The sequence below is a fragment of the Pseudomonas sp. M2 genome (genome assembly GCF_015751845.1).
Classification (GTDB): Bacteria; Pseudomonadota; Gammaproteobacteria; order Pseudomonadales; family Pseudomonadaceae; genus Aquipseudomonas; species Aquipseudomonas putida_E.
The window spans coordinates 1,702,843-1,758,664 of record NZ_JADOUD010000001.1; the positions used below are offsets into that span (position 1 = coordinate 1,702,843).

Annotated in this window: 57 protein-coding genes (2 of these 57 running past the window's edge); 25 read left to right on the top strand and 32 right to left on the bottom strand. The window is 63.2% G+C overall.

Annotation, left to right across the window (positions count from 1 at the left end; translation table 11 throughout):
• Positions 1-398 carry the 3' portion of a histone deacetylase gene (locus tag IWW33_RS07955; protein ID WP_174140973.1) on the top strand. It extends 517 nt beyond the left edge of the window, so 398 of the gene's 915 nt are visible here — the last part of the coding sequence; its start codon lies off the left edge, out of view; the stop codon is at positions 396-398.
• 149 nt (positions 399-547) lie between these two features.
• Positions 548-1,789: a TIGR03862 family flavoprotein gene (locus IWW33_RS07960; RefSeq protein WP_174140974.1), complete on the top strand. Its 1,242-nt coding sequence runs from the start codon at positions 548-550 to the stop codon at positions 1,787-1,789.
• Between the two features lie 90 nt (positions 1,790-1,879).
• Here IWW33_RS07960 and IWW33_RS07965 read toward each other — a convergent pair whose 3' ends face one another.
• The 4 genes from IWW33_RS07965 to IWW33_RS07980 all read right to left on the bottom strand — a co-directional run bounded on the left by IWW33_RS07965 (position 1,880) and on the right by IWW33_RS07980 (position 5,617).
• Positions 1,880-3,199: a DEAD/DEAH box helicase gene (locus IWW33_RS07965; RefSeq protein ID WP_174140975.1), complete on the bottom strand. Its 1,320-nt coding sequence runs from the start codon at positions 3,197-3,199 to the stop codon at positions 1,880-1,882.
• A 55-nt stretch (positions 3,200-3,254) separates the two neighbouring features.
• Positions 3,255-4,175, bottom strand: a complete 921-nt coding sequence (gene yedA, locus IWW33_RS07970; protein ID WP_115273506.1) for a drug/metabolite exporter YedA — start codon at positions 4,173-4,175, stop codon at positions 3,255-3,257.
• Positions 4,176-4,321: 146 nt separating this feature from the next.
• Positions 4,322-4,801, bottom strand: a complete 480-nt coding sequence (locus tag IWW33_RS07975; RefSeq protein WP_012312588.1) for an NYN domain-containing protein — start codon at positions 4,799-4,801, stop codon at positions 4,322-4,324.
• Between the two features lie 63 nt (positions 4,802-4,864).
• On the bottom strand, positions 4,865-5,617 hold the full coding sequence (locus tag IWW33_RS07980; protein WP_174140976.1) for a DUF2076 domain-containing protein: 753 nt from the start codon (positions 5,615-5,617) through the stop codon (positions 4,865-4,867).
• Positions 5,618-5,770: 153 nt separating this feature from the next.
• On the opposite strand from IWW33_RS07980, the gene IWW33_RS07985 reads away from it, so the two are divergent.
• Positions 5,771-6,427, top strand: coding sequence for a YciC family protein (locus IWW33_RS07985; RefSeq protein WP_039603962.1), 657 nt, complete (start codon positions 5,771-5,773; stop codon positions 6,425-6,427).
• 12 nt (positions 6,428-6,439) lie between these two features.
• Here the strand turns inward: IWW33_RS07985 and hrpB are convergent, their stop codons facing one another.
• Positions 6,440-8,968, bottom strand: a complete 2,529-nt coding sequence (hrpB, locus tag IWW33_RS07990; protein ID WP_174140977.1) for an ATP-dependent helicase HrpB — start codon at positions 8,966-8,968, stop codon at positions 6,440-6,442.
• Positions 8,969-9,085: 117 nt separating this feature from the next.
• On the opposite strand from hrpB, the gene IWW33_RS07995 reads away from it, so the two are divergent.
• Positions 9,086-9,505 carry a hypothetical protein gene (locus IWW33_RS07995; protein WP_012312583.1) on the top strand — a complete coding sequence of 140 codons (420 nt, stop codon included), beginning with the start codon at positions 9,086-9,088 and terminating at the stop codon, positions 9,503-9,505.
• Positions 9,506-9,530: 25 nt separating this feature from the next.
• Entirely contained in the window at positions 9,531-10,400 is an 870-nt protein-coding gene (locus tag IWW33_RS08000) for a cation diffusion facilitator family transporter (RefSeq protein ID WP_012312582.1), read from the top strand.
• A gap of 3 nt (positions 10,401-10,403) precedes the next feature.
• On the opposite strand, the gene IWW33_RS08005 is transcribed toward IWW33_RS08000, so the two are convergent.
• On the bottom strand, positions 10,404-11,249 hold the full coding sequence (locus IWW33_RS08005) for a DUF6515 family protein (protein WP_174140978.1): 846 nt from the start codon (positions 11,247-11,249) through the stop codon (positions 10,404-10,406).
• 394 nt (positions 11,250-11,643) lie between these two features.
• On the opposite strand from IWW33_RS08005, the gene IWW33_RS08010 reads away from it, so the two are divergent.
• Together IWW33_RS08010 and IWW33_RS08015 are read left to right on the top strand one after the other, a co-directional pair.
• Positions 11,644-12,120 carry an Lrp/AsnC family transcriptional regulator gene (locus tag IWW33_RS08010; RefSeq protein WP_003249795.1) on the top strand — a complete coding sequence of 159 codons (477 nt, stop codon included), beginning with the start codon at positions 11,644-11,646 and terminating at the stop codon, positions 12,118-12,120.
• Positions 12,121-12,152: 32 nt separating this feature from the next.
• Positions 12,153-12,356 carry a DUF2788 domain-containing protein gene (locus tag IWW33_RS08015; RefSeq protein WP_012312580.1) on the top strand — a complete coding sequence of 68 codons (204 nt, stop codon included), beginning with the start codon at positions 12,153-12,155 and terminating at the stop codon, positions 12,354-12,356.
• 101 nt (positions 12,357-12,457) lie between these two features.
• Here IWW33_RS08015 and IWW33_RS08020 read toward each other — a convergent pair whose 3' ends face one another.
• The 4 genes from IWW33_RS08020 to IWW33_RS08035 all read right to left on the bottom strand — a co-directional run bounded on the left by IWW33_RS08020 (position 12,458) and on the right by IWW33_RS08035 (position 18,395).
• Complete coding sequence (locus IWW33_RS08020; RefSeq protein ID WP_046785145.1) at positions 12,458-13,087, bottom strand: pseudouridine synthase; 630 nt, start codon at positions 13,085-13,087, stop codon at positions 12,458-12,460.
• Between the two features lie 6 nt (positions 13,088-13,093).
• Positions 13,094-14,557: an AMP nucleosidase gene (gene amn / locus IWW33_RS08025; protein ID WP_046785144.1), complete on the bottom strand. Its 1,464-nt coding sequence runs from the start codon at positions 14,555-14,557 to the stop codon at positions 13,094-13,096.
• A gap of 68 nt (positions 14,558-14,625) precedes the next feature.
• Positions 14,626-16,278: an acyl-CoA dehydrogenase family protein gene (locus IWW33_RS08030; RefSeq protein WP_119688212.1), complete on the bottom strand. Its 1,653-nt coding sequence runs from the start codon at positions 16,276-16,278 to the stop codon at positions 14,626-14,628.
• Positions 16,279-16,403: 125 nt separating this feature from the next.
• Positions 16,404-18,395, bottom strand: coding sequence for a hybrid sensor histidine kinase/response regulator (locus tag IWW33_RS08035; protein WP_119688211.1), 1,992 nt, complete (start codon positions 18,393-18,395; stop codon positions 16,404-16,406).
• A gap of 265 nt (positions 18,396-18,660) precedes the next feature.
• On the opposite strand from IWW33_RS08035, the gene IWW33_RS08040 reads away from it, so the two are divergent.
• From IWW33_RS08040 to IWW33_RS08055, 4 genes are all read left to right on the top strand, one after another.
• Complete coding sequence (locus tag IWW33_RS08040) at positions 18,661-19,458, top strand: hydroxymethylpyrimidine/phosphomethylpyrimidine kinase (protein WP_115273499.1); 798 nt, start codon at positions 18,661-18,663, stop codon at positions 19,456-19,458.
• A gap of 14 nt (positions 19,459-19,472) precedes the next feature.
• Positions 19,473-20,096 (top strand): thiamine phosphate synthase, encoded by a 624-nt coding sequence (thiE, locus tag IWW33_RS08045; protein ID WP_115273498.1) that lies wholly within the window; start codon positions 19,473-19,475, stop codon positions 20,094-20,096.
• A gap of 17 nt (positions 20,097-20,113) precedes the next feature.
• Entirely contained in the window at positions 20,114-21,397 is a 1,284-nt protein-coding gene (gene hemL / locus IWW33_RS08050) for a glutamate-1-semialdehyde 2,1-aminomutase (protein WP_115273497.1), read from the top strand.
• A 186-nt stretch (positions 21,398-21,583) separates the two neighbouring features.
• A complete protein-coding gene (locus IWW33_RS08055; protein ID WP_119688210.1) occupies positions 21,584-22,129 on the top strand; it encodes a tetratricopeptide repeat protein in 546 nt (181 codons plus the stop codon).
• A gap of 6 nt (positions 22,130-22,135) precedes the next feature.
• On the opposite strand, the gene IWW33_RS08060 is transcribed toward IWW33_RS08055, so the two are convergent.
• Positions 22,136-22,462, bottom strand: coding sequence for a DUF1820 family protein (locus tag IWW33_RS08060; protein ID WP_039601874.1), 327 nt, complete (start codon positions 22,460-22,462; stop codon positions 22,136-22,138).
• Between the two features lie 163 nt (positions 22,463-22,625).
• Between IWW33_RS08060 and IWW33_RS08065 the strand changes: the two genes are divergently transcribed.
• The 4 genes from IWW33_RS08065 to lnt are packed head-to-tail and all read left to right on the top strand — an operon-like array spanning position 22,626 to position 26,481.
• Positions 22,626-23,624 (top strand): PhoH family protein, encoded by a 999-nt coding sequence (locus IWW33_RS08065; protein WP_012312570.1) that lies wholly within the window; start codon positions 22,626-22,628, stop codon positions 23,622-23,624.
• The gene (gene ybeY, locus IWW33_RS08070) at positions 23,617-24,090 is read left to right on the top strand and encodes an rRNA maturation RNase YbeY (RefSeq protein ID WP_012312569.1); all 474 of its coding nucleotides are present in this window, start codon (positions 23,617-23,619) and stop codon (positions 24,088-24,090) included. Before IWW33_RS08065 ends, ybeY begins: the two co-directional genes overlap by 8 nt.
• 25 nt (positions 24,091-24,115) lie before the next feature.
• Positions 24,116-24,955: an HlyC/CorC family transporter gene (locus IWW33_RS08075; RefSeq protein WP_046785138.1), complete on the top strand. Its 840-nt coding sequence runs from the start codon at positions 24,116-24,118 to the stop codon at positions 24,953-24,955.
• A gap of 8 nt (positions 24,956-24,963) precedes the next feature.
• Complete coding sequence (gene lnt / locus IWW33_RS08080; protein WP_046785137.1) at positions 24,964-26,481, top strand: apolipoprotein N-acyltransferase; 1,518 nt, start codon at positions 24,964-24,966, stop codon at positions 26,479-26,481.
• Between the two features lie 142 nt (positions 26,482-26,623).
• Here the strand turns inward: lnt and IWW33_RS08085 are convergent, their stop codons facing one another.
• Positions 26,624-27,385, bottom strand: coding sequence for a YdcF family protein (locus IWW33_RS08085; RefSeq protein WP_046785136.1), 762 nt, complete (start codon positions 27,383-27,385; stop codon positions 26,624-26,626).
• A gap of 134 nt (positions 27,386-27,519) precedes the next feature.
• Entirely contained in the window at positions 27,520-27,834 is a 315-nt protein-coding gene (locus tag IWW33_RS08090) for a hypothetical protein (RefSeq protein WP_174140979.1), read from the bottom strand.
• Positions 27,835-28,061: 227 nt separating this feature from the next.
• Here IWW33_RS08090 and leuS point away from each other — a divergent pair, with 227 nt between their 5' ends.
• The 5 genes from leuS to IWW33_RS08115 all read left to right on the top strand — a co-directional run bounded on the left by leuS (position 28,062) and on the right by IWW33_RS08115 (position 34,074).
• Positions 28,062-30,668, top strand: a complete 2,607-nt coding sequence (gene leuS / locus IWW33_RS08095; protein ID WP_046785135.1) for a leucine--tRNA ligase — start codon at positions 28,062-28,064, stop codon at positions 30,666-30,668.
• 61 nt (positions 30,669-30,729) lie between these two features.
• Complete coding sequence (gene lptE / locus IWW33_RS08100; protein ID WP_012312563.1) at positions 30,730-31,335, top strand: LPS assembly lipoprotein LptE; 606 nt, start codon at positions 30,730-30,732, stop codon at positions 31,333-31,335.
• Between the two features lie 37 nt (positions 31,336-31,372).
• Positions 31,373-32,410 (top strand): DNA polymerase III subunit delta, encoded by a 1,038-nt coding sequence (gene holA, locus IWW33_RS08105; protein WP_119689114.1) that lies wholly within the window; start codon positions 31,373-31,375, stop codon positions 32,408-32,410.
• A gap of 122 nt (positions 32,411-32,532) precedes the next feature.
• Positions 32,533-32,697 carry an alternative ribosome rescue factor ArfA gene (gene arfA, locus IWW33_RS08110; protein ID WP_016489355.1) on the top strand — a complete coding sequence of 55 codons (165 nt, stop codon included), beginning with the start codon at positions 32,533-32,535 and terminating at the stop codon, positions 32,695-32,697.
• Between the two features lie 60 nt (positions 32,698-32,757).
• Entirely contained in the window at positions 32,758-34,074 is a 1,317-nt protein-coding gene (locus IWW33_RS08115; protein ID WP_174140980.1) for a lytic murein transglycosylase, read from the top strand.
• Positions 34,075-34,179: 105 nt separating this feature from the next.
• Here the strand turns inward: IWW33_RS08115 and IWW33_RS08120 are convergent, their stop codons facing one another.
• The 13 genes from IWW33_RS08120 to IWW33_RS08180 form a co-directional block, all read right to left on the bottom strand.
• Positions 34,180-35,118, bottom strand: coding sequence for an LD-carboxypeptidase (locus IWW33_RS08120; protein ID WP_174140981.1), 939 nt, complete (start codon positions 35,116-35,118; stop codon positions 34,180-34,182).
• A gap of 86 nt (positions 35,119-35,204) precedes the next feature.
• Positions 35,205-36,221 (bottom strand): lipoyl synthase, encoded by a 1,017-nt coding sequence (lipA, locus tag IWW33_RS08125; protein WP_012312558.1) that lies wholly within the window; start codon positions 36,219-36,221, stop codon positions 35,205-35,207.
• Positions 36,222-36,223: 2 nt separating this feature from the next.
• On the bottom strand, positions 36,224-36,871 hold the full coding sequence (gene lipB / locus IWW33_RS08130; RefSeq protein WP_012312557.1) for a lipoyl(octanoyl) transferase LipB: 648 nt from the start codon (positions 36,869-36,871) through the stop codon (positions 36,224-36,226).
• A complete protein-coding gene (locus IWW33_RS08135) occupies positions 36,871-37,146 on the bottom strand; it encodes a DUF493 domain-containing protein (RefSeq protein WP_012312556.1) in 276 nt (91 codons plus the stop codon). Before IWW33_RS08135 ends, lipB begins: the two co-directional genes overlap by 1 nt.
• A gap of 72 nt (positions 37,147-37,218) precedes the next feature.
• Positions 37,219-38,379, bottom strand: a complete 1,161-nt coding sequence (locus IWW33_RS08140) for a D-alanyl-D-alanine carboxypeptidase family protein (protein WP_046785132.1) — start codon at positions 38,377-38,379, stop codon at positions 37,219-37,221.
• Between the two features lie 261 nt (positions 38,380-38,640).
• Complete coding sequence (locus IWW33_RS08145; protein WP_046785131.1) at positions 38,641-39,639, bottom strand: septal ring lytic transglycosylase RlpA family protein; 999 nt, start codon at positions 39,637-39,639, stop codon at positions 38,641-38,643.
• Positions 39,639-40,649 (bottom strand): lytic murein transglycosylase B, encoded by a 1,011-nt coding sequence (gene mltB / locus IWW33_RS08150; RefSeq protein WP_161871564.1) that lies wholly within the window; start codon positions 40,647-40,649, stop codon positions 39,639-39,641. The genes IWW33_RS08145 and mltB overlap by 1 nt, the downstream gene beginning before the upstream one ends.
• A 17-nt stretch (positions 40,650-40,666) precedes the next feature.
• A complete protein-coding gene (gene rodA / locus IWW33_RS08155; protein ID WP_042111868.1) occupies positions 40,667-41,770 on the bottom strand; it encodes a rod shape-determining protein RodA in 1,104 nt (367 codons plus the stop codon).
• Between the two features lie 38 nt (positions 41,771-41,808).
• Positions 41,809-43,698, bottom strand: a complete 1,890-nt coding sequence (gene mrdA, locus IWW33_RS08160; protein ID WP_046785130.1) for a penicillin-binding protein 2 — start codon at positions 43,696-43,698, stop codon at positions 41,809-41,811.
• A gap of 16 nt (positions 43,699-43,714) precedes the next feature.
• Positions 43,715-44,182: a 23S rRNA (pseudouridine(1915)-N(3))-methyltransferase RlmH gene (gene rlmH, locus IWW33_RS08165; RefSeq protein ID WP_008090421.1), complete on the bottom strand. Its 468-nt coding sequence runs from the start codon at positions 44,180-44,182 to the stop codon at positions 43,715-43,717.
• A 9-nt stretch (positions 44,183-44,191) separates the two neighbouring features.
• Positions 44,192-44,614 (bottom strand): ribosome silencing factor, encoded by a 423-nt coding sequence (gene rsfS, locus IWW33_RS08170; protein ID WP_012312550.1) that lies wholly within the window; start codon positions 44,612-44,614, stop codon positions 44,192-44,194.
• Between the two features lie 45 nt (positions 44,615-44,659).
• A complete protein-coding gene (nadD, locus tag IWW33_RS08175; RefSeq protein ID WP_046785129.1) occupies positions 44,660-45,352 on the bottom strand; it encodes a nicotinate-nucleotide adenylyltransferase in 693 nt (230 codons plus the stop codon).
• A complete protein-coding gene (locus IWW33_RS08180) occupies positions 45,321-46,592 on the bottom strand; it encodes a glutamate-5-semialdehyde dehydrogenase (RefSeq protein WP_174140982.1) in 1,272 nt (423 codons plus the stop codon). Before IWW33_RS08180 ends, nadD begins: the two co-directional genes overlap by 32 nt.
• 203 nt (positions 46,593-46,795) lie before the next feature.
• Between IWW33_RS08180 and IWW33_RS08185 the strand changes: the two genes are divergently transcribed.
• Positions 46,796-47,488, top strand: coding sequence for a DNA-3-methyladenine glycosylase (locus IWW33_RS08185; protein ID WP_046785127.1), 693 nt, complete (start codon positions 46,796-46,798; stop codon positions 47,486-47,488).
• A gap of 3 nt (positions 47,489-47,491) precedes the next feature.
• On the top strand, positions 47,492-48,808 hold the full coding sequence (locus IWW33_RS08190; protein ID WP_115273491.1) for a bifunctional DedA family/phosphatase PAP2 family protein: 1,317 nt from the start codon (positions 47,492-47,494) through the stop codon (positions 48,806-48,808).
• Positions 48,809-48,880: 72 nt separating this feature from the next.
• Here the strand turns inward: IWW33_RS08190 and IWW33_RS08195 are convergent, their stop codons facing one another.
• From IWW33_RS08195 to IWW33_RS08205, 3 genes are read right to left on the bottom strand one after another with little or no spacing between them, the layout of a single operon-like run.
• Positions 48,881-49,471, bottom strand: coding sequence for an LON peptidase substrate-binding domain-containing protein (locus tag IWW33_RS08195; RefSeq protein ID WP_046785125.1), 591 nt, complete (start codon positions 49,469-49,471; stop codon positions 48,881-48,883).
• Between the two features lie 9 nt (positions 49,472-49,480).
• Positions 49,481-50,197 (bottom strand): LrgB family protein, encoded by a 717-nt coding sequence (locus tag IWW33_RS08200; protein WP_046785124.1) that lies wholly within the window; start codon positions 50,195-50,197, stop codon positions 49,481-49,483.
• Positions 50,194-50,556: a CidA/LrgA family protein gene (locus IWW33_RS08205; protein ID WP_046785123.1), complete on the bottom strand. Its 363-nt coding sequence runs from the start codon at positions 50,554-50,556 to the stop codon at positions 50,194-50,196. Before IWW33_RS08205 ends, IWW33_RS08200 begins: the two co-directional genes overlap by 4 nt.
• Positions 50,557-50,701: 145 nt before the next feature.
• Here IWW33_RS08205 and IWW33_RS08210 point away from each other — a divergent pair, with 145 nt between their 5' ends.
• The 3 genes from IWW33_RS08210 (at position 50,702) to IWW33_RS08220 (ending at position 53,658) form a co-directional block, all read left to right on the top strand.
• Complete coding sequence (locus IWW33_RS08210) at positions 50,702-51,157, top strand: MaoC family dehydratase (protein WP_046785122.1); 456 nt, start codon at positions 50,702-50,704, stop codon at positions 51,155-51,157.
• A gap of 95 nt (positions 51,158-51,252) precedes the next feature.
• The gene (locus IWW33_RS08215; protein ID WP_174140983.1) at positions 51,253-52,986 is read left to right on the top strand and encodes a C13 family peptidase; all 1,734 of its coding nucleotides are present in this window, start codon (positions 51,253-51,255) and stop codon (positions 52,984-52,986) included.
• Positions 52,987-53,013: 27 nt separating this feature from the next.
• Entirely contained in the window at positions 53,014-53,658 is a 645-nt protein-coding gene (locus IWW33_RS08220) for an oxidoreductase (protein WP_012312540.1), read from the top strand.
• Between the two features lie 46 nt (positions 53,659-53,704).
• Here the strand turns inward: IWW33_RS08220 and IWW33_RS08225 are convergent, their stop codons facing one another.
• The 3 genes in view from IWW33_RS08225 to mpl are tightly spaced (each overlapping or abutting the next) and all read right to left on the bottom strand, a layout consistent with a single transcriptional unit that may run on beyond the window.
• Positions 53,705-53,992 (bottom strand): YceK/YidQ family lipoprotein, encoded by a 288-nt coding sequence (locus tag IWW33_RS08225; protein WP_046785120.1) that lies wholly within the window; start codon positions 53,990-53,992, stop codon positions 53,705-53,707.
• Positions 53,989-54,618 carry a flavin prenyltransferase UbiX gene (gene ubiX, locus IWW33_RS08230; protein ID WP_039603651.1) on the bottom strand — a complete coding sequence of 210 codons (630 nt, stop codon included), beginning with the start codon at positions 54,616-54,618 and terminating at the stop codon, positions 53,989-53,991. Before ubiX ends, IWW33_RS08225 begins: the two co-directional genes overlap by 4 nt.
• Positions 54,615-55,822 carry the 3' portion of a UDP-N-acetylmuramate:L-alanyl-gamma-D-glutamyl-meso-diaminopimelate ligase gene (gene mpl / locus IWW33_RS08235; protein ID WP_119688203.1) on the bottom strand. 142 nt of this gene lie beyond the right edge of the window, so 1,208 of the gene's 1,350 nt are visible here — the last part of the coding sequence; the start codon falls outside the window, past its right edge; it ends in the stop codon at positions 54,615-54,617. The genes ubiX and mpl overlap by 4 nt, the downstream gene beginning before the upstream one ends.

Below are 55,822 nucleotides of genomic sequence, written 5' to 3' on the forward strand. Positions count from 1 at the left end.
CGGACGCCATCACCGTATCATTGCACTGCGAACAGAACTTCCCGGCGCGCAAGGCCCACAGCGACTGGGACATTCCGCTGCCGCGGGGCATGGGTGACGCCGCCTACCTGAAAGTGGTGGAAGATGCGCTCAACTACCTGTTGCCGCTGTATCAACCCGACCTGGTGCTGTATGACGCCGGTGTGGACGTACATAAGGACGATGCCCTCGGCTACCTGCAACTGACCGATGCCGGCTTGGCTGCGCGCGACGAGCATGTCATGCGCCACTGCCTGGGGCGGGATATCCCGGTGGTCGGCGTGATCGGCGGCGGCTACAGCAAGGACAGGGAAGCCTTGGCGCGGCGCCACGGCATCCTCCACCACAGCGCGGCGAAGGTCATCAGTTGTTCACAATGACTGTGGAACCGCCTGTGGATAACCTGCTGGAAAGCCGCTACAGCCCTTTACCACCGTGCCCTGCAGCATACTGATCATTTTTTGCTCAGTGCTTGCATGGCCCCTGCTGCGTTAGAATGCGCGGTCTTTTCCACAGCCTGCTGACCACCATGTCCGATCTACGCCCCGCATCCCCTCCCCTGGCTGTCGTCATCGGCGCCGGCCCCGCCGGCCTGATGGCCGCCGAAGCCTTGGCCCAGGCGGGCCTTGCAGTGCAGGTGTTCGACGCCATGCCGTCGGTGGGCCGCAAGTTTCTGCTGGCGGGGGTCGGCGGCATGAACATCACCCATTCCGAGCCCTATCCCCGGTTCGTGGCGCGCTATGCCGAACGCGAAAGCGAGATAAAGCGGCTGCTGGGCGACTTCGATGCCGATGCCCTGCGCCAGTGGATTCACGGCTTGGGCATCGAAACCTTCGTGGGCACTTCGGGCCGAGTATTCCCGACCGACATGAAAGCCGCGCCGTTGCTGCGCGCCTGGCTCAAACGCCTGCGCGACAGCGGCGTGGTTATCCACACCCGCCATCGCTGGCTGGGCTGGCACGCCGACGGCGCCTTGCAAATCGCTTATCCACAGGGCGAACTGCAGGTAAAGGCTGATGTTGTTGTGTTGGCCTTGGGTGGCGGCAGCTGGGCCAGGCTGGGCTCCGACGGCGCCTGGCAACCTGTGCTGGCCGAACGGGCTGTGGATATCTCCCCCTTGCAAGCGAGCAACTGCGGGTTTGAAGTCGCAGGCTGGAGTGCGCTGCTCAAGGACAAGTTCGCCGGCGCGCCACTGAAGAACATCGCCTTGGGCATGCCAGGCACGGCAACGCGCAAAGGTGAGTTCATCCTTACCGCCCAGGGTGTCGAGGGCAGCCTGGTGTATGCCTGGTCTGCACCGTTGCGCGAGGCCATCAACCGCGACGGCCAGGCAACGCTGCTGCTCGACCTGCTGCCGGACAAGCCTGTGGACAAGATTGCCCAGGCCCTGGCCAAGCCGCGTGGTTCACGGTCGATGGCCAAGCACCTGCACAGCCATCTGGGCATCGACGGGGCGAAGGCGGGACTGCTGCGTGAACTGACGGATCAGGCGACGTTTGCCGATATGGCCGCGCTAGCACGGGCGATCAAGGCGCTGCCCATCACGCTGGTACGCACCCGGCCGCTGGACGAGGCGATCAGCAGTGCCGGTGGCGTGCGCTTCGAGGGGCTGGATGAGGGGTTGATGCTCAAGGGCATGCCTGGCGTGTTCTGTGCCGGCGAGATGCTCGATTGGGAGGCGCCGACGGGGGGGTATCTATTGACGGCGTGCTTTGCCAGCGGGTTACGGGCCGGGCGGGCAGCGGCGGATTGGCTGGCGCGGTCTTCCTGACAGGATGCGGGGGCCGCTTTGCGGCCCTTTCGCGACTGTCCGTAGGAGCGGCCTTGTGTCGCGAAAGGGCTGCAAAGCAGCCCCAAAACCTCAAGGCTTGCGCTTCTTCGGCCCGGTATTGAAGCTCGGCACTTTGCGCACCGACTTGACCGGAGCCTCGTCGCCACTGTCCATCCAGCGCCCCAGCCCGCGCTTGGCACTGTTCTCTTTCGGCTTCTTGGGCTTTTTCGGCTTCTTGATCACCTGGCCACTGGCATCGGTCATCGGCACCCGGTGATCGGGGATGAAGTCCGGTTCTTCATGGCGCGGCAAGGTCTGGCGAATCAGCGTCTCGATCGTGGCCAACTGCTGCACTTCATCGGCGCACACCAGCGAGATCGCCTCGCCTTTATTGCCGGCACGGCCCGTGCGACCGATACGGTGCACATAATCCTCGGCCACGATCGGCAGGTCGAGGTTGACCACCAACGGCAGGTCGTCGATGTCCAAGCCACGTGCGGCAACGTCGGTGGCGACCAGTACCTGGATCTCACGGGCCTTGAAGCTGTCCAGCGCGCGCTGGCGCGTGGCTTGCGGGCGGTCACCGTGAATGCCATCGACGTTCACGCCCTCGCCCAGCAGCCGCTCGACCAACTGGTCTACGCCATTGCGAGTCTTGGCAAAAACCAGTACCTGCTTCCAGCGCTGCTTGCGCAGCAGGTGGCAGAACAGGTCGACCTTGCGCTTCTTGTCCACCGGCACCAGCCACTGCTTGACCGTGGTGGCAGCCGCGTTGCGCGGGCTGACCTCGATGCTCAGCGGGTCATTGAGCGCCAGCCCTGCCAGCATGCGGATCTGGTCGGAGAAAGTAGCGGAAAACAGCAGCGTCTGGCGCTTGCGCGGCAGGGCCGCGTATACCGACTGCAGCTCTTCGGCAAAACCCAGGTCGAGCATGCGGTCGGCTTCGTCGAGCACCAGGGTCTGTACCTGGTTGAACTTCACCGCGTTCTGGCGGAACAGGTCGAGCAAGCGCCCCGGGGTGGCCACCAGCAGGTCGACGCCACGACGCAGGCGCATCATTTGCGGGTTGATGCTGACCCCGCCATACACCGCGTACGTGCTGAGCGGCAGGTTTTCGGCGTATTCGCGCACATTGTTGTGCACCTGCTCGGCCAATTCGCGGGTCGGTACCAACACCAGGGCACGGATCGAGTTGCTGGCGACCTTTTCCCCTTCCAGCGCCAGGCGCTGCAGCACAGGCAGCGCAAAACCGGCAGTCTTGCCGGTGCCGGTCTGGGCCGCGGCCATCAGGTCGCGGCCGGCCAGCACGGCGGGGATGGCCTGGGCCTGGACCGGGGTTGGGGTGGTGTAGTCCAGCTGCTGCAGGGTGCGCAGCAACGGTTCGATCAGGCCGAGTTTGGCGAAATTCATGGCAATACCGTCAGGGGGTTCAGCGAAGGCGGCAAGTTTACCGCAACACCCCGGCCTACTTGCAGGTTTCGCCCTCAAGCGATGCAGTGGGCTGCGCCGGCCTGCGCCACTGCGGCAGGCCGATCAGCACCACGGCACTGATGATTACCGCCATCGCCAGGCATTCCTCTGCGCCGATCTGCTCGCCGGCAAAGACGATACCAAGCAACACTGCAACCGCCGGGTTGACATAGGCGTAGCTGGTGGCCGCCGCCGGGCGCACATGCTTGAGCAGGTACATATAGGCGCTGAATGCCAGGATCGAGCCGAACAAGACCAGATAAGCCAACGCGCCCCAGCCTGCCGCAGTGGGCATCTGAGTCATACGCTCACCCGACAGGGCGCTGCCCAGCAGCAATACCGCACCACCGACCAGCATCTCGGCCGCACTGGCCATGGGGCCTTGGGGTAACGGCAGACTCTTGCTCCAGACCGACCCGAACGCCCACGCGGCAGCCGCAAACAGGATCAGCGCCGCACCGATGGGGCTGGCCTGCAGGTTAGAGCCGAGGTTGAGCAGGCCGATGCCAACCAGCCCAAGGAAGATGCCCGCCCACTCCAGGCGCGAATTGCGATGGCCGAACAGCAGGCCAAACACCAAGGTAAACAGCGGCACCGTAGCCACCGCCAGCGCAGCGACGCCGGAGGCAACGCCAGCATGCTCTGCAACCGTCACGCCGCCATTGCCGCAACTGAGCAGCAGAAAACCCACGGCCCCTGCTGCACGCCATTGCGGCCAGGTCGGCGCCGGCACCCCGCGCCAGCGCAAAAACCCATAGAGCAGGCCCCCGGCGATAAGGAACCGCACCCCGGCCATCAGCATCGGTGGCCAGGACTCCACACCAATGCGAATGAACAGGTAGGTCGAGCCCCAGACCAGGTACAAGGCCAGAAAGGCACCAATCAGCAATAACGGGAAGCGGCGGGAGGCAGGCATGGCAAAACTCGAAATCCGTTTACGGGGAAATGAGTTTAGGGAGCCTCGCCGCCAAAATTAAGTTACAAAACCGGATTAATTGGGCGGCACAATTTTGCGTAATGGCTGGGGTATACGGCGCAATGGCGGTCAAGCACCGCCGAACCTCAATGCTTCAACAACAGACGCCCTTCGATCGGCACGTAGCGGCTGGCCGCCCGTATCAGCGACATGGCGGTCAACCCCGGCACACCGTAGACCACCGCCTCGGCGCCATGACGCTGTATCACCCGCTCCAGCAGCAGGTCGAAATCACCATCGCCCGAAGCCAGTACTACCTGATCGACACGGCTGGCTGCATCGATCACATCCAGGGTTATCCCCACATCCCAGTCACCTTTGGCCGAACCATCGCTGCGCTGGATGAACGGCTTGAGGCGCACGTCGAAGCCAAGGTTGCGCAGGATCTGCTGGAACTGCTGCTGTTTGCTGTCCCCACGGTCGATGGCATACGCCACGGCCTCGACGATCTCACCCTCGCGGCTGACTTCAGACCACAGCGCGGTGTAGTTGAAGTGACAGCCATGGGCCTGGCGCACGGTGTAGTAGAGGTTCTGCACATCGGCGAACAGTGCGATTTTCTTCACTACATACCCTCGGCTGAAGGGGCGCAACGCGCCCCCGAAAATGCCAGCAGTATGCCAGACCGATCAGACGAAGGTGTCGTCGTCAGAGAAGAAGCCGCCATCATCACTGCCATAATCGCTTTCAGCGAAACCACCCTGGTCAGCGCCCCAGCCACCATTGTCGGCCACCTGCGGCTGCGCGCCCTCGTCGTTCCAACCCCCGGTATCACTGGCCGGGGCCGGTTCTTCCTTGATCACCTCGACCACCTCTTCCGGCTGCGAGTGGTGGTTGAACAGGCTGCTGATGCCTTGTGCCAGCAACACACCACCGGCCACACCGGCAGCGGTCTGCATCGCACCACCCAGAAAGCTGCTGGCACCGCCCCGAGCCGGCGCGGCGCCGAAACCAGGTTGCGCCGCCTGCGGCTGGGAGAAGCCCGGGGCACTCGGCTCACGCCAACCGCCTGCCGAAGCGACGGGCGTGGCAGGCCGCTGGGGCTGCTGTGATGGCTGGGCAGGCTGCGGATTACGCCCACTGGCGCCAAAGATGCTGGAGAGGAAGCCACCACTGCTGGTGCCGCTGGTGCGGGAAGCCTCGACCTGGGCACGAGCCTGTTTGAGCTCTGCTTCCAGTTGCTTGTTCTGTTCGTCCAGGCGCTTGAGCGCAGCCTCCTGTACCAGGATTGCCTGGGCCATGTAGTAAGGCGCCGCCGGCTGTTCGCGCAGGTGTTCCTCGATGCGCGCCTGGGCCTGTGCATCACGCGGCTGGCTGGGGTCTTCGGCTTGTTTGATGCGGCCAAACAGGCCATCGATCAGGGTTTGTTCTTCAGTATTCATGGGCTACCTCGTGGGAAGCGGGACATCGGACGTGTCAAAGATGGGGCGCGCAGGCGGCGGATTCAATCACTGGCCTGGTGAAACTTTTTTCAGCAATTGACTGCTCTGGGCTAAAGTTAGGCCCCTGCTTTTACTGCCATGCGATGTTGACCGATGAATCCGCTGAGCGTTTTGCGCGACTCCCTCTACTTCTTCCGCCGCCACCTGGCAAACATCATCCCGCTGTGCTTGCCGCTGGTCGTACTCGAAGCCCTGGTAACCCAACTGTTGTACCAGCAGTTGGGCGACCAGGCATCACCGGCCTACAGCATGCTGGTGAGCCTGCTGTTCTACCCGCTTTACAGTGCAGCGCTGATTCTTTACCTCGACACCCGCAGCAACGGCCAGGACATCCCCAAGCGCGACCTGTTTGCCCGCGCCATGCAGCTATGGCCGCAATTGGCGCTGCTGATCATGATCAGCTCGCTGCTGATCATGGCCGGGCTGGCGCTGCTGGTCTTCCCGGGGGTATGGATCATGATCAACCTGGTGTTCGCCGAGTATCTGCTGGTGCTGCGCGGCCTGCCGGTGGTGCAGTCGATGCGCGAAAGCGCACGCATGACCACCGGGCACTTCATGCGCATCATGCTCTGCGTACTTGCCGTGCTCGCACCGATCTGGCTGATTGACGGGCTGCTGCTGATCGCCTTCCCCGAGCCTGCCCCCGCCCTGGAGCTGGCCATGGCCAGCCTGCTCGGCTTCCTGCAGTTGTTCAGCACCGTGGTGCTGTATCGCCTGTTCATGCTGCTGGAGAGCAAGAACGACGCCTGAACTGTCTCCCAGTCAGGTACCGCGCGGTTTGGCCCGCGCGGTGGCCTCCGCCACCAGCGGGTCGTCCGGCCAGTAATGCTTGGGGTATCTACCCTTGAGGTCCTTCTTCACCTCTGCATAGGTGGTGCGCCAGAAGTTGGCCAAATCCTGCGTCACCTGCACTGGCCGCCGCGCTGGCGACAGCAGGTGCAGCTTGACCTGCTGGCGACCTTGGGCGATGCGCGGCGTGTCAGCCAGGCCGAACAGCTCTTGCAGGCGCACGGCGAGGATCGGCGGGTTTTCACTGTAGTCGAGGCGGATACTGGAGCCCGACGGCACAGCCAGGTGCGCTGGCGCCCATTCGTCCAGGCGCTGGGGCAGCGGCCAGGGCAACAGATTACGCAAGATCGAAGGCAGGTCCAGGGCGGCGAAATGGCTCAGCCGGGACACTTTGCCCAGATAAGGCTGCAGCCAGTGTTCCAGGCTGGCCAGTAGCGCCTCGTCGCTTAGGTCGGGCCACTCGCTGTGGCCATCTTTTTCCAGGTCTAGCTGGCGTAATAGCGCTATGCGCGCCTGCCACTGGCGTAGCTCTGGCGTCCAGCTCAGCAGGTTTAGGCCTTTGCGCCGCACCAGGCCTAGCAGTGCCCTGGCGCGGGCGTCATCATCCAGCCCAGGCAACGGTTCACGGCTGAGTACCAGTTCGCCGACCTTGGTCTGACGCTCGGCACGCAACACCTGCTCGCGCTCGTCCCAGTCGAGAATGTCGACGCGCTCCACCTGTTCGGCCAGCACATCGTCGAGCAGCGCCGGGTCGAATTCGGCAGCCAGGTAAATCCGCTCTTCCCGCTGCCCCTGGCGGCTGCCCAGGTCGGCGATGACCAACCACGGGCATTTCATCAGCGCATCGGCCTCGGCGAACAAAGCGGCACGGCCGTTGGCCAGGCGATACTCGGCCCCGCCCTCACGACGCTGCTGGGCAACCCGGTCGGGATAGGCCAACGCCAGCAGGGCGCCGAGCCAGCGTGGATGCTCGGGATCGGCAACCGCCGCACCGGCCTTGCCGCGCAGCAGCCCCCGATACTGGCGGGCCAACTGCCGGGCACGCTGCACACCGCCCTGCCCGCCACGGCTGGCCTTGCTGTCACCGCTGATCAGCGCCAGCCGGTCATGCAGGTCGGCGCCACCTGCGCGCTGGATGTCGCGCTCGCCCAACAAGGCGGCAACATCGCAAGCCATCGCGGCCAAGCCCAGGTCCTGGCCGCGCAGCAGCAGGTGAGCGATTCGCGGGTGAGCCGGAAGCTCGGCCATGGCCTGGCCGTGTTCACTGAGGTTGTCGCGGCTGCCCAGCTTGAAAGCGCCAAGCCGCGCCAGCAGGTCCTGCGCCTGGGAAAATGCCGCCGCTGGAGGCTGGTCCAGCCAACGCAACTGGTCAGGCGCAACACCCCATCGGCCAAGTTGCAGCGCCAGGCCAGCAAGGTCTGCCTGGAGGATTTCGGCACTGCCATGCGCTGCCAGCTGGTCGTGCTGCGCCTCTGACCACAAGCGGTAGCACACGCCCGGCTCCAGGCGCCCGGCACGGCCAGCCCGCTGGGTGGCGCTGGCACGGGAGATGCGTTGGGTGTCCAGGCGCGTCATGCCGCTGCCGGGGTCGAAACGCGGTACCCGGGCAAGGCCGGCATCGATGACCACGCGCACGCCGTCGATGGTCAGGCTGGTCTCGGCGATGTTTGTGGCCAGCACGACCTTGCGCAGGCCCTGGGGCGCCGGATCGATGGCGGCACGCTGGGCATTGAGGTCGAGTTCGCCATGCAAGGGGCACAGCAGAATGCCCGGGCGCTCGGCCAATGATTCCTGCAAACGTTGGTGAACCCTACGGATCTCAGCCTGGCCTGGGAGGAACACCAGCACACTGCCGGGTTGATCGGCCAAGGCCTGCAGCACGCTGTCCACCACCCGTGGCTCGATGAATTCCCCAGGGTGGAACGGCCGGCCCCAACGAATATCAACCGGGTACATGCGGCCTTCGCTGCTGATCACCGGCGCGTCGTCGAGCAGCCGGGACAGGCGCTCGCCCTCCAGGGTTGCGGACATCAGCAAAATTTTCAGCGGCGGGTCGTCGCGCAGCAGTTCCCGGCCATTGAGACTCAGCGCCAGGGCCAGGTCGGCATCCAGGCTGCGCTCGTGAAACTCATCGAAGATCAGCAGCCCTACCCCCTCCAGCGCAGGGTCTGCCTGCAACCGGCGGGTCAGGATGCCTTCGGTGACTACTTCGATACGGGTATTGGGCCCGACCTTGCTGTCCAAACGAATGCGGTAACCCACGGTTTCGCCGACTTTTTCGCCCAGCTCGCTGGCCAGCCGTTCGGCCGCCGCACGCGCCGCCAACCTGCGCGGCTCCAGCATCACGATGGTCTGCCCGGCCAGCCAGGCTTCATTCAACAGTGCCAGCGGTACACGGGTGGTCTTGCCTGCGCCGGGCGGCGCCTCGAGCACCGCTTCGTGACGGTTTTCCAAGGCATGGCGCAAAGCCGGCAGGGCAGCATCGATCGGTAAGGAAATCATGGTGGTCCTCGAACAGTCTGGCGAGTATAACGGCGAACCCAGCCTGCTCTATCATGGTCTTAGCATCAGGTGCCGGCGTATCGCCCCACCTTGTGGCAACTTTCTTCGGAGATTCAAATGCGCATCCCATCCCGCGTCATCGGTGGCGCCCTCATCGCCACCTTGCTGACCCAGCTGACGGCCTGCGGCACGCTGTTCTACCCCGAACGCCGCGGGCAGATCGAGGGCAAGGTCGACCCGGTAATCGTCGCCCTCGATGCCATCGGTATTCTGTTCTACGTGATCCCTGGCCTGATTGCCTTTGGCGTCGACTTCGCCACCGGCGCCATCTACTACCCTGGGGGCACCACGGCACAAGTAGCGCCAGAAAAACTGCGCGAGGCCATCAAGCCCGATGGCAAGGTCGACAACCTCAAGCTGCAGGCCATTCTCGAAAGCGAACTGGGCCAGCGCCTGCCGCTGGACGACCCGCGGTTGATCCAGCATCGCGGCAGCGTCGAGCAACTGGCAGCGTTCGGCCTGGTGCCGACAGCCTGAAACCTGCAAGGAAACCACCCTCGGCATGATCACCTCGGCTGAACACCAGCGCCTGCTACGCCTGGCCACCCGCGCGTCGCTCGCGGTGGCCAGCATCCTCGTGCTGAGCAAGGCCGTGGCCTGGTGGCTGAGTGGCTCGGTCAGCCTGCTGGCCGGGCTGACCGATTCGGCGCTGGACGCGGTCGCCTCGTTCCTCAACCTGCTCGCAGTGCACTATGCGCTACGCCCGGCTGATGATGACCATCGCTTCGGCCACGGCAAGGCAGAAGCCTTGGCAGGCATGGCCCAGGCAGTGTTCATCGGCGTGAGTGCGGTACTGATCGGGGTTCAGGCCGCCGAGCGCCTGCAATCGCCACAGCCCTTGGGTGATACTGCAATCGGTATCGGCGTGATGCTGCTGTCGCTGGTGCTGACGCTGGCCTTGCTGGCGCTGCAACGCAAGGTGGTACGTGTGACAGGCTCAACGGCGGTGCGTGCCGACTCGCTGCATTATCGCTCTGACCTGCTGCTAAATGGCAGCATCCTGCTGGCCTTGCTGCTGGCGCGCTACGGCTGGCCGCAGCTGGATGCGCTGTTTGGCCTGGGTATCGCGCTGTACATCCTGTGGAGTGCACTGCAGATCGCCCGGGAAAGCACGGCAATCCTGATGGACAAGGAACTGCCCGGCGACATCGGCGAGGGCATGGTCGAACTGGTGCTGGGCATTGCCGGGGTCAAAGGTGTGCATGACCTGCGCACCAGGGTGTCGGGCAATCAGTGGTTCGTGCAACTGCATCTGGAGCTGCCGGGGCAGTTGCCGTTGCACGAAGCACATGCCCTGTGCGTCCAGGCCTCTGAAGTCATCCGCCAGCGTTATCCACAGGCGGATGTGATGGTGCATGCCGACCCCGTCTGAGGCTCAATTGATACTGTAGCCCCGGCCACTGAAACACGCCCCCAGCGCCCGCCGGTAGTTGTCTGCAACATTGGCCGGCGGTGCGCTGGGGGCGGTTGCAGGGTCGAAGTTGGACTGGCTCACCGCCCAACGGTGGCACTGGTAGCGGTCCTGGTCCTGCTGCTCCTGGCCTTGCCCATGCATCGGGTAGGCCACCACATCGTATGCGTTGCCTGAAGGGGCTTGCGCCACGGGCACCGGTGCCGGTGCAACCGCAGGCGGGCTGACCACCACGTACTCCTGGCTGTCTGCCAGGTACTGGTAATACGTATCGGCCACCAGGAAGAGCAAGGCACCCCCCACCCACACTTCACGTGCATAGGATGGCAGGTAGCCGACCCGCACCCCGTACGGCGGGGCTACCACGATGTAGCTGCCGCCATGCGGCTGGTACCAGTAACCACCTGAGTAGAAATAGTCCTGCCCACGGTAGGGCACTTTCCAGTAGCGGTCCGGGAAACGGTCGATGCTGTGCCCGGGGCGATACTGCGGCCCCGGCCCCCAACCATTGCCATGGCCATCCGGTCGCCCCTGCCAGTCGCCACCAGGCCGTTGACCAGGGCCGCCAGCCTCCCAGTGCCGGTAATCGGCATTGCGCCGGGGAATATCCTGGTAGTAGCCCTGGCGGGCGGGCTGGGTCTGGTGCACTTCATCGCGCGAGTTGAGCGGCGAACGGCCTTCGTAACTACCGTTGGGATCCTGCCGGCCATTGCCACCATGCCCGTCTTCAGGGCCCTGGGCCATCGCCCCCAGGCAGATGCTCACGCCAAGCAAACCAACACCTGCCAACTGCCAGATGCGCGACTTCATGTTGTTCCTCACGGTCAAGATAACGGCACGCTGCCAGTCTACCGTGCCCGTAACGGACAAACAGATGAAATCGCGGCCATGAAAAAAGGGAGGCCTTGAGGCCTCCCTTTGAGAATTGTCGTCCGTGCTCGGCACTTGTGGCGCCGGCTCACCTCATACGCTCTTGTGGAGGTACGTAGCCCGGGGGCCTGGCGGATCCTGTTGGATGGCTGGCCGCGACCGCCCGCCTAGGGCGCGTCGCCGTGGACTGATGTCCGGGCAGTGATTCTGTTGATAAAGATACGGGACAGGGGGCGGCAGCGGATTGCGAATATTGCTCAGATAAATAGCACTTGCGCAATTTTTAACCCTGGATCGATAATTCACCGCAATCTGATCAGAAAAGGCCTTTTCCATGAGCAAGCTTGACCGCTACGACCTGAGCATCCTCGCCGAATTGCAGCGCGATGCGCGCATTTCCAACCAGGAGCTGGCCGAACGCATTGGCCTGTCGCCCTCACCCTGCTCTCGTCGGGTCAAGCAACTGGAAGACGACGGCTATATCTCACGGCAAGTCGCCCTGCTCGACCGCAAAAAGCTTGGCCTGAGCCTGACGGCTTACGTGCTGATCGGCATGGACCGGCACACCCCGGAGCGCTTCGAGACCTTCGAGGCAGCCATCCGCAACTTGCCACAGGTGCTCGAATGCAGCCTTGTAACCGGCATGGATGCCGACTATCAGCTCAAGGTGGTGGTACCGGACATGGATCACTACCAGAAACTGCTATTGGGCAGCCTGACCCGCATCGAAGGCGTCACCAGCGTGCGCTCGAGCTTCGTGCTCAATCAGGTGCTGGCGAGTACCGAACTGCCCCTGACCCACCTTCGTTGATTGGCTGCTGAGCTTGCCTGGAGAACACACAGATGGATCCGGCTGTATTTGAAGAATGGATGATGATCATCCTGGTCACCGTGCTGATCGGTTTCATGGGCTTCATCGTCTGGGACTTGGCAAAGAAATCCAAGGCCGGGCGCTTTGGCACGATGATCCTGTTCTTCGTGCTAGGGCTGGGGGTGCTGGCCTTTATCATCAAGACCGTGGTCGTGGGGTTTCTGGAAGGGGTGTAGCGCCCTCTCAAGCCGCATCGCCGGCAAGCCGGCGCCCACAAATGCCAAGGCCTGCGCATTTTCTGTGGGGGCCGGCTTGCCGGCGATGAAGCCAGCGAGCATTACAGCTTGGCCGGCACCTCGCGCCAACACCCCTGCTCCAGCCCATCCAGCGCCCAATCACCGATCCGCACCCGCACCAGGCGCAAAGTCGGCAAGCCCACCGCCGCTGTCATGCGCCGCACCTGGCGGTTACGCCCCTCGCGAATCACCAACTCCAGCCAACTGGTCGGCACGCTCTTGCGAAAGCGTACCGGCGGGTTGCGCGGCCACAGCTCAGGCTCATCGAGGCGCCGTGCTTCGGCAGGCAAGGTCGGCCCGTCATTGAGCTGCACGCCCTCGCGCAAACGCGTTAGCTGCTCATCGCTCGGCTCGCCTTCCACCTGTACCCAGTACGTCTTGGCCAGCTTGTGCCTGGGGTCGGCGATGCGCGCCTGCAAACCGCCGTCGTTGGTCAGCAGCAGCAAACCTTCACTGTCACGGTCCAGCCGCCCGGCCGGGTAAATGCCAGGAATATCGATGTAATCCTTGAGCGTGGCACGGCCATCGCTGTCGCTGAACTGGGTAAGCACATCGAATGGCTTGTTGAACAGGATCAGGCGAGGCTCGGCCGGTGGCGCCTTGGGCTGGCGCTTTGGGCCGGCAGGCCGCGCCTTAGGGTGGCGCGGCTTGGAACGGGGTGGCAGTGGCATGGATCCTCAGCGGAACGGCGGCTCATCGAAGCTGCGCAGTTTACGCGAGTGCAGCGAATTGAGCTCGGTGCGCAGCAGGTCGAGGGCGGCGATACCGATCTTCAAGTGCTGGCTGACCGCGCGGTTGTAGAAGGCGTTGGCCGACCCAGGCAGCTTGATTTCGCTGTGCAGCGGTTTGTCGGACACACACAGCAAGGTGCCATATGGCACTCGCAGGCGATAACCCTGGGCGGCGATGGTGCCGCTCTCCATGTCTACCGCCACGGCCCGCGACAGGTTGATCAGTGGCCGTTCCTGGGCCCAGCGCAGCTCCCAGTTACGGTCGTCGTATGTCAGCACGGTGCCGGTGCGCAGGCGCTTCTTCAATTCCTCGCCACGTTCGCCGGTAACCTGGGCTGCCGCCTCCTGCAACGCCAGTTGCACCTCGGCCAGGGCCGGGATCGGGATGTTCGGCGGCACCACCCGGTCAAGGATACCGTCGCGGCGCATGTAAGCGTGCGCCAGCACATAGTCCCCGATGGTCTGCGACTGACGCAGGCCCCCGCAGTGGCCGATCATCAGCCAGCAATGCGGACGCAGCACGGCCAGGTGGTCGGTGATGTTCTTGGCGTTGGACGGGCCGACGCCGATGTTGACCAGGGTGACACCATCACCGTCGGCGGCGATCAGGTGATACGCCGGCATCTGATAGCGGTGCCAGACCACGCTGGCCACCAGGGCCTGGGCCTCACCATGGTCCATGCCTTTTTCGATCGCCACGTTGCCCGGCAGCACCATGCGCACGAAACGCGGGTCGTCACGCAGCTGTTCAAGGCCATGGCTGATGAACTGGTCGACATAACGGTGGTAGTTGGTCAGCAGGATCCAAGGCTGCACATGGCGCCAGTCGCTGCCGGTGTAATGCACCAGGCGGCGCAGCGAGAAGTCCACGCGGGCGGCGTCGAACAGCGCCAGCGGGAGGGTTTCGGCACTGCCCCAGTCACACAGCCCGTCGGCGATGTTGTCGGTGGCGGCGGACAGGTCGGTACTGGGGAATACCCGCGCCAGCTCGGCGGCAGTGATGCCGCTGCCCGCCAGTTCATCGCCCTGGTCGACCACGTAAGGGTACGGGATGTTCTGCTCGCTGACGCCTACCTCGACGGTCACGGTGTAGTCGTGCATCAAGGGGCGCAACTGCTCGAGCAGATAACCCCTAAATGCCGCAGGCTGGGTGACTGTGACGCTGTAGGTGCCCGCCACCTGTACCTTGGCATAGGCACGGGTGGTGGCGGCGACTTCGCCGTGGCTGTAATAGGTCAGGCGCAAGGCCGGGTAGCGGTAAACGGCGCGCTCGTCGGCGTCCGGCTCGGTGCGGTCCTTCAGGTAACGCTTGAGGGCCTGGCTGAGGGCCCCGGTGGCCTGTTCATGCAAGGCCGCCAGACGGTCGACGGCCTGTTCGGGGGTATCAACGACTACAAAGGCTTGGCTCACACTGTGCTTCCTGTCTGGACATGCATGTCAGCCATCTTGCCTGCCTTCGCCGGTAAAAACACCCCCTGTCAGCCGGGCCAGACCGGCGTGGCCCGTGCCACCAGCGCCTGGACATCGGCGCCGCGCGGCAATGCCCCGTAAACGCGACCGCCGCCGGCCAGCCGGCTGCCGATGAAGGCATCGCTGACTGAGGTGTTGCCCGCTTCCAGCAACAGCTTGGCCTGCAGGGCCAGGGCGATGTCCTCGGTCAGCTGCCGGGCACGATACTGAATGTCGCCCGTGTCGGCGAACGCGCCCTTGAGATTGCCGATGTGCGCCGCCAGCCGTGGATCGCCATGGCCATCGCCCAGTTCAGCGAACAGCGCGTCGAGCACGCCCGGCTCCTTGGACAAGGCCCGCAGCACATCCAGGCACTGGACGTTGCCCGAACCTTCCCAGGTGGAATTGACCGGTGCTTCGCGGTACAAGCGCGGCAGGATGCTGTCCTCGACATAACCGGCGCCGCCCAGGCATTCGGCAGCTTCGTTGATCATCGCGGGCGCGCGCTTGCAGATCCAGTACTTGCCCACCGCCGTGACCAACCGGGCGAAGTGCGCCTGCTGCGGATCATCGAGTTGCTCTAGCGCTTGCCCCATGCGCAGGCTCAAGGCCAGGGCCGCTTCGCTTTCCAGTGCCAGATCGGCCAGCACGTTCTGCATCAGCGGCTGCTCGCTCAGCACCCGGCCGCCGACCTTGCGGTGCGCGCAGTGGTGGGTAGCCTGGGTCAAGGCCTGGCGCATCAGGGCGCTTGAGCCGACCATGCAGTCGAAGCGGGTCATGGCCACCATCTCGATGATGGTTGGCACTCCCCGCCCCTCCTCGCCGACCATCCAGGCCAGAGCGCCACGCAGCTCCACTTCGCTGGAAGCATTGGAGCTGTTGCCGAGCTTGTTCTTCAGGCGCTGGATGTAGAACTGGTTACGGCTGTCATCCGGGCGATGGCGTGGCAACAGGAAACAGCTCAAGCCTTTGTCGGTCTGCGCCAGTGTCAGGAAGGCGTCGCACATCGGCGCCGAACAGAACCATTTATGCCCAACCAGCTCGTAGGCCTGGCCCGACCCCGGGCTGCCGACAGGATAGGCGCGGGTGGTGTTGGCGCGTACATCGGTACCGCCCTGCTTTTCTGTCATGGCCATGCCGATGGTCACACCTGCCTTGTGCTGATCGCCGACGTTGCGGGGGTCGTACTCGCGGGCGAGAATCTTCGGCAACCAGTACTCGGCCAGCTCAGGCTGCAGCCTGAGTGCGGGGACAGCGGCAAAGGTCATGGTCAGCGGGCAACCGGTACCGGCTTCTGCCTGGCTGTGCAGGTAAGTCATCGATGCCCGGGCTACATGGGCACCGGGGCGCGGCTCGGCCCAGGGCAACGACGGCAGGCCGTGTTCGACGGCCGTACGCATCAGCTCGTGGTAGGCGGGGTGGAACTCCACCAGGTCGATGCGGTGCCCGTAACGGTCATGGCTGCTGAACGCTGGTTTGTGCGCGTTGGCCAGAAAGCCTGCGGCCATCAGGGGCCCACCGGCCAAGGCACCGTAGGCATCGATCCGCGATTCGGCCCAGCCGGCACCGAAACGCCGCGACCACTCCTGCAGTGGCAGGTCCAGGCGGTACAGGTTCGCGCCGTCGAGGGACGGTGGCTGATTGGTGACTTCGTGGGTTTCAGCGTACTGGTGCAGGTTCATCGGGAGCTCCTGGGGCCGGGTATGCATGAAAGTCCCAGTGAAGCACTCCCTGTGGGCCAGTCAAAGTGACAATAATGACTAAACAGGTGGCAACGCACACCATCGTGGCATGCGCCCGGCAGCCTTCAGAACCGGGTAACCCCCGAAGCCGCCCTGCCCGCCGTTACCTGCACCTGCGCTATCGCCACATTCAGCGTCAACTCGAAACGGCTCCCCAACCCCCGCGTAGACTCATGCATCAACGTGCCCCCCAGCACCTCGCCCAACTGCCGGCAGATCGACAGGCCGATGCCCAGGCCACCGTAGCGCCGGGTCATCGAGCCATCGACCTGGAAGAAGCGCTGATACAGGATCGCCTGGTCCAGGTCATCGAAGCCGATGCCGCTGTCACTGACAGTGAAAGTCAGCGCCAGGCTGTCGGGCCCAAGCCGACGGCCGCGCACCTGAACCATCACGCCGCCCTGGTGGGTGAACTTCAGGCCATTGTCTACCAGGCAACCCAGGCAGCGCGTCAACTTATGCGCATCGCCAAGCAGTTCGTCCGGCAGCTCTGCGGGAATGTCCAGGCTCAGGTAAAGCCCTTTGCCAAGGGCCGTTCCAGCGTAGCCGGCACGCAGGTCCTGAAGCGTGCGGCGCAAGCTGAACGGCACCGGCTGCGCGCGCAGGCGACCTGCCTGCAGCTCGGTGAGGGTAAGAATATCGTCGACCATGTCCATCATGTTCTGCGCAGAGCCCACCGCCGTGCGGTGGTACTGGGCCATCTCGGCGCTCAGCGGCAACGTGTGCATCAGCTCCAGCGAGCCGATAACACCGTTCATCGGGGTGCGCAGTTCATGGGTGATCGTGGCGAGGAATTCATCCTTGAGGTGGTTGCTCCTGGCCAGCTGCTGGTTCAGTTGTTCCAGTGTCCGCCCGGTATCACGCAGGGTCTGCGCCTGCTGTTCGCGCATGCTGTTGATACGGTCGGCCAGGGCCAGGGACAACAACGCCACTTCCAGCGCCGCACCGAGCTGGCTGGCATACATGGTCAGGAACACATTGGGCAGGTACCCCAGCACCATCAGGGTATTGACCAGCCCGCCCAGCAGGAACGCCGTCCAGGCAATGATGAACCAGCGAGCCACGCGCAGACCGCGCACCCAGGCGTATAGCCCCGCAGTGAAAATGCTGACGGTGAACAGCAGGGCCAGCACAGTGGCCATGCGCAAGGCAATGCCATAGGGCATGCTCACCGCCAGCAGCATCACCAGCACTGCCCCGAGCATCAACAGTTGCAGCAGCCGATCGAACCCTCGGCTGATCGTGCCCAGGCGCAGGAAGTGGCGGGCGAACTGGCAACCGAACAAGCCGGCAGCACCAATGAACAAGGGCGTGGCGGCATTCGCCCACCAGGGGCTGTTCGGCCAGAAGTACGCCACCCCTGCGCCGTTGACCGACACCTGGTAGAGGCCGAACGAGGCAATATAGAGGATGTAGTAGAGGTAACTGACGTCCCGAACGCTGAGGAAGATGAACAGGTTGTACACCAGCATCACCAGCAACACCCCGTAGATCATCCCCAGTACATACAGGCGCGTGGGCTGCTCTTCCATGTAGGCCTCGGCAGACCACAGCGCCAACGGCGCCTGCACCGAGCCCTGGCTGTGCAGGCGCAGGTAGACGGTGGTCGCCTGATTGGGCTGCAGCGGCAGTTCGAACAGGTAGTTGTTCTGGCGGATCTGCCGGCTGTCGTAGGGCAAGGCATCGCCGGTACGCTGTGCCAGGCGGTAGGTACCATCGGCGCCCGGCAGATAGAGCTCGAGGTGATCCAGCGGCGGGTACGCCAGCTCCAGCAACCATTGGCGCGGTGCGGGGTTGGCCGAGGCCAGGTAGCGCAAATCGACCTTGAGCCAGAACACCGAAGTCGAATAGCCGGCATTCAGCACTTGTTCACGGTGCAGGCGAAAACGCTTGGCGAAGGTGGGCGCGGTAACCTGGGCGATGCTGGCGCTGCCCTCGCGGTCTTCATAGACCTGCATGGTGCTGCCCAGCGAAAGGTACCGGGTGGTGTCGTCGAAATCGACCGCAGTGGCCAGCACGGGCAAGCAGCCCAGAAGCAAAATCAGCAAATAGCGCATACGGCCCCAGCATGGCGTGCCCGGACACGTCGCAATGGCCCCCTATCCCTATGAGACGACGAATTCCGGTAAAGCCCGTTTATCGAGTTATCCGAGCACTCTAGCATAGCTTTGAAGGCTGGCAACGGGCCATCTTGATTTAAGCTTAAAAGGCTCTAGATCAGTGCTTTCAGGCCAGTGAAAAGCATAAAGCTGACCCATCGATCAACAAAACCCGTTTGTAGGACGATCCGTACAAAAGGGTTTGGTGGTAAGCTCGCCGACCATGAATACCTACAGCTCCCGCCCCGTTGTCCTCTGTCTATCCGGCCACGACCCAAGTGGCGGTGCCGGCTTGCAGGCAGATATCGAAGCCCTGATCGCCCAAGGCTGTCACGCCGCACCTGCGGTGACCGCCCTGACCGTGCAGGATACCGTCAATGTTTCCGACTTCCGCGTGCTCGACCGCGAGTGGGTGCTGGCCCAGGCCAATGCCGTACTGGCCGACTCCACGGTAGCCGCGGTCAAGCTGGGCATGCTCGGCTCGATCGAAATGGTCGATACCGTCGCCGAACTGCTCAGTGCCCACCCGCACCTGCCGGTGGTCTGCGACCCGGTGCTGCGCGCCGGTGGCGGTGGCCGGCTGGGCAAGGACGAGGTCGGCTATGCCCTGCGCGAGCGCCTGTTGCCGCTGGCCGCCATCGCCACCCCTAACCTGCCCGAGGCCCGCATTCTTGCCGAACTGCCCGAAGGTACGGCAGACGAGTGTGCCGAAAAATTGTTGCCGTTCTGCAAACACCTGCTGATCACCGGTGGCCACGGCGACGAAGACGAAATCCACAACCGCCTGTACAGCCGCGATGGCCAGCATCATACCTGGACCTGCCAGCGCCTGCCTGGCAGCTACCACGGCTCGGGTTGTACCCTGGCCAGCACGTTGGCCGGCCGCCTGGCCTTGGGCGAAGCCCTGCAAAGCGCCGTGCGCAGTGCACTCGACTACACCTGGCGCACCCTGCGTGACGCCGAGCAGCTGGGCAAGGGCCAGTTCGTCCCGCGCCGCCTGCCCCTGGACTTCTGCTCCTGATACGAGGCTTTCTGATGAAGCTACGCGGTCTGTATGCAATCACCGACAGCCAGCTGCTCGCCGGCCGTTTCCTGTCCCATGTCGAGGCGGCACTGGAAGGCGGCGTGCGCCTGCTGCAGTACCGCGATAAAAGCGATGATGCCGCCCGTCGACTGCGCGAAGCCCAAGCGCTTCTCAAGCTCTGCGAGCGCTACGGCACCGAGCTGGTCATCAACGACGACGCCGAACTGGCTGCGCGCCTGGGCGTCGGTGTGCATCTGGGGCAGACCGACGGCCCATTGACCCCGGCGCGTGCGCTGCTGGGCCGCCAGGCCATCATTGGCTCGACCTGCCACGCCAGCCTCGACCTGGCCGCCCAGGCTGCCAGCGAAGGCGCCAGTTATGTCGCCTTTGGCCGTTTCTTCAATTCCGTGACCAAGCCCGGTGCACCCGCTGCCGATGTTGGCCTGCTGGCGCAGGCCCGGGCCCAGGTCAAACTGCCGCTCGCCGTGATCGGCGGCATCACCCTCGACAACGCCGCTCCGCTGGTCGCCCACGGTGCCGACCTGCTGGCGGTGATCCATGGCCTGTTCGGTGCCGACAGCGCGCAGGAAGTCACCCGCCGCGCCCGCGCCTTCAACGCCCTGTTCGCTTCCTGATTTCAAGAGAAGATCCCATGTCCCGTTCCGAATCCCTGTTCGCCCAAGCCCAGAAGCACATCCCAGGTGGCGTCAACTCGCCGGTCCGCGCCTTCAAGAGCGTCGGCGGCACCCCGCTGTTCTTCAAGCATGCCGAAGGCGCCTATGTCGTCGACGAAGACGACAAGCGCTATGTTGACTATGTGGGTTCGTGGGGCCCGATGATCCTCGGCCACGGCCACCCACAGGTGCTCGACGCGGTGCGCAACCAGTTGCAGCACGGCTTGTCCTACGGCGCGCCGACCGCCATGGAAACCGAGATGGCAGACCTTGTCTGCTCGCTGGTGCCGTCCATGGAAATGGTACGCATGGTCAGCTCCGGCACCGAAGCCACCATGAGCGCGATCCGCCTGGCCCGGGGTTACACCGGCCGCGACGCCATCATCAAGTTCGAAGGCTGCTACCACGGCCACTCCGACAGCTTGCTGGTCAAGGCCGGCTCCGGTTTGCTGACCCAGGGCGTGCCAAGCTCGGCAGGCGTGCCGGCGGACTTCGCCAAGCACACCCTGACCCTGCCGTTCAACGACATCGCTGCAGTCGAGAAGACCCTGGCCGAAGTCGGCCAGACCGTAGCCTGCATCATCGTCGAGCCAGTGGCCGGCAACATGAATTGCGTACCGCCAGCGCCTGGTTTCCTCGAAGGCCTGCGCGAGCAGTGCGACAAGCACGGCGTAGTGTTGATCTTCGACGAAGTGATGACGGGCTTTCGCGTCTCGCTGGGCGGCGCCCAAGGCTACTACGGCATCACGCCGGACCTGTCGACCTTCGGCAAGATCGTCGGCGGCGGCATGCCGGTCGGCTGTTTCGGCGGCAAGCGCGAGATCATGGGCTGCATCGCCCCGCTGGGCCCTGTGTATCAGGCCGGTACCCTGTCGGGTAACCCGCTGGCCATGGCCGCAGGCCTGACCACGCTGAAGCTGATCAGCCGCCCGGGCTTCCACGACGAGCTGAGCGGCTTCACCAGCCGCATGCTCGACGGCCTGCAGCAGCGCGCAGATGCCGCTGGCGTGCCGTTCGTGACAACCCAGGCAGGTGCCATGTTCGGCCTGTACTTCAGCGGCGCCGACGATATCGTCACCTTCGATGACGTGATGGCCAGCGATGCCGAGCGCTTCAAGCGCTTCTTCCACCTGATGCTCGACGGTGGCGTCTACCTGGCACCTAGCGCGTTCGAGGCCGGCTTTACCTCGATCGCACACGGTGACAAGGAGCTGCAGATCACCCTGGATGCGGCTGAGCGGGCATTTGCCGCACTGAAGTAAAGCGCGGTCAGAGCTCTTCGCCGGGTAAACCCGCGAAGAGCTCTGGCGATAAATGCCCGTCCATCACCAGTAACTTTTCCCACCGGTACATAAATTCGAGTAAAACTTTGTAAGGTTGGCGCTGCTTATCCCATAATGTGCCACCAGAGACATTGGCCGTAGCTTTGCAGAGGTAAGTCGATCCCCATGAACCGCACCGGCCGCGCCCTTGCCCTGGGCTGCCTGTTGCTTCTTCAGCCCCTGCTGGCACTGGCGGAGGGCGGTAACTCGTTGCTGATTCCTGCAACGGGGCGCTGCACGCTCAATGTCCAGCCAGAGGACCAGCAAAACGCCCTCAAGGCTTGCGAGCAGATGGCGGCGACCGGGGACGCCCAGGCGCAGTACGAACTGGGTGAGTACTACTACGCGCAAACCCCCAAAGACCTGAAAATGGCCTTGGACTGGTTCGAAAAAGCCTCGCTGCAGGGCCATGCACAAGCCCAGTATCGCCTTGGCGGCATGTTCTTTCATGGTGAAGGGGTCGAGGCCAACAACGTACAGGCCTATATCCTGCTGAAAATGGCGGCGGTCAACGGTGCCGAAGATGCGCTGGACATGGCCGACGAAGTCACCGAGCAGATGCCCCGCGATGAACTGGAGCATGCCACCCAGGTGCTCGGCCAGATTTTCCGCAAATACCTGCTGGAACTGCAAAGCGCCGAAGGGCGCACGCCGTTCTCGCCGCTCCCCTGACTCGCTTTACTTCTCTGGCATCGGCATAGGGAACGGCATCACATTGCCACTTCCCTTGGCTTCGCTGATCTTGGCCGTGCCCAGGCGCTCGACCTCGTCGATACGCACGATCGAGTGCATCGGCACGAAGCTGCGGATCACACCTTCGAACTGGTTCTTGAGCTTCTCTTCGCTCGGGTCGACCACGATCTGGGTGCGCTCCCCAAAAACGAATTCCTCGATTTCCAGGAAGCCCCACAGGTCGCTCTGATAGATCTGTTTGGCATACATCTCGAAGACCTGCCCCTGATTGAGGAAGATCACTTTATAGATGGCGGGTTCGCGTTTGCTCATGTTTGCCGGGATAACACATGCGTAAGAAAAGGCGCGCATCATAACAGACAGGCCCGTTGATCTGTGCCGCCGATACCGTTGAACGTTTCAGTGCTTTCGCCCCTGCCCTTCAAGGGTTATTCTTGAGTTCACCATTATTGCCGTCGAGCGGCTAAAAACGACCTTGAACGCACCCATACAACCTCATCGCTTCATCCTCGAACCCTTCGAGGCCCACCGCTTCGCCAACCTGTGCGGCCAGTTCGACGAGCACTTGCGCCTGATCGAACAACGCCTGGCTATCGAAATCCGCAACCGCGGCAATCAATTCGAGCTGATCGGCGAACCCAAGACAACCTCTGCTGCCGAGCAACTGCTGCGCCGCCTCTATCGCGAGGCCAAGGCCACCGAGCTGTCGCCGGAAACCGTGCACCTGTACCTGCAGGAGTCGACCGTCGAGAACATCGATAACCCGGCAGTCAACGAGGTCAGCGTTTCCCTGCGCACGCGCAAGGGCAACATTCGCCCACGCGGCGTCAACCAGCAGCGCTACGTCAAGGAAATCCTGGCCAACGACATCAACTTCGGCGTAGGCCCGGCCGGTACCGGCAAGACTTACCTGGCCGTGGCCTGCGCCGTCGATGCCCTGGAGCGCGAGCAGGTGCGCCGCATCCTGCTGGTGCGCCCGGCGGTCGAGGCCGGCGAAAAGCTTGGCTTCCTGCCTGGCGACCTGGCCCAGAAGATCGACCCGTACCTGCGCCCGCTGTACGACGCCCTGTACGAAATGCTCGGCTTCGAGCACGTGGCCAAGCTGATCGAGCGCCAGGTGATCGAGATCGCCCCGCTGGCCTACATGCGCGGCCGTACCTTGAACAACAGTTTCATCATCCTCGACGAGAGCCAGAACACCACGCTCGAGCAGATGAAAATGTTCCTGACCCGTATCGGCTTCGGCTCCACTGCGGTGATCACCGGCGACATCACCCAGGTCGACCTGCCACGTGGCACCAAGTCGGGCCTGGCTCATGTGATCGAGGTGCTCAAGGACGTTCCGGGTATCAGTTTTACCCACTTCCAACCCAAAGATGTGGTTCGTCACCCACTGGTGCAGCGCATTGTCGAGGCCTATGACCGCTTCGATGCCCGCCAGGCCAAGCCCGAGGCGCCCGGCAAAGATGCTTGAACTTGACCTGCAGCGCGCCACGGATGCCGCCACCCCTGACGATGCCGCTTTGCGCGCCTGGTGCGAACTGGCCTTGCGCCAGCGCAGCGCCGACTCGGAAATGACCATCCGTCTGGTCGACGAAGCCGAAGGCCGCGAGCTCAACCACACCTACCGGCACAAAGACTACGCGACCAATGTGCTGTCGTTCCCGGCCGATGTGCCCGATGAACTGCTCGATATCCCGCTGCTGGGCGACCTGGTGATCTGCGTGCCGGTGGTCGAGCGTGAGGCTGCCGAACAGGGCAAGTCGCTGCAAGCGCATTGGGCGCACCTGGTCATCCACGGCTGCCTGCACCTGCTTGGCTACGACCACATCGAAGACGATGAGGCCGAGGAAATGGAAGCGCTGGAACGGGAATTGCTGGCAGAACTGGGTCACCCTGACCCGTATGCCGATGATGAAAACGATTCAATCACACACTGATACTGCAAGGATCACGAGAAACGCCATGAGCGAAGATCGATCGAGCAACGGGCAGAAGTCCTGGCTGGGTAAACTGACCCAGGCTTTTGCCCATGAGCCGAAAAACCGCCAGGAGCTCCTCGAGCTGCTGCGCGAAGCCCATCAGAACAAGCTGCTCGACAGCGAAGCGCTGACCATCGTCGAAGGCGCCATCCAGGTCGCCGACCTGCAGGTACGCGACATCATGGTGCCGCGTTCGCAAATGATCAGCATCAAGGCTACCCAGTCGCCTCGCGAATTCCTGCCGGCCGTCATCGACGCCGCGCACTCGCGTTACCCGGTGATCGGCGAAAGCCATGACGATGTGCTCGGGATCCTGCTGGCCAAGGACCTGCTGCCGCTGATCCTCAAAGAGAACGGCGACAGCTTCAACATCAGGGACCTGCTGCGCCCGGCCACGTTCGTGCCCGAGTCCAAGCGCCTGAACGTGCTGCTGCGCGAGTTCCGCGCCAACCACAACCACATGGCCATCGTCATCGACGAGTACGGCGGCGTGGCGGGCCTGGTCACCATCGAGGACGTGCTCGAACAGATCGTCGGCGACATCGAAGACGAGCATGATGTCGAGGAAGACAGCTATATCAAGCCACTGCCCAGCGGCGACTTCCTGGTCAAGGCGCTCACGCCGATCGAGAACTTCAACGAGTTCTTCGACAGCGAGTTCTCCGATGATGAGTTCGACACGGTTGGCGGCCTGGTGATGAGCGCTTTCGGCCACCTGCCCAAGCGCAACGAGACCACTGAGATCGGGCCCTACAAGTTCCGTATTCTCAATGCCGACAGCCGGCGGATACACTTGCTGCGCCTGACCCCGATCACCCGCTAAGGACAAACATGCGTTGGATCACCCGCCCCGGCTGGCCCGGTAACCTGCTGGCCTTGGCGGCCGGCGCCTCTACCCTTCTGGCCCTGGCGCCATTCGACATCTGGCCGCTGGCCCTGTTGTCCATCGCGGTGCTCTACCTCGGCCTGCGCGAGCTCACCCCGCGCCAGGCCATGTGGCGCGGCTGGTGGTTCGGGTTTGGCCTGTACGGGGCCGGCACCTGGTGGATCTACGTCAGCATGAACACCTACGGCGGCGCCTCGCCGCTGCTGGCGATCGTGCTGCTGGTGGCGTTCTTCGCCGCCCTTGCCTGGTTCTTTGCCCTGCCCACCTGGCTGTGGGCGCGCTGGCTGCGCCGCAATGAAGCCCCCTTGGCCGATGCGCTGTGCTTTGCTGCCCTGTGGCTGCTGCAAGAGGCTTTCCGTGGCTGGTTCCTGACCGGCTTCCCCTGGCTTTATGCCGGCTACAGCCAACTGGACGGGCCTTTGGCTGGCCTGGCGCCGCTGGGCGGCGTGTGGCTGATCTCTTTCGCCCTGGCATTGAGCGCGGCGCTGCTGTGCAACCTGCACCGCCTGCGTGCACGCCCATCGTTCCTTGCCGTGGGAGCCTTGTTGCTGCTGGCCCCCTGGGTTGTCGGCATGGCCCTCAAAGACCACGCCTGGACCAAGCCTGCTGGCGACCCACTGACGGTCGCAGCCCTGCAGGGCAACGTCGAACAAGAGCTGAAATGGGACCCGGCGCACATCGATGCACAACTGGCGCTGTACCGCGACATGAGCTTCAGCTCAAAACCGGTGGATCTGCTGGTTTGGCCAGAGACAGCCGTGCCGATCCTCAAGGACCAGGCCCAAGGCTACATCGACGTGATGGGGCGTTTTGCCGCCGACCGGCATTCGGCACTTATCACTGGCGTGCCGGTGCGCGAAGTGGTGCATCAGCAACGCCGCTACTACAACGGCGTGACCGTGACAGGCGAAGGCGATGGCACCTACCTCAAGCAGAAGCTGGTGCCCTTCGGCGAATACGTGCCACTGCAGGACATGCTTCGCGGCCTGATCGAGTTCTTCAACCTGCCGATGTCGGACTTCGCCCGCGGCCCTGAGGACCAGCCACTGCTCCAGGCCAAGGGTTACCAGATTGCCCCGTACATCTGCTACGAGGTGGTCTACCCCGAGTTCGCTGCGGGCTTGGCGGCGCGCAGCGACCTGTTGCTGACCATCAGCAACGACACCTGGTTCGGCACCTCGATCGGCCCGCTGCAGCACCTGCAGATGGCGCAGATGCGCGCGCTGGAAGCCGGCCGCTGGATGATCCGCGCCACCAACAACGGCGTCACCGCCCTGATCGACCCGTTTGGCCGGATTACGGCCCAGGTTCCGCAGTTCCAGCGGGCCGTGCTGTATGGCGAAGTGGTCCCGATGCAGCAACTGACGCCGTACCTGCAGTGGCGCTCGTGGCCGCTGGCGATTGTCTGTGCCTTGCTGCTGGGTTGGGCATTGCTGGCGGGGCGCATAGCCAAGACCGTCTGATCAGGCCGTAGGAGCGGCCTTGTGTCGCGATGGGCTGCGAAGCGGCCCCAGGATATCAGCGGCGCCACAGATATCCTGGGACTGCTGCGCAGTCCATCGCGACACAAGGCCGCTCCTACAAGGGCTCGAGTGCTCTCTTGAATCAATAGAACAATCGATACCCCGCCAACCCTACCGCTTCATTCAGCAATTGCCCGCTCTGCCACATCGCCCGGCTTTCCGGCAGCAACCCGGCAAACGGCCGCGCATGATCCCGCCCAAGGAACCCCATCGGCGCCGGTATCACTTCAAACCCGGCCTGCTCGAAGCTCCAGCGCGAACGTTGCATGTGCCACGCCTGGGTCACCAGCACCACACGCCCAATACCCAGTGGCTTGAGTAATTGCGCGCTGAATTGGGCATTTTCCCACGTGGTTCGGCTGGCCTCTTCCTTCCATTTGACCTCGACAGCGAAATCTTCACGCAGCCGATCCGCCATTAGCCGCGCCTCGCTCGGCGGGGTATCGTAGTGCAAACCGCCACTGGTCAGCACCGGCAAGCCCGAAGCCTTGGCCAGTCGCGCGGCAAAGCGCATACGCTCAAGCGCCGTTGCCGAGGGCTGGTCCTCACCGCCCCAGGCCGGATCACCGCGCTCACGCCCTGCGCCGAGCACGACGATGGCATCCGCCCTGCGCGCCAGGCTGGCCCAATCGCCGGATGCCAGCGGGGGCTCGGTTTCCAGCAGGCGCGCACCGTGCTGCACCACCAGCGGCAGGCTCATCAACCACAACCCACCCAGCCCCAGCACAAAGCACAGCGCCGCCAGCCGCGGGCGCCGGGCGCGCAACCACCAGGCCGCCAGCAACAGCAGGAACAGGATGCCCGGCGGCATCAACCATTGTTTGATGAAAAATCGAATCGGCATCGGCTACACCTCCTTGGCAGGCGTGCAGCCTATGAGGATCGGCGCCGGTCAACAAGTGCGCTGCCGGCGCCGATCGGGTGAAGTGTTTGTTGAATTACCGGGGCGCGATGGCCTGCGCCGGGCGCCCTGAACGGCTAGCGATGTGGCAGCGTCCTGGGTGTCGCCGTCGTGGCGGGGCGTTTCTTGTCCTTGAGCCAGATGATCTTCGCCGATGTCGGTTCCGCATGCGGGTAACTACCGGCGCAGGCATTACGGCGTTCCGGGACCGCGTCCAGGTAAGCCTTGATCACTTCGAACTCTGCATGGCTCAGGCCACGCAACTCCAGCTCGGCTGGCATCTCGTCGCGCAATCGTACCGACGTTCTGGCGACTTCCAGGGCCAGGCCAAGACGGTCGATCAGGCGTTCGTAAAGCTCCGGTTTGATTGCGGGTAGCTGCGTCTCTCCCATCCGTTCACCTCATTGAAGATAAAGAATATCTCCCCCCACACCTGAGCTTAGCGCCGCTTCGAAAAGCAGCCCGATGCAGCGACCAGCGGCCATTCGCAATCAGGGTTTCCCACGATGCGCGGCGCTACTGTATGCTACGGCGTTCACTCTCACGACACCGGAGTGCCGGACGCAGCGAGGTTCCGCTGCCTGGAACAAGGTCTCTTCTCTCTCAGCCAAAAGTAGCCATGCACGAACAATACACGCCCCGTGATATCGAAGCCGCCGCCCAGCATTTCTGGGACGAGCAACAGTCGTTCGCTGTTACCGAACAGCCAGGCAAAGACACCTACTATTGCCTATCGATGTTCCCGTACCCGAGCGGCAAGCTACACATGGGCCACGTGCGCAACTACACCATCGGCGACGTGATTGCCCGCTACCAGCGCATGCTGGGCAAGAACGTCCTGCAACCGATGGGCTGGGACGCTTTCGGCATGCCCGCGGAAAACGCGGCGATGAAAAACAACGTCGCCCCGGCCAAGTGGACATACGAAAACATCGACTACATGAAGACCCAGCTCAAGAGCCTGGGCCTTGCCATCGACTGGGCACGTGAAGTCACCACCTGCAAGCCGGACTACTACCGCTGGGAACAGTGGCTGTTCACCCGCCTGTTCGAAAAAGGCATCATCTACCGCAAGAACGGTACCGTGAACTGGGACCCGGCCGACCAGACCGTGCTCGCCAACGAGCAGGTCATCGACGGCCGCGGCTGGCGTTCGGGCGCGCTGATCGAAAAGCGCGAAATCCCCATGTACTACTTCCGCATCACCGACTACGCCGACGAGCTGCTGGAAAGCCTCGACGAGCTGCCGGGCTGGCCTGAGCAGGTCAAGACCATGCAGCGCAACTGGATCGGCAAGTCGCGCGGCATGGAAGTACAGTTCCCGTACGATCAGGCGAGCATCGGCCACGAAGGTACGCTGAAAGTCTTTACCACCCGTCCGGACACCCTGATGGGCGCGACTTACGTTGCCGTTGCCGCCGAGCACCCATTGGCTACCCAGGCTGCCCAGGGCAACCCGGCGCTGCAGGCATTCATCGACGAGTGCAAGAGCGGCAGCGTTGCCGAGGCCGACATGGCCACCCAGGAGAAGAAGGGCATGCCCACTTCCCTGCTGGTCGAGCACCCCCTGAGCGGTGAAAAGCTGCCGGTATGGGTCGCCAACTATGTGCTGATGCACTACGGCGACGGTGCCGTAATGGCCGTACCGGCCCACGACGAGCGCGACTTCGAGTTCGCCCACAAGTACAACCTGCCGGTCAAGGCTGTGGTGCGCACCAGCGCCGGCGACGAAGTCGGCAGCGAATGGCAGGCGGCCTACGGCGAGCACGGCCAGCTGATCAACTCCGGCGAGTTCGACGGCCTGGACTTCGCTGGTGCCTTCGACGCCATCGAGGCGGCCCTGATCCGCAAGGAGCTGGGCAAATCCCGCACCCAGTTCCGCCTGCGCGACTGGGGCATCAGCCGCCAGCGTTACTGGGGCTGCCCGATCCCGATCATCCACTGCCCGTCCTGCGGCGACGTGCCGGTGCCGGAAGACCAGCTGCCGGTCACCCTGCCAGAGAACGTGGTGCCGGACGGCGCCGGTTCGCCGCTGGCGCGCATGCCCGAGTTCTACGAGTGCAGCTGCCCGAAATGCGGCGCCGCGGCAAAGCGTGAAACCGACACCATGGACACCTTCGTCGAGTCGTCCTGGTACTTCGCCCGCTACGCTTCGCCGAACTACGACAAGGGCCTGGTCGATCCGAAAGCGGCCAACCACTGGTTGCCGGTCGACCAGTACATCGGCGGCATCGAGCACGCCATTCTGCACCTGCTTTACGCGCGCTTCTTCCACAAGCTGATGCGTGACGAAGGCCTGGTCACCTCCAATGAACCGTTCAAGAACCTGCTGACCCAGGGCATGGTGGTCGCCGATACCTACTACCGCGTCGCCAGCAACGGTGGCAAGGACTGGTTCAACCCGGCCGACGTCGAAATCGAGCGCGATGCCAAGGCCAAGATCATTGGCGCACGCCTGAAGACCGACGGCCTGCCGGTGGAAATCGGCGGCACCGAGAAGATGTCGAAGTCGAAGAACAACGGCGTCGACCCACAGTCGATGATCGAAGCCTACGGAGCCGACACCTGCCGCCTGTTCATGATGTTCGCCTCGCCGCCCGACATGAGCCTGGAATGGTCGGACTCTGGCGTCGAAGGTGCAAGCCGCTTCCTGCGTCGTGTCTGGCGCCTGGCCCAGGGCCACGTCAACCAGGGCCTGCCGGGTAAACTGGACCTCGCCACGCTGAACGACGAGCAGAAGGTCATCCGCCGTGCAATTCACGCCGCGATCAAGCAGGCCAGCACCGATGTGGGCCAGTACCACAAGTTCAACACCGCCATCGCCCAGGTGATGACCGTGATGAACGTCCTGGAGAAGGCCCCCCAGGGCACCGAGCAAGACCGTGCGCTGCTGCAAGAGGGCCTGGAGGCCGTCACCTTGTTGCTGGCCCCGATCACCCCGCACATTTCCCACGAACTGTGGAAGGCGCTGGGCCATGAGCAAGCGGTTATCGATGCTGGCTGGCCAGTTGTCGATGAAAGCGCTCTGGTGCAGGACACCGTCACCCTGGTGGTCCAGGTCAACGGCAAACTGCGTGGCCAGGTAGAAATGCCTGCAGCCGCCAGCCGCGAAGAAATCGAAGCCGCCGCCCGCAACAACGAAAATGTCCTGCGCTTCATCGATGGCCTGACCATCCGCAAGGTCATCGTAGTGCCAGGCAAGCTGGTCAACATCGTCGCCAACTGATGGCAACGCCCACCTGCAGCCAGTGCGGGTGGGCGGTATCGGCCCACAAGGGAGCAACAACATGATCAAACGCAATCTGCTGGTATTGGGCCTGGCCATCATGCTCAGCGCCTGCGGTTTCCAGCTGCGCGGCACCGGCACCTCCGAGCTCAGCGTCAAGGAAATGGACGTCAGTGCACGTGATGCCTACGGCCCGACCGTGACTCAACTGCGCGAAGTACTGGAGCGCAGCGGCGTCAATGTGCACACCGGCGCCCCGTATCGCCTGGTACTGACCAACGAACAGCAAACCCAGCGCGCAGCGTCCTACGCCAGCAGCAACCAATCTGCCGAGTACGAACTGACCACAGTGCTCAGCTACAGCATCCTTGGCCTGAACAACCTGGAGCTGATGAGCGACAAGCTGGAAGTGCGCAAAATCTATGTACGCGACGGCGGCAACATCACCGGTTCCGACCAGGAAGCCACTGTTGCCCGCGAAGAAATGCGCCGCGACCTGGTCAACGCCATGGTCGTGCGCCTGCAGATGCTGACGCCGCCTCAGCTGGACCAGTTGCAGCGCGAAGCTGACGAACGCGCCAAGGCCGAAGCCGCCGCACTGGAGGCCGCGCGCAGCCAGCAGGCGGAAACGCCGCAGCAATCTCCGCTGGAAATTCCGGGCAATTAAGCCCGTGCGGGGCACTCCGGTGCCCCGCCTGTTTCCGATGAAGCTCGCCCCCGCCCAACTCAACAAGCACCTGCAAGGCGCTCTGGCCCCGGTATATGTGGTCAGTGGCGACGATCCGCTGCTGTGCCAGGAAGCCGCCGACGCCATACGCAATGCTGCGCGTCAGCAGGGCTTTGACGAGCGCCAGGTGTTCAGCGCCGACGCCAGTTTCGACTGGGGCACCCTGCTGCAGGCGGGCGCCAGCCTGTCCCTGTTCGCCCAACGCCGGCTGCTGGAACTGCGCCTGCCCTCGGGCAAGCCTGGTGACAAAGGCGCAGCGGCGCTGATGGAATACTGCGCCAACCCTGCCGAGGATACCCTGCTGCTGGTCAGCCTGCCCAAACTCGATGGCAGTGCGCAGAAGACCAAGTGGGGCAAGGCCCTGATCGAGGGCAGCCACTGCCAGTTCATCCAGATCTGGCCGGTGGATGCCCAGCAGTTGCCGCAATGGATCAACCAGCGTTTGGCACAGGCCGGCCTTTCGGCCCAGCGTGATGCGGTCGACCTCATTGCCGCACGTGTCGAAGGCAACCTGCTGGCTGCTGCCCAGGAAATCGAAAAGCTCAAGCTGCTCGCCGACGGCAGCCAGGTCACCGTAGACACGGTGCAGGCGGCCGTTGCCGACAGCGCGCGCTTCGATGTCTTCGGCCTGGTCGATGCCATTCTCAATGGCGAAGCTGCGCATGCCCTGCGCATGCTCGAAGGCCTGCGCGGTGAAGGCGTGGAGCCACCTGTGATTCTGTGGGCCCTGGCGCGCGAACTGCGTCTGCTCGCGGGGCTTTCGCAGCAGTTCAGCCAGGGTGTGCCCTTGGACAAGGCCTTCAGCCAGGCCCGCCCACCGGTATGGGACAAGCGCCGGCCGCTGGTCAGCAAAGCCCTGCAGCGCCTGTCGGCGCAGCGCTGGGCGCAGCTGCTGCAGGATGCCCAGCGCATCGATGCACAGATCAAGGGGCAAGCCGTGGGGTCACCATGGACCGGGCTGTCACGCTTGTCATTGCTCATGGCCGGGCAGCGGTTGGCTCTACCGCCTGAGTGACTCAAATACTGGGAGCCTGTTTGCAGCCCCGGTATTTCAAACCATTGACACAATCAATTGGCCCCGGCCTCTCTACAGGCCTAGAGTCCGCCCCGAAACCCACCCGACCCGGGAATCCCGCCATGAGCAAAAAGCCGAAGAAGCACGGCCCCAACAAGGCCAAATCCATCGTCGCCCAACCCTTGTTCCGCTGCCGCCAGGAGCGACCGGACAAGGGCAAAGGCAGCTACCGCCGCGAAGCCTTCCAATCGAGAGATTGGGAGGCTTCTTACTTTTTGGCCGCATGAAAGCATCGAAAGCGCAGGCATGATATGGTCGGCACCTGACCTGAAATTCTGGATCTGTGCATGCCCTTCAGTCTTACCCCTCGCTGGAAATCCCGCCAGCTGCTCGCGGCCTCCAGCTTAATCCTGCTCGTCGCCTGCGCGGAAAAGCCCACCGCCGCCGACGCCCTGCCGCTGGCCCCCGCCCAGCCCGCGCCGGTAGTGACTCTGCCCAGCGCCACGCCCGACGTCAGCACTGAAATTCAGCCGCTGCAAACATTTGCCCAATGGCAGGCCGGCTTCCGCCAGCAAGCGCTGCAGGCTGGTATCTCGGCAAGCACTTTCGACCGCGCGTTCATTGGCGTGACGCCGGACATGGATGTGATCAAGGCAGACCGCAGCCAGCCCGAATTCACCCGCCCGGTGTGGGAATACCTGGAGGGAGCGCTGTCGCCGCTGCGAGTGCGAAACGGCAAGAAACTGCTTGAGCAGAATGCCGAGCTGCTGACCCGCCTCGAACAGCGCTATGGTGTAGACCGTCAGGTCCTGGTCTCGGTCTGGGGCATGGAGAGCAACTTTGGCCAGTTCCAAGGCAGCAAGTCGGTAATTCGCTCACTCGCGACCCTGGCGTATGAAGGCCGCCGCCCGCAGTTTGCCCAGGATCAGCTGATTGCCGCGCTGCAGATCATCCAGCATGGTGACATCCAGCCAGAGGCCATGCGTGGTTCCTGGGCCGGCGCCATGGGCCAGACCCAGTTCATTCCCACCACCTACAACACCCATGCAGTGGACTTCGACGGTGACGGCCGCCGCGATATCTGGAACAGCACTCCGGATGCCTTGGCATCGACTGCGCATTACCTGCAAAGCTCCGGCTGGAAGCGCGGGCAACCATGGGGCTTCGAGGTTCAGGTACCTGCAGGCTTCGACTTCTGGCTGGCCGATGGCGCGCTGCGCAAGCCCGTCAGTGAGTGGTTGCAATTGGGTGTGAAACTGCCGGCGGGCACCAAACTGCCGATGGGCAGCAACGAACTTTCCGCAGCCCTGCTGCTGCCGGCCGGCGCCCGCGGCCCAGCATTCCTGGTGCTGGACAACTTCCGCGCCATTCTCAAGTACAACAACTCATCGTCCTATGCACTGGCCGTGAGCTTGCTGGGCGATCGTTTTTCGGGCTGGGGCTTCATCGCAGGCAGCTGGCCCAAAGAAGACTTGCCGCTGAGCCGCAGCGAGCGCATGGAGCTGCAGAACCTGCTCAACGCCAACGGGCATGATGCGGGCAACCCCGATGGCATCATCGGTGCCAATACCCGTAAGGCCATTCGCAATGCGCAGCAGGGTTTTGGGTGGCCAGCAGATGGGTACCCGACGCACAAGTTGCTCGATAGCCTGCGTCAACGGTGATAATGCCGGGGGCGCCTTGCGCCCCATCGCGACACGAGAAATCGCTCATCCCCCTGTAGGAGCGGCCTTGCGTCGCGAAAGGGCCGCAAAGCGGCCCCGACAATCTCACCCCTTGAACAAATCCTGCGCCAACACCAGGCTCCGCGCCTCGCTGTCCAGCACCACCTCTGCCCCCAGCGGCAAACACACGTTCGGGTCACAATGCCCGCTGCGCCACCCGGCCAGCACTGGCACACCCAATGGCGCGAAGATGTCCAGCAACAGGGGCGTCAACGCCGCCACGGTGATACCGGCGAAATCCCCCACCAGCACCCCCTTCACGCCCGCCAGCTTGCCTGCCAGACGCAACTGGGTCAGCAGCCGGTCCACCCGGTAAAGCGGCTCGTTGACGTCCTCGATGAACAGGATGCAGCCCTTCGTATCGATCTGCGCCAGTGTTCCCAGGGTCGCCCCCAGAATCGACAGGTTGCCGCCCAGCAAACGCCCCCTGGCAACACCAGGCACCACGCAATTCAAGACGAATTCAGCCGGGTGCACGATGGCATCACCCTCCCCTAACGCCCCACTCAACTGCGCCATCAGCGACGACTCGGTCGGTGCGAGCTTGGCACCCAGCAGGTCAGCGTTGAGCATCGCCCCATGAAAGCTGATCAAGCCGCTATGACGATAGATAGCCGTGTGCAGCGCAGTGATGTCGCTGTAGCCGATCAGCGGCTTGGGGTTGCGCCGGATCAAGTCGAAGTCGAGCTGATCGAGCAGGCGCATGCTGCCATAGCCACCGCGCATACACAGGACCGCGTCAATGGTCGGGTCAGCGAAGGCATCGTGCAGATCCTGTAACCGTTGCTGATCGGAGCCCGCCAGATAGCCTTCGGCCTGGCTCACTCCAGGGTAGATCCGGCAGCGATAACCGCGCTCGGCAAACCACTGGCCAGCCTTTTGCGCATCCAGCCTTGCCGGCCCGGCCGGAGCGACGATGGCGAAGCAGGCATTGCCGGGCAGCGCGGCGGGCAGGCGGTGTTCAAACATTTCGGCGCAATTCATCGCAACTCCTTGCAGCGCTGGGCACAAAAACAAAAATGCCGATGCCGCCTTTCGGCGTGCATCGGCATGTACGGCTCAAACCAGGATCAGAGCTTGATCTTGGCTTCGTGAGCCTGCTGGTCGGCATGGTAGGACGAACGCACCAACGGGCCCGATGCGACGTTCTTGAAGCCCATCTTGTAGCCTTCCTCGGCAAACCAGGCGAAGGTGTCGGGGTGCACGAAACGCTGCACTGGCAGGTGGCTGCGCGAAGGCTGCAGGTACTGCCCGAGGGTGAGCATGTCGATGTCATGCTCACGCATGCGGTGCATCACTTCGATCACTTCTTCGTCCGTCTCGCCCAGGCCGAGCATCAGGCCAGACTTGGTCGGTACGTGCGGCACCATCTGCTTGAACTTCTGCAGCAGGTCCAGCGACCAGTCGTAGTCCGAACCGGGACGTGCGGCCTTGTACAGGCGCGGTACGGTTTCGAGATTGTGGTTGAAAACATCCGGCGGCTCTTGCGCGGTAATTTCCAGGGCCACATCCATCCGGCCACGGTAATCCGGCACCAGGGTTTCCAGCTGTACGCCCGGCGACAGCGCGCGGATCTCGCGGATGCAGTCGGCGAAGTGCTGGGCACCACCGTCGCGCAGGTCGTCGCGGTCCACCGAGGTGATCACTACGTACTTCAGGCGCAGGTCGGCGATGGCAACAGCCAGGTTTTTCGGCTCGTCCACATCCAGCGGTTTCGGCCGGCCGTGGCCGACATCGCAGAACGGGCAGCGACGGGTGCAGATGTCGCCCATGATCATGAAGGTGGCGGTACCACCGGAGAAGCACTCACCCAGGTTCGGGCAGGAAGCTTCTTCGCACACGCTGTGCAGCTTGTGCTTGCGCAGCAGTTGCTTGATGCGGTCTACCTCAGGGGAAACCGGGATGCGCACGCGGATCCAGTCGGGTTTCTTGGGCAGCTCATCGGTAGGGATGATCTTCACCGGAATGCGCGCCACCTTGTCGGCACCACGCAGCTTGACCCCAGCTTCCACCTTCTTCGGCGCTGGGCGCGGGGTGGCATCCTGGGTAGGTATCAGGTTCGGCACGGCTTCTTGCACAGTTGTCATATTCAGTCGATTCCGCCCGTCAGGGTCGTCTGCTCAGCATAGTCGAGGTGCTTGACCAGCTGTCCGCGCAGCCTTGTCCTGACCTCGTCGAGTTCGATCGGGCCTGCCAGGTCACGCAGCTGGGTCATGGCCAGCCCCGCATACCCGCAGGGGTTGATTCGGCGGAATGGCGCAAGGTCCATGTCCACGTTCAGAGCAAGGCCGTGAAAAGAACGGCCATTGCGGATTCGCAGGCCGAGGGAGGCGATTTTCGCTCCGTCGACATAGACACCCGGCGCATCGGGCTTGGCCGCAGCGCTGACACCGTAACTGGCAAGCAGCTCGATCAGCGTCTGTTCGATGCGGCTGACCAGTTCGCGCACACCAAAGCCAAGGCGGCGCACGTCCAGCAGCAGGTAGGCAACCAGTTGCCCGGGGCCGTGGTAGGTCACCTGGCCACCCCGATCGGTCTGCACCACCGGAATATCGCCCGGTACCAGCAGGTGCTCGGCCTTGCCGGCCTGGCCCTGGGTGAAAACCGCGGGGTGCTCTACCAGCCAGATTTCATCCTGGCTGTCCGGGCTACGCTGCTCGGTGAAGCGACGCATGGCTTCCAGCACCGGTTCATAGGGCTGCAGGCCAAGCTCGCGAAAACCGAGACAAAGGGACATCAGAGCACCATTTTCACGATGCCGGTGGCACGCAGGGCGCTGTTTATATCGTGCAGCTGATTTTCGCTCTCGGCAACGATGTGCAACTGCACCGTGGTGTACTTGCCTTCCTTGCTCTGGCGTTCGGCCAAAGTGGCGAGGTCGACCTTGGCATGCTTGCTCAGGACCTCGATCACCATGTCCTTGAAGCCGACAACGGTATCGCCGATGACCTTGATCGGGTAATCGGCGCAGGGGAATTCGATCTTGTGCGACTTGACGTCAGGTTCGCTCATGGCGGAAACGGCCTCGTAAGCCGTGGCAACAACAACGCCCCCGCAGGATTACGGGGGCGTGCAGGTCACGTATCAGTTGAACAACCCGTAGAAGAATAGACGGATGCTATCCCACATACGACGGATGAAACCACCTTCCTCTACGCCATCGAGGGCGATCAGGTCGGCGCTGTGAACCACGTTCTCGTCCAGTTTGACTTCCACTTTACCGATCACGTCACCTTTGGCGATCGGTGCGGTGAGCTGCGGGTTCATGGTCATCGACGCCTGGAGGCGCTTCATCTGGCCTTTGGGCATGGTCAGGGTCAGGTCGTCGGCCAGGCCGGCCTTGACGATGCTGGTGGCGCCTTTCCAGACCGGGGCCTGGGTCAGTTCGGTGCCCTTCTGATAGAAGGTCTGGGTTTCGAAGAAGCGGAAGCCATAGGTCAGCAGCTTCTGGGTTTCGGCAGCACGGGACTGCTCGCTGTTGGTGCCGAACACCACCGCGATCAAGCGCTGGCCGTCGCGTACAGCCGAGGCCACCATGCAGTAGCCGGCTTCTTCGGTGTGGCCGGTCTTCAGGCCATCGACTGTCTTGTCACGCCACAGCAGCAGGTTGCGGTTTGGCTGCTTGATGTTGTTCCAGAAGAACTCTTTCTGCGAGTAGATCGCGTAGTGGGCCGGGTCGACGTTGATGATCGCGCGCGCCAGGGTAGCCATGTCATGGGCCGAGGAGTAGTGGTCCGGGTGCGGCAGACCGGTCGGGTTCATGAAGTGGCTGTTGGACAGACCCAGGTCGGCGGCAGTCTTGTTCATCATGTCGGCAAAGGCATCTTCGCTGCCAGCGATGTGCTCGGCCAAGGCGACCGATGCATCGTTGCCCGACTGGATGATGATGCCATGCAGCAGGTCACTGACGGTGACCTGGCTACCGACCTTGATGAACATGCGCGAACCACCGGTGCGCCAGGCATTCTCGCTGACGGTGACCGGATCGTTCTCGCCGATCTGGCCACGGCGGATGTCCAGGGTGGCGATGTAGGCGGTCATCAGCTTGGTCAGGCTGGCCGGCGGCAGGCGCTCGTCACCGTTGTTCTCGACCAGCACATTGCCGCTGGACGCGTCCATGAGTACGTAGGACTTGGCTGCCAGTTGCGGTGGTGCCGGCATCATCTGCTCTGCCGCAAAGGCAGCAGGCGTGATCATCAGCAGTACGGGCAGGCAAAGTCGTTTGGCAAGGTTGGTGATGTTCATCCGTCTCTCGAAAATCGCTAATGGTCTGAGATGTTCCCTGGGCCACATCGTGTGCCCAGCGCCAGTCAGTCTAGTTTTTGCGGCTCAGGGCCGAGCCCAGGAAGTGCGGCTTTATGTCGCTGCGGGCAAAAGCGGACATTGTACATGGCCGCGCCCGTCAATTCATGACAAAACAGACAGCTAGAGGCTCAAGCCTCAAGCTGCAAGACAAGGCGACGCGCACCTTGGCTTCTTCTTGAAGCTTGCCGCTTGCCGCTGCCGTCAGTCTGTGACCAGCTTGGCCTGGCCAAGGTTCGCCAGGCGAATGCTGTCCTGCGCCTGCTGGATTTCGCCCTGGCTGCTGATCGGCCCCAGGCGCACGCGGTGCAGGGTCTGCTGGTTGCGCACGATGGAGCTGATGAACACCGGTGCGCTGACCATGGTGCTCAGCTTCGAACGCAACAGCTCGGCGGCGTCCGGGTTGGCAAACGCGCCCACCTGCAGGAAGCTGCCACCGTTGCCTGCCGGCACATTGTTGCCACCCACTTGCACTGGCACTACGGGCGCTGCGTGTTGCTGCGCCGGCGGCGACCATTGCTCGACACGCCCGGTGCTGGCCGCAATCGCCTGAGGCTGGGTGGCCTTAGGCTCCTTGAGCATCAACGGCGGCTGCTGGCCACGCTGAGCCCACCATTGCTGGGGATCGATACCTTCGACCCGCACATGCGCGGTGCCGCTCTCGGCATAGCCGAGCTTCTTGGCTGCGGCATAGGACAGGTCGATGATGCGGTCGGAGTAGAACGGGCCGCGGTCATTGACCCGCAGGATCACACTGCGCCCGTTGGCGAGGTTGGTCACCCGCACGTAGGCCGGCAGCGGCAGGGTCTTGTGCGCTGCGCTCATGCCATACAGGTCGTACAGCTCACCGTTGGCGGTGTTCTGCCCGTGGAACTTGGTGCCGTACCAGGAGGCGGTGCCTTCGGCACGGTAGTTGCGCGAGTCCTGCATGGGGTAGTAGGTCTTGCCCAGCACCGTGTAAGGGTTGGCCTTGTAGTTGCCAGTGTGCACGGTCGGCGTCGCGTCCGGGATCTTGTTCACATCCACGTCCCACCACGGCGCACCGTCCTTGTGGGCACGGTTGATATCCAGGCCAGGCTGCGCACGAACGGTATTGCCGCTTTTCTGGGGGGCCGGCCGGCTGGAGGAGCAACTGACCAGCAGCATGCCGACGGCCATGCAGGCCAGCAACTTGAAGGTATTGGCAGAAATCATTGCGCGCATTACTTGACGCCCCGTGCTTGGACCAGCTGTTCCGAAAGCTGATGCACCGCCATGGCATACATCACGCTGCGGTTGTAGCGAGTGATCGCGTAGAAATTCTTCAGGCCCAACCAGTATTCAGGCCCGTTTGCGCCTTCCAGACGGAAGGCGGTGACTGGCAGATCACCGCGCAACGCATCATGACTCGACCAGCCAAGCGCCTGCAACTCTGCGACCGTTTTCACCGGCTCGATACCCGTGGTCAGGCCGTCGTCTGCCCGCGCACCACTGACCTGGGCACGACTGACCACGCCCTGCCCAGCCACCCAGCCGTGCTCTTTGAAGTAGCTGGCGACACTGCCGATGGCATCGTCAGGGTTGTTCCAGATATTGATGTGGCCATCGCCATCGAAGTCCACCGCGTAGTTGCGAAAGCTGCTCGGCATGAACTGCGGCAGGCCCATGGCACCGGCGTATGAACCTTTGAGGGTCAGCGGGTCGAGCTGCTCTTCGCGCGACAGCAGCAGGTATTCACGCAGCTCCTTGCGGAAGAACTCGGCGCGCGGCGGGTAATCGAAGCCCAGGGTCGACAAGGCATCGATCACACGGTAGTTGCCAGTGTTGCGGCCAAAAAAGGTTTCCACACCGATGATCGCGACGATGTACTGCGCCGGTACGCCGTACTCCTGCTCCGCCCGGGCCAGCACCGCTTCATGCTGGCGCCAGAAGTCCACACCGCGGGCGATGCGCGCGTCGGTGATGAACATCGGTCGGTAATCCTTCCACGGTTTTACCCGCTCGGCCGGCCGCGATATGGCGTCCAGGATCGATTGCTTGCGCTGAACCTCGCGGAACACGCCCATCAACTGCTCGCTGGCAAAGCCATAGTCGCGGCTCATCTCACCGACGAATTCGGCCACCTGAGGCGAGCCGTCATAATCGCCGGCATGCGCCTGCTGGACAGCGGCGAACAGGCCCACCGCGCCGAACCACGGCGCAAAACGGGCAGCCCAGTTACGCACTGCTTGCATGAAATTCTTCACCTTTTTCAAACCTGTGCGATCCATTTACGGTGCGTATGGATCGACATGAGAACGCCAAACGCTGACAGCAGCGTCACCAACGAAGTTCCGCCATAACTAATGAAGGGCAGCGGCACGCCCACCACGGGCAATAGGCCGCTGACCATACCGATATTGACGAATACATATACAAAGAAGGTCATGGTCAGGCTGCCTGCAAGCAGCTTGCCGAACAAGGTCTGCGCCTGAGCCGTGATCATCAGCCCACGACCGATCAGCAAGAGGTAGACGATCAGCAGCAGGCAGATGCCGACCAGGCCGAACTCCTCGCCGAGCACGGCGATGATGAAGTCGGTATGGCTCTCGGGAAGGAAGTCCAGGTGCGACTGGGTGCCCAGCAGCCAGCCCTTGCCGAACACGCCACCCGAGCCAATGGCCGCTTTGGACTGGATGATGTTCCAGCCGGTGCCCAGCGGGTCGCTTTCAGGGTCGAGGAACGTCAGCACACGCTGTTTCTGGTAGTCGTGCATGACGAAGAACCACATGGCCACCGCCACAGGCACGGCCGCCGTCAGCACGCTGAGGATCCAGCGCCAGCGCAGGCCGCCCATGAACAGCACGAAGGCGCCGGAGGCAAGGATCAGCAACGCCGTACCTAGGTCCGGCTGGCGGACGATGAGGATGAACGGCACGCCAATCAGCACCAGGCTGATGGCCACGTGTTTCAAATGAGGCGGCAAGGTGCGTTTGGACAGGTACCAGGCGATGGTCGCCGGCATGATGATCTTCATGAACTCCGAGGGCTGGAAGCGTATTACCCCGGGTATGTTGATCCAGCGCGTGGCACCCATGGCGTTATGGCCCATGACGTCCACCACGACCAGCAGCAGCACCCCAGTGAGATAGGCAAGAGGCACCCAGCGCGCCATGAAGCGGGGTTCAAGCTGAGCGATGACGAACATCGACACCAGCCCGATACCGAATGAAGTGGCCTGCTTAAGTAGCAAATCCCAGTTCTTGCCGCTGGCAGAATAGAGCACGAACAGACTGCCGGCGGCGAGGGTCAGCAGGATGACCAGCAAGGGGCCGTCGATGTGGATGCGCTGCAGGAAGCTGGCGCGTCGACGCATCACGTCCTCGCTGGAGAGCATGCGATCGAAATTGTTCTTCACGGGGCCGTTTCCTGGGCGACAGTGGCAGGAGCGAACTCAGGCTTGAGCCGACCGTTCTCGTCGAGCAGCCAGGCGTCCATGATCTGCCGCACAACGGGTGCGGCTACACCGGAGCCGGACTCGCCGTTCTCGACCATCACCGAAACCACGATCTTCGGATCGTCGGCCGGGGCGAAGGCGACGAACAACGCATGGTCGCGGTGGCGCTCCTGAATTTTGTTGCGGTCGTATTTCTCGCCCTGCTTGATCGCTACCACCTGCGCGGTACCGCTCTTGCCGGCAATGCGGTACTGGGCACCGGCCGCAGCCTTGCGTGCGGTACCGCGGGCGTTGTGCATCACCTGCTCCATGCCGTGGGTGACCTTGGCCCAGTCGGACTTGTCACGCAGGATGATGTTTTCCATCGGGTTCGGGTCCACGGGCGGCTGGCCTTCGATGGTCTTGGCCAGGTGCGGGCGGTTCCAAACGCCTTTGTTGGCGATCAGCGCGGTGGCCTGGGCCAGTTGCAGCGGTGTTGCCTGCATGTAGCCCTGGCCGATGCCCAGAATAAGGGTTTCACCGGGGAACCAGGCTTGGCGGCGGGTGGCGCGCTTCCATTCACGCGACGGCATCAGCCCGGCCGACTCCTCGAACATGTCCAGGGCAACTTTCTGGCCGATGCCGAACTTGTTCATGTAGATGGACAGCCGATCGATACCCATCTTGTGGGCAAGATCGTAGAAATAGGTGTCATTGGAACGCATGATTGCGGTATCCAGGTCGACCCAGCCATCACCACTGCGGTTCCAGTTACGGTATTTGTGATCGTAGTTGGGCAGTTGGTAATACCCCGGGTCGAACACACGACTGCCGGCGTTGACCACACCACTGTCGAGGCCGGCGATGGCAACCGCCGGCTTGATGGTCGAACCCGGCGGGTACAAGCCGCGCAGCACGCGGTTGAACAGCGGCCGGTCGATCGAGTCGCGCAACTCGGCGTAGGCCTTGAAACTGATGCCGGTGACGAACAGGTTGGGGTCGAAACTCGGCTGGCTGACCATCGCCAGCACTTCGCCGTTGCGCGGGTCGAGCGCTACCACCGCACCGCGGCGCCCACCCAGGGCCGCTTCGGCAGCTTCCTGCAACTTGATGTCCAGGCTCAGCACGATGTCCTTGCCAGGTTTCGGGTCGGTACGCTTGAGGACCCGCAGCACGCGCCCGCGAGCGTTGGTCTCGACTTCCTCGTAACCGACCTGGCCGTGCAGGTCGGCTTCGTAGAAGCGCTCGATACCGGTCTTGCCGATATGGTGGGTGCCGCTGTAGTTCACAGGATCTAGGCTTTTGAGCTCTTTCTCGTTGATCCGCCCGACATACCCTACCGAATGGGCGAAATGCGCACCTTGCGGGTAATGCCGCACCAACTGGGCGACCACTTCGACGCCAGGCAAACGGAACTGGTTGACCGCCACGCGGGCGATCTGCTCTTCGTTCAGCTCGAACAGGATCGGCACTGGCTCGAACGGCCTTCGCCCCTGCCTCATGCGTTTTTCGAAAAGCGCACGATCGTCCGGCGTCAGCTCCAGCACTTCCACGATATTGTCCAGCACTTCCTGCCAGTTACCCGCACGTTCACGGGTCATGGACAGGCTGAAGCTCGGCCGGTTATCGGCGATGATCACCCCATTGCGGTCGAAGATCAGCCCGCGCGTCGGCGGGATCGGCTGCACGTGCACCCGATTGTTCTCTGACAACGTGGAGTGGTAGTCGTACTGGATGATCTGCAGGTAGTACAGGCGTGCGATCAACACGCAGACAAGCAGCATGATCGCGACGGCGCCGACCACGACGCGGTTACGCACCAGGCGGGCGTCTTTCTCGTGGTCCTTGAGGCGGATCGGCTGCGACATCGGACTGCTTACAGGCTCATTTGTGGTAAGGGTGCCCGGACAACACGGTCCAGGCGCGGTAGATCTGCTCGCCGATGAGTATCCTTACCAACGGGTGCGGCAGGGTCAGCGGCGACAGCGACCAGCGTTGCTCGGCGCGCGCACAAACCTCAGGCGCCAGCCCTTCCGGGCCGCCCACCATCAAATTCACCGTGCGCGAATCCAGCCGCCAGCGGTCCAGCTCGGTCGCCAATTGCTCGGTACTCCAGGGCTTGCCATGGACCTCGAGGGTGACGATGCGTTCCCCGGGCTGAACCTTGCTCAGCATGGCCTCACCCTCCTGACGAATCAGGCGGGCGACGTCGGCATTCTTGCCACGGGTGTTCAGCGGAATTTCCACCAGCTCCAGCGACAGCTCCTGGGGCAGGCGCTTGGCATATTCATGCCAGCCTTCCTCGACCCACTTGGGCATGCGCGAGCCGACCGCGATCAGGCGCAGACGCACGACGCTTCCTTATTCCCGGTCTTTGAGCTTGTCGGTGAAGTAGTCGCTGGCGTTTTCCGGGCTGTGGTGCTTGGCATCGGCGGCGCGGCTCTGCTCGGCACCCAGCCACAGGCGTTCCAGGTCGTAGAACTGGCGGGCAGCGGCGGTCATCATGTGCACGATGACGTCGTTCAGGTCCAGCAGTACCCAGTCGCTGTCGCCCTTGCCTTCTTCGCCCAGCGGCTGCGCACCCTCTTTCTTGACCGCTTCACGGACCTTTTCCAGCATCGCGTTGATCTGGCGATTGGAGGTACCGGTGGCAATGATCATGTAGTCGGTCAGGCTGTGCTTCTCGCGAACGTCGATGACCTGGATATCCTGGGCCTTGACGTCTTCCAGCGCGCTGATGGTCAGCTTGACCAGTTCTTCGCCATTGATTTTCTGCTTGCTCATATAAAACTCGTTCAACTCGTTGGATGAGGCGCCCACAGGGCACCGTCAGTTAGGCGCACGATACAGTTCATGCGCCTCGATGTAGGCCAGTACGGCGTCCGGCACCAGGAACCTCACCGACCTGCCGCTGGCCAGCAGCTGTCGGATCTGTGTAGCCGACACCGCAAGCGGTGTCTGCCAGACGAACGAAATACTACCCGCCGGGCCGGACATGGCGGTGGGATCGCTCTCGGAGCGCGCGGCCAACAGGTTGCGCAGCTCGTCAGGGGGTTCAACGTCGGCATCCGGGCGTTGCAGCACCAGGATGTGACAGTGTTGCAGCAGTTCTTCCCAGCGGTGCCAGCCAGGCAAGCCGCAGAAGGCATCCCAGCCCAACACCAGAAACAGCTGGTCAGCAGCGCCCAGTTCGGCGCGGACCGACTCCAGCGTATCGATGGTGTAGGACGGTTTGTCGCGCTCAAGCTCGCGGGCATCCACGCTCAGGCGTTCGACGCCTTGCACGGCCCCACGCACCATCGCCAGGCGATCTTCGGCCGCCACCTGCGGGGTGTCGCGGTGTGGCGGCCGGGCATTGGGCAACAGGCGCATCTCTTCCAGCCCCATGAACTCGGCGACCTCAAGCGCGCTGCGCAGGTGGCCGATGTGCACGGGGTCGAAAGTACCGCCAAGAATGCCGATGCGCCGGACTGCCTGGGCCTTGCTCAACTCAGCAGGACTCCTGGCCGCGCAGTTGGCCATCGCCGATCACTACGTACTTCTCGCAGGTCAGGCCTTCCAGGCCGACCGGGCCGCGGGCGTGCAGCTTGTCGGTGGAAATACCGATTTCCGCGCCCAGGCCATACTCGAAGCCGTCGGCGAAGCAGGTCGGGGTGTTGAGCATCACCGATGCCGAGTCCACCTCGGCCATGAACTGACGGGCCTGGCCCTGGTGTTCGGTAATGATCGAATCGGTGTGATGCGAGCCATAGTGGTTGATGTGCTCGATGGCCTGGTCCAGGCCATCGACCACACGAATCGACAGGATGGCGTCGAGGTACTCGGTGAGCCAATCGTCTTCGCTGGCCGGCTTGGCCTCGATCAGCGCACGGGTACGCTCGCACCCGCGCAGTTCGACGCCCTTTTCCTGGAAACGGCGGGCCATTTCCGGCAGGAAACCTTCAGCCACACGCTGGTCGACCAGCAGGGTTTCCATCGCACCGCAAATACCGTAACGGTAAGTCTTGGCGTTGAAAGCAACGCGCAAGGCCTTGTCCAGGTCCGCGTGCTCGGCAACATAGACGTGACAGATGCCGTCCAGGTGCTTGATGACCGGCACACGGGCATCGCGGCTGATGCGTTCGATCAGGCCACGGCCGCCCCGCGGGACGATGACATCGACAAACTCAGGCATGCTGATCAGCGCGCCAACCGCCTCACGGTCGGTGGTCTCGACCACCTGAACCACGGCGGCCGGCAGGCCGGCCTCGGCAAGGCCACGCTGAATGCACGTGGCGATGGCGCGGTTGGAGTGAATGGCCTCGGAGCCGCCGCGCAGGATGGTGGCGTTGCCTGACTTCAGGCACAGGCTGGCGGCATCGATGGTCACGTTCGGGCGCGATTCGTAGATGATCCCGATCACCCCCAGCGGCACGCGCATCTTGCCGACCTGAATACCCGACGGGCGATAGCTCATGTCGCGGATGGCGCCGACCGGGTCTGCCAGGCTGGCCACCTGGCGCAGGCCGGTGATCATGCCGTCGATACGCGCAGGAGTCAGGGCCAGGCGGTCGAGCAGGGCAGGCTCCAGACCGTTGGCACGGCCGGCGGCCAGGTCCTGTTCGTTGGCTGCGGTAAGCTCGGCACGCGCGGCGTCCAGTGCATCGGCAGCAGCCTGCAGGGCGCGGTTCTTCTGCGCAGTGCTGGCGCGGGCGATCACCCGGGAGGCCTGGCGAGCGGCGCGACCCAAACGGGTCATGTAGTCAAGAACGGACTCAGTCATGGGTTCGGTGTCTTGGCGAAGGGGAAATCGGCTGATTATAACTGCCGCGCAGGTATACGCCCAGCGGCGGGTGGCGGATGGTAGAAAATGGCAGACAAGAATCTGTAGGAAAGATGTAACCGGCCTTATCGAACTGTCTTGGTTCAGCCTCGATTAAGCCAATCGTTGCTATCATCCGCGCCTGACCACGACGAACCGCCAGCATGCCAGACACGACCCCCTGCCCTGCCCGCGCCTTGCCCGACAGCTTCTTCGACCGAGACGCCCAGACCCTGGCCAAAGCCCTGCTGGGCAAGGTCATCCGCCATCGGCATGGCGACCTGTGGCTGGCCGCACGGATCATCGAAACCGAGGCCTATTACCTGACTGACAAGGGCAGCCATGCCTCGCTTGGCTACACAGAAAAGCGCAGGGCGCTGTTTCTCGATGGCGGGCATATCTACATGTATTACGCCCGCGGAGGTGACTCGCTCAACTTCAGCGCACACGGCCCAGGCAATGCAGTGCTCATAAAGTCGGCCTACCCCTGGGTGGACGCCCTTTCCGGTGCCAACAGCCTGGCGCAAATGCAGTTGAACAACCCCGACGCCAGCGGCAAGCTGCGCCCAGCCGAACGCCTGTGCGCCGGCCAGACCCTGCTCTGCCGGGCCTTGGGCTTGAAGGTAGCGCAGTGGGATGGCCAGCGCTTCGACCCTGAACGCCTGTACGTCGAGGATTGTGCCATCACCGTGCCCAAAGTGGTCCAGGCCGCGCGCCTGGGTATCCCCCATGGCCGCGATGAGCACCTGCCGTACCGTTTCATCGACGCCGAATACGCCCGCTTCTGCACCCGGAACCCGCTGCGCCGGGGGCAAGTCGAAGGGCAAGACTTTTTCATTCTCAAACAAGGAAGCTGAAACATGGGCCAATGGCTCGACAGCCTGACAGGCTGGCTCAGCGCCAACCCGCAGTGGCTTGGCGTGGCAATTTTTCTGGTGGCCTGCATCGAATGCCTGGCCATCGCCGGCATCATCGTACCTGGTACGGTACTGCTGTTTGCCGTCGCGGTATTGGCCGGCAGCGGCACCTTCAGCCTGGGCGAAACATTGCTGCTGGGGTTCCTCGGCGGCCTGCTCGGTGACGCCCTGTCTTACACGATAGGCAAGTACTTCCACCAGAACATCCGCCGCCTACCCCTGTTGCGCCACCACCCGGAATGGATCGGCAGCGCTGAAACCTACTTCCAGCGCTACGGCATCGCCAGCTTGCTGGTTGGCCGTTTCATCGGCCCGCTGCGGCCGATGCTGCCGATGGTCGCGGGCATGTTTGACATGCCGTTGCCGCGCTTCATCGCGGTCAGCGTGCTGGCCGGTGCCGGCTGGTCGGTCGCCTACCTGTTGCCGGGCTGGGCTACCGGGGCGGCCATGCGCCTGCCCTTGCCGGAAGGGTTCTGGCTGGATGCAGGCATCATCGCCGGCGCCCTGGCGGTGCTGATCGGGCTGAGCCTGAACAGCAGCGTACGCGACCAGCGCCACGGGACGCGGCTGATCGCCGGCTTGAGCTTTCTGGCATTGGCCGGGGTGTTTCTGGGATGGCCGTATTTTCACGAGTTCGACCAGGGCGTGATGACCCTGGTGCAGGAGCATCGCAGCCAAGCCTTGGACGGCACCATGGTGCTGGTAACCCGCCTGGGCGATTTCCGCACCCAGCTGTTCCTGGGCGGGCTGCTCACCGGCCTGCTGCTGCTCGCCCGACAATGGCGGCATGCACTGTTCGCCGGTGGCGCCTTGATGGGTACGGCAATTGCCAATGGCTCGCTGAAATGGCTGTTCGCCCGGGCGCGACCGGAGGTGCTGACCGACCCCTTGACCAGTTACAGCATGCCCAGCGGGCATAGCTCGGCCTCGTTTGCGTTCTTCCTGGTGATGGCGGTGCTGGCAGGGCGTGGCCAGCCGCCACGCATGCGCCTGACCTGGGTGATGCTGGGGTGCATTCCGGCGCTGGCGATTGCCCTGTCGCGCGTTTACCTGGGAGCGCATTGGCCGACCGACATCCTGGCCGGAGCCTTGCTGGCCTGCTGCGTCTGCGCGCTCAGCCTGACGCTGGTGCAATATCGCCAGCCGCTCAATGCATTGCCACAACGGGTATGGTGGCTGGTACTACCGGCGTGTATCGCATTACTGGCTTTCTTTGCCCTGTATGCCTTGCCGTTGGCCCTGGAGCGTTACCAATATTGACGCTGGCTGTACAGCCCTATCGCCGGCAAGCAGGCTTGCCGGCGATAGGGCCATAAAGGCAACCACCCTCTATCAGGCAAACAACTCACCCTGAATCCGCTCCAGCAGCCTCTGGATTTCCGCCAGCCGCTGCGACGGCGAGTCGATCGCCAGCAAGTCCAGCTTGTCCTCTTCCATGAACGGCAGCAGATAAGCCAGCTGGTTGGCCAGTGCCTGGCGCCCCGCGACGTCACGGGGCATGTCCAGCGCCTCGACCATCGGGTGCTCACCCAACGCCACCAGCAGGGCCAGCAGGTCATCGTCCTGATCGGTCAGCGGGCTGTCCGCCTGCTCCGCCAGCCAATGCACCTCGCCCAGCAGCAACTGGTCTTTCTGCACCTCGGTCTGACCCAGCTCGAAGCGCCGCACACCTTCCACACGGATACCCAGCAAGCCGTTGTCCTGCTGGACAAAATCACGGATCAGCGCCTCGCACCCGATCGATGCAACCACAGGCGGCGCCTTGCCGACCTGCTCGCCTTCGACGATGCACACCACACCAAAGCCTGTGCCCTGCTTCATGCAGCGGCCAATCATGTCCAGGTAGCGGGCTTCGAATATCTGCAAATCCAGCAGGCAACCGGGAAACAACACAGTATTGAGGGGAAACAGCGGTAGCGTCATCACAACTCCTCAAGCCACCAGGCTGACCGCCAACGGCAGGAACACCGCCGTGGCCACCCCCATCAGGCTCATCGCCAGTGCGGCAAACGCGCCGCACTCGTCACTTTCCTGCAAGGCCACCGAGGTACCCACGGCATGCGCGGTCACGCCCAGGGACATGCCGCGCGCCTCGGGGCTATGCACACCAAAACGGCTCAACAGCGCAGGGCCGAAAATGGCCCCGATCACCCCGGTGATCAACACGAAGACCGCCGCCAGGGCCGCCACACCACCAATTTGCTCGGCCACAAGCATGGCAATCGGTGAGGTCACCGACTTCGGCGCCATGGTCATCAGGATCATGTGTTCGGCGCCGAACCACCAGCCCAGCAACAGGCAGCAGAGCGTGGCGAACAGGCCTCCGATTACCAGCGTAGTAAATGTCGGCCAGAACAGCTGACGGATACGCCGCAGGTTGAGGTAGAGCGGCACGGCCAAGGCCACCGTGGCCGGCCCCAGCAGGATGTTCATGATCTCGGTGCTCTTGCGGTACTCACGGTAGTCGATACCACAGACCAGCAACACACCGATCACCATGACCATCGACACCAGTACTGGCTGCAGGAAGATCCAGCGGGTTTTCTCGTAAGCTGCCAGCACCACCTGATAGGCACCCAGCGTAATACCAATGCCAAACAGCGGATGGTGGACAACCGCATCGAGCGCGCCCTGCCAATCGAGGATCATGGCTGCTCCCCGCGCTTGCCCTGGCGATGCATGAGTTTCTGCATCAATACACCGACAAAGACCAAGGTGGCCAGGCAGGAGATCAGAAGCGCGCCGGCGATGGCCCAAAAGTCTGCAGCGATATCCTTGGCATACACCATCACACCCACTGCTGGCGGCACCAACAGTAGCGGCAGGTAACGCAACAGACTGCTCGCCGCCTCGTTCAACGGCTTGCCGACCTCACCGCGGGCCATGAGGAACGACAACAAAAGCAAAAGGCCGATGATCGGCCCGGGCAGTATCGGCACCAACAGATGATTGAGCGCCGTACCCAGCAGCTGGAACAGCACCAGCCAGGTCAAACCACGCAACAGCATAAGGATCTCCTTTCGGCCATGCCGGCCATTATAAGCACGCGCAAGGCTATGGGCGGATATTCGCCCTGATGCTGGCAACTTGACTGTAATTGTTCGCCGTGCTGATCTTGCACACTCGTACCAAATGACAACCTGGAGAGTCGCGATGCCCTATGTACCGGTTACCGAGCTTTCGCAGTACGTTGGAAAGGAACTGGGACGTTCCGACTGGCTGAAGATCGACCAGCAACGCATCAACCTGTTCGCTGAGGCCACGGGCGATTTTCAATTCATCCATGTCGACCCTGACAAAGCGGCCAAGACACCCTTTGGCTGCACCATTGCCCATGGCTTCCTGACCTTGTCGCTGATTCCAAAGCTGATGGAAGACATACTGGTGCTGCCTGAAGGCCTGAAGATGGTGGTCAATTACGGGCTCGACAGTGTGCGTTTCATTCAGCCGGTGAAAGTCGGCAGCAAGGTGCGCCTGAAGGTGGACCTGGGTGAGGTGACCGAGAAGAAACCTGGGCAGTGGTTGCTCAAGGCTACCGCGACACTGGAGATCGAAGGCGAAGAGAAGCCGGCCTATATCGCCGAGCCGCTTTCGCTCTGCTTCGTCTGATCGTTTTTTGGGGGTCGCCACGCGGCCCCTGCCATGGCTGTCTCATCCGCCCCATTGTGCGGCATACTCGGCATAACTTTTGCCCGGATTCGGCCATGCGTGCTCTGTTGCCTCTCACCCTGACCCTGATGCTCGCTGCCTGTGGCGATGGCGAATCGCTGTTGCCACCGGATGCGCGCCTGCCCGATGGCGGTCGTTACAGGGGCCAGGTGGTTGACGGCTTGCTGCAAGGCGAAGGGCGCATCGACTATCCCAACGGCAGCTGGTACGCCGGCGGCTTCAAGGATGGCCAATGGCATGGTCAGGGCGAGTGGCATGGCAGCAATGGCGAGGTCTATCGCGGCCAGTTCGCCGCCGGCCTGTTCCAGGGCGTGGGCGACCTGACCACCCCCGGCAGCCACTATGCAGGCACCTTCAGCCACGGCCGTCGCGACGGCGAAGGTACGCTCAAGCAGGCGGACCAGACCTACCGCGGCCAGTTCAAGGACGATCAGTACCATGGCGCGGGTGAGCTCGAACTGGCGGACGGCAGCCGTTACCAGGGCCTGTTTGCCAGCGGCAAGCCCAATGGTGCCGGCGTACGCAGCGATGCCAGCGGCAATCAGTTCAGTGGCCGCTTCGTCGACGGTCTGTTGCAGGGCAGCGGCACCTACGACAGCGTCGATGGCGAGCAATATATCGGCGAGTTCAAGGACAACCGCCTGGAAGGTCGTGGCCGCTTTGAAAACGCCGAAGGTGATGTCTGGATCGGCGAGTTCAAGGACGGCTCGCTGCTTGGCGAGGGGGAAATGCTGGGCAGCGATGGCAGCCACTACAAGGGCAGCTTCGTCGACTGGCGCCTGGCCGGCCAGGGCAGCCTGCAACTGCCCGATGGCAGCCACTACGTCGGCGGCTTCGAAAACGACGCCTACCAGGGCCAGGGTAAACTGACCCTGGCCAGTGGCAAGGTGCAAAGCGGTTACTGGGTCAATGGTGTGCGCGTTCGCGACCACAACGGCAAACTGCTCCCCGACCCGCTGGAACTGGCCCTGCTCAATCAGGGCAAGCTACTGGATGAGGCGCTGGCGCGCGTACCGCGCTCCGCGCCGCCCATTGAGCTGTATAGCCTGGTGGTCGCCGGTGACGGCCAGCAGAGTGTATTTCTGCGCGAGGCCGACTACGTCAGCAATCTTTTGAAGGTGCGCTTCGGTGCCCACGGCCAGATCACGCTGGTCAACCACCGCGACCAGATGTCCACACGGCCCATGGCAACCCGCGAAAACCTTACCCGCGCCGCCCGCACACTGGCCGAGCGCACTGGCCCGCAAGACTTGGTGTTCATCTACCTGACCAGCCATGGCAGCCAGGACCACCAGTTGGTATTCGACCAACCACGCCTGCAGCTTGCCGACCTGTCCGCCGACGAACTGGCCAGCGCCTTGGCGCCGCTCAAAGAGCGCGACAAGGTGATCGTCATCTCCGCCTGCTATTCAGGGGGCTACATCGCCCCGCTCAAAGATGAGCGGACGATCATCATGACTGCCGCACGGGCGGACAGGGTGTCATTCGGCTGCTCGGAAGAGGCCGATTTCACCTATTTCGGCGAGGCTCTGTTTGCCCAGGCGCTGAACCAGACCGACGACCTCGAACAAGCGTTCGAACTGGCGCGCAGCAGTGTTGCCGAACGGGAGAAGAGGGAAGGTTTCGAAGCCTCCGAGCCACAGATCTGGGCACCACCAACCGTACTGGCACATTGGCAACGCTTGCGCCAGCAGCAAGCTGAGAAAGCCTTACGCAATGCCGCACAAGCGACTTCGCAGGGGCAGGAAAAAAGGCCAGCCCCGCACTAGACTTGTGTGTAACACAGGAGAGACATCATGTACTTGACGCCTCAGCATGTCCTGCTTGCCGGAGCCACGGGCCTGACGGGTGAACACCTGCTTGACCGCCTGCTCAACGAGCCCACCATCAGCCGCGTTCTGGCACCCACCCGCCGCCCCCTGGCCGAACACCCACACCTGGAAAACCCGGTCGGCGACCCTGCGGTGTTCCTACCGCAACTGGCCGGGCGCGTGGACATCGCTTACTGCTGCCTGGGCACTACCTTGAAGCAGGCCGGCTCCGAGCAGGCGTTCCGCGCCGTCGACCTGGACATGGTGGTGGCCTTCAGCAAGCGTGCACGGGAGATGGGTGCGCGCCACCTGCTGGTGGTCAGCGCCATCGGCGCCGATCCCAAGTCGTCGATCTTCTACAACCGGGTCAAGGGCGAAATGGAAGAGGCGCTCAAGGCGCAGGATTGGCCGCAACTGACGATTGTCAGGCCTTCGCTGCTGCTGGGTGAGCGCATTGCGCCGCGCTTGGGCGAACGGCTGGCTTCCCCGTTTGCGCGGTTGATGCCGGGCAAGTATCGGGGCATCGAAGCCTGCACATTGGCGCGGGCGCTATGGCGCCTGGCGCTGGAGGAAGAGGACGGGATTAGGGTTGTCGAGTCGGATGAGCTGCGTAGATTAGGCAAGAAATAGCGCCCGCCTGAACGGCCCTGTCGCCGGCAAGCCGGCGACAGGGCCGTTACAGACCGCCAGTGGCCTGGAAGCCGATCCCGGCAGCCGTCAGCAACGATAATGGCAGCAGCAGGGTATCGAGCAGCATGCTCCCAGGCAGGTCCAGCCGCGGATACGCCGGCGCCTGAGCCCCGAAATGATCCTTGGGGCAGCACCCGCCATTGATCACGTACAAGTCCAGCCGGGTGCCGGCATACACCACCGGCGCGCCCGGCTTGTTGGCATCAAGCGTGCGCACCGTGGCACAGCCGTTGAGCAACAGGACGGCCAGCATTGCAGGCAACGTGCGTTTCAATCATCCGCCCCAAGATGATGCTCCCCCCAGCGCGGCAACATGTCCTGCGGGATGTTCAGCAGGTTCAGAATGCGCGCCACGACGAAGTCGACCAGGTCATCGATGGTCTGCGGCTGGTGATAGAAGCCGGGCGCCGCCGGCAAGATCACCGCCCCCATCTGCGAGAGCTTGAGCATGTTCTCCAGATGGATGGTCGAGAATGGCGCCTCGCGCGGCACCAGGATCAGCTGGCGACGCTCCTTGAGGGTCACGTCGGCGGCACGTTCGATCAGGTTGTTGCAGGCCCCGGTGGCGATGGCCGACAAGGTGCCGGTGGAGCACGGCACCACCACCATGGCCGCCGGTGCGCCGGAGCCCGAAGCCACCGGCGACATCCAGTCCTCCTTGCCATACACGCGGATCTGCCCATCGGCAGCACCGGTGTACTCGGTCAGAAAGGCCTGCATGGCCTGGGGTTTTGGCGGCAGCAGCACGTCAGTCTCGGTGGACATCACCAATTGCGCGGCCTTGGAGATGAGAAAATGCACCTCACGGTCTTCGCGCACCAGGCAATCGAGCAGACGCAAGCCATACTGCGCGCCGGAGGCGCCGGTCATGGCCAGGGTGATGCGTTCCGGCCCGCTCACTTCAGGGCCTCGGCCAGCTTGCCATGCAGGCCGCCAAAGCCGCCGTTGCTCATGATCACCACGTGTGTGCCCGGCCGCGCCTGGCCCTTGACCCGCTCGATGATCGCTTCGAGGCTGTCGGCGACCACGCTCGGCACCTTGCACTGCGCCGCAGTCGCCGCCAGGTCCCAGCCCAGGTTGGCTGGCGCATACCAGACTACCTGGTCGGCATCGTTGACGCTTTCCGGCAGGCCGTCACGGTGCGCGCCCAGCTTCATGGAGTTGGAACGAGGCTCGATGATGGCGATCACCGGTGCCTCGCCCACCCGCTTGCGCAGGCCGTCGAGGGTGGTGGCGATAGCCGTCGGATGGTGAGCGAAGTCATCATAGATGGTCACGCCTTGAACTTCTGCGACCTTTTCCATGCGCCGCTTGACGCTCTTGAACGCGCTCAGGCCTTCAATGCCCATGGCAGGCACCACCCCCACGTGACGGGCAGCGGCCAATGTTGCCAGCGCGTTGGCAACGTTGTGCTGGCCGGTCAGGGCCCAGTCCACAACGCCTTGCGCTTGCCCCTCGAACAGCACTTCGAAGCGCGAGCCGTCGGCACTGAGCAAGCGCGCCTGCCATTGGCCACCCTCGCCGGTGGTCTGCACTGGCGTCCAGCAACCCATGCCGATTACCCGCTCCAGCGCCTGTTCGGTGGTCGGATGGATCACCAGGCCTTCGCTCGGAATGGTGCGCACCAAGTGATGGAACTGCCGCTCGATGGAGGCCAGATCCGGGAAGATGTCCGCGTGGTCGAACTCAAGGTTATTGAGAATCGCAGTGCGCGGACGGTAGTGCACGAACTTCGAACGTTTGTCGAAGAACGCGCTGTCGTATTCGTCGGCCTCCACCACGAAGAACGGCGTATCGCCCAAGCGTGCCGACACCGAGAAGTTCTGCGGCACGCCACCGATCAGGAAGCCGGGGCTCATGCCGGCATGCTCCAGGACCCAGGCCAGCATGCTGCTGGTGGTGGTCTTGCCGTGGGTACCGGCCACGGCCAGCACCCAACGCCCCTGCAGCACATGGTCGGCCAGCCACTGGGGGCCGGAGACATAAGGCAGGCCTTTGTTGAGCACATGCTCCACCGCCGGGTTGCCCCGCGACATGGCGTTGCCGATCACCACCAGGTCCGGCGCCGGGTCCAGCTGGGCCGGGTCATAGCCTTGGGTCAGCT

Coding starts and splice junctions, on each gene's coding strand:
- IWW33_RS08090 (WP_174140979.1), bottom strand. CDS start 27,834: ATGGGAGAGACGCAGCTACCCGCAATCAAACCGGAGCTTTACGAACGC.
- IWW33_RS07980 (WP_174140976.1), bottom strand. CDS start 5,617: ATGAATACTGAAGAACAAACCCTGATCGATGGCCTGTTTGGCCGCATC.
- IWW33_RS08060 (WP_039601874.1), bottom strand. CDS start 22,462: ATGAGCAAACGCGAACCCGCCATCTATAAAGTGATCTTCCTCAATCAG.
- lipB (WP_012312557.1), bottom strand. CDS start 36,871: ATGTCCCTTTGTCTCGGTTTTCGCGAGCTTGGCCTGCAGCCCTATGAA.
- IWW33_RS08040 (WP_115273499.1), top strand. CDS start 18,661: ATGAATACCTACAGCTCCCGCCCCGTTGTCCTCTGTCTATCCGGCCAC.
- IWW33_RS08205 (WP_046785123.1), bottom strand. CDS start 50,556: ATGCTGTTGCGTGGTTTGACCTGGCTGGTGCTGTTCCAGCTGCTGGGT.
- lipA (WP_012312558.1), bottom strand. CDS start 36,221: ATGACAACTGTGCAAGAAGCCGTGCCGAACCTGATACCTACCCAGGAT.
- rodA (WP_042111868.1), bottom strand. CDS start 41,770: ATGCGTCGACGCGCCAGCTTCCTGCAGCGCATCCACATCGACGGCCCC.
- hrpB (WP_174140977.1), bottom strand. CDS start 8,968: ATGATTTCCTTACCGATCGATGCTGCCCTGCCGGCTTTGCGCCATGCC.
- IWW33_RS08030 (WP_119688212.1), bottom strand. CDS start 16,278: ATGAACCTGCACCAGTACGCTGAAACCCACGAAGTCACCAATCAGCCA.
- IWW33_RS08135 (WP_012312556.1), bottom strand. CDS start 37,146: ATGAGCGAACCTGACGTCAAGTCGCACAAGATCGAATTCCCCTGCGCC.
- IWW33_RS08145 (WP_046785131.1), bottom strand. CDS start 39,639: ATGCGCGCAATGATTTCTGCCAATACCTTCAAGTTGCTGGCCTGCATG.
- IWW33_RS08020 (WP_046785145.1), bottom strand. CDS start 13,087: ATGCCACTGCCACCCCGTTCCAAGCCGCGCCACCCTAAGGCGCGGCCT.
- lptE (WP_012312563.1), top strand. CDS start 30,730: ATGATCAAACGCAATCTGCTGGTATTGGGCCTGGCCATCATGCTCAGC.
- IWW33_RS08015 (WP_012312580.1), top strand. CDS start 12,153: ATGGATCCGGCTGTATTTGAAGAATGGATGATGATCATCCTGGTCACC.
- IWW33_RS08140 (WP_046785132.1), bottom strand. CDS start 38,379: ATGAACATCACCAACCTTGCCAAACGACTTTGCCTGCCCGTACTGCTG.
- IWW33_RS08115 (WP_174140980.1), top strand. CDS start 32,758: ATGCCCTTCAGTCTTACCCCTCGCTGGAAATCCCGCCAGCTGCTCGCG.
- ybeY (WP_012312569.1), top strand. CDS start 23,617: ATGCTTGAACTTGACCTGCAGCGCGCCACGGATGCCGCCACCCCTGAC.
- IWW33_RS08085 (WP_046785136.1), bottom strand. CDS start 27,385: ATGCCGATTCGATTTTTCATCAAACAATGGTTGATGCCGCCGGGCATC.
- IWW33_RS08010 (WP_003249795.1), top strand. CDS start 11,644: ATGAGCAAGCTTGACCGCTACGACCTGAGCATCCTCGCCGAATTGCAG.
- hemL (WP_115273497.1), top strand. CDS start 20,114: ATGTCCCGTTCCGAATCCCTGTTCGCCCAAGCCCAGAAGCACATCCCA.
- IWW33_RS07960 (WP_174140974.1), top strand. CDS start 548: ATGTCCGATCTACGCCCCGCATCCCCTCCCCTGGCTGTCGTCATCGGC.
- nadD (WP_046785129.1), bottom strand. CDS start 45,352: ATGGCCAACTGCGCGGCCAGGAGTCCTGCTGAGTTGAGCAAGGCCCAG.
- rsfS (WP_012312550.1), bottom strand. CDS start 44,614: ATGAGCAAGCAGAAAATCAATGGCGAAGAACTGGTCAAGCTGACCATC.
- IWW33_RS08120 (WP_174140981.1), bottom strand. CDS start 35,118: ATGAATTGCGCCGAAATGTTTGAACACCGCCTGCCCGCCGCGCTGCCC.
- mrdA (WP_046785130.1), bottom strand. CDS start 43,698: ATGTCGCAGCCGATCCGCCTCAAGGACCACGAGAAAGACGCCCGCCTG.
- yedA (WP_115273506.1), bottom strand. CDS start 4,175: ATGCCTGCCTCCCGCCGCTTCCCGTTATTGCTGATTGGTGCCTTTCTG.
- IWW33_RS08075 (WP_046785138.1), top strand. CDS start 24,116: ATGAGCGAAGATCGATCGAGCAACGGGCAGAAGTCCTGGCTGGGTAAA.
- IWW33_RS08005 (WP_174140978.1), bottom strand. CDS start 11,249: ATGAAGTCGCGCATCTGGCAGTTGGCAGGTGTTGGTTTGCTTGGCGTG.
- holA (WP_119689114.1), top strand. CDS start 31,373: ATGAAGCTCGCCCCCGCCCAACTCAACAAGCACCTGCAAGGCGCTCTG.
- thiE (WP_115273498.1), top strand. CDS start 19,473: ATGAAGCTACGCGGTCTGTATGCAATCACCGACAGCCAGCTGCTCGCC.
- IWW33_RS08185 (WP_046785127.1), top strand. CDS start 46,796: ATGCCAGACACGACCCCCTGCCCTGCCCGCGCCTTGCCCGACAGCTTC.
- IWW33_RS07995 (WP_012312583.1), top strand. CDS start 9,086: ATGCGCATCCCATCCCGCGTCATCGGTGGCGCCCTCATCGCCACCTTG.
- arfA (WP_016489355.1), top strand. CDS start 32,533: ATGAGCAAAAAGCCGAAGAAGCACGGCCCCAACAAGGCCAAATCCATC.
- IWW33_RS08210 (WP_046785122.1), top strand. CDS start 50,702: ATGCCCTATGTACCGGTTACCGAGCTTTCGCAGTACGTTGGAAAGGAA.
- IWW33_RS08000 (WP_012312582.1), top strand. CDS start 9,531: ATGATCACCTCGGCTGAACACCAGCGCCTGCTACGCCTGGCCACCCGC.
- IWW33_RS08190 (WP_115273491.1), top strand. CDS start 47,492: ATGGGCCAATGGCTCGACAGCCTGACAGGCTGGCTCAGCGCCAACCCG.
- IWW33_RS08035 (WP_119688211.1), bottom strand. CDS start 18,395: ATGCGCTATTTGCTGATTTTGCTTCTGGGCTGCTTGCCCGTGCTGGCC.
- IWW33_RS08180 (WP_174140982.1), bottom strand. CDS start 46,592: ATGACTGAGTCCGTTCTTGACTACATGACCCGTTTGGGTCGCGCCGCT.
- IWW33_RS07985 (WP_039603962.1), top strand. CDS start 5,771: ATGAATCCGCTGAGCGTTTTGCGCGACTCCCTCTACTTCTTCCGCCGC.
- IWW33_RS08195 (WP_046785125.1), bottom strand. CDS start 49,471: ATGACGCTACCGCTGTTTCCCCTCAATACTGTGTTGTTTCCCGGTTGC.
- IWW33_RS08055 (WP_119688210.1), top strand. CDS start 21,584: ATGAACCGCACCGGCCGCGCCCTTGCCCTGGGCTGCCTGTTGCTTCTT.
- lnt (WP_046785137.1), top strand. CDS start 24,964: ATGCGTTGGATCACCCGCCCCGGCTGGCCCGGTAACCTGCTGGCCTTG.
- IWW33_RS08220 (WP_012312540.1), top strand. CDS start 53,014: ATGTACTTGACGCCTCAGCATGTCCTGCTTGCCGGAGCCACGGGCCTG.
- IWW33_RS07965 (WP_174140975.1), bottom strand. CDS start 3,199: ATGAATTTCGCCAAACTCGGCCTGATCGAACCGTTGCTGCGCACCCTG.
- IWW33_RS08215 (WP_174140983.1), top strand. CDS start 51,253: ATGCGTGCTCTGTTGCCTCTCACCCTGACCCTGATGCTCGCTGCCTGT.
- IWW33_RS08200 (WP_046785124.1), bottom strand. CDS start 50,197: ATGATCCTCGATTGGCAGGGCGCGCTCGATGCGGTTGTCCACCATCCG.
- mltB (WP_161871564.1), bottom strand. CDS start 40,649: ATGCAAGCAGTGCGTAACTGGGCTGCCCGTTTTGCGCCGTGGTTCGGC.
- leuS (WP_046785135.1), top strand. CDS start 28,062: ATGCACGAACAATACACGCCCCGTGATATCGAAGCCGCCGCCCAGCAT.